Source organism: Azospirillum picis, from assembly GCF_017876115.1.
GTDB classification, from domain to species: Bacteria; Pseudomonadota; Alphaproteobacteria; order Azospirillales; family Azospirillaceae; genus Azospirillum; species Azospirillum picis.
On sequence record NZ_JAGINO010000030.1, the window covers coordinates 1 to 57,671 of the forward strand.

General features: G+C 69.9%; 46 protein-coding genes (1 of these 46 running past the window's edge). 25 read left to right on the forward strand and 21 right to left on the reverse strand.

Going from position 1 to position 57,671, the window contains the following annotated elements; all coding sequences use genetic code 11:
• Positions 1–240: 240 nt before the first annotated feature.
• The 4 genes from J2850_RS27995 to J2850_RS28010 all read right to left on the reverse strand — a co-directional run bounded on the left by J2850_RS27995 (position 241) and on the right by J2850_RS28010 (position 4,890).
• Positions 241–1,797, reverse strand: a complete 1,557-nt coding sequence (locus tag J2850_RS27995; protein WP_209989698.1) for an ABC transporter substrate-binding protein — start codon at positions 1,795–1,797, stop codon at positions 241–243.
• Between the two features lie 159 nt (positions 1,798–1,956).
• Positions 1,957–2,811, reverse strand: a complete 855-nt coding sequence (locus J2850_RS28000; protein ID WP_209989702.1) for a ParB/RepB/Spo0J family partition protein — start codon at positions 2,809–2,811, stop codon at positions 1,957–1,959.
• A complete protein-coding gene (locus J2850_RS28005) occupies positions 2,801–3,823 on the reverse strand; it encodes an AAA family ATPase (protein ID WP_209989705.1) in 1,023 nt (340 codons plus the stop codon). The genes J2850_RS28000 and J2850_RS28005 overlap by 11 nt, the downstream gene beginning before the upstream one ends.
• 119 nt (positions 3,824–3,942) lie before the next feature.
• Complete coding sequence (locus J2850_RS28010) at positions 3,943–4,890, reverse strand: replication initiator protein A (protein WP_209989707.1); 948 nt, start codon at positions 4,888–4,890, stop codon at positions 3,943–3,945.
• A 1,081-nt stretch (positions 4,891–5,971) separates the two neighbouring features.
• Between J2850_RS28010 and J2850_RS28015 the strand changes: the two genes are divergently transcribed.
• The 4 genes from J2850_RS28015 (at position 5,972) to J2850_RS28030 (ending at position 12,229) form a co-directional block, all read left to right on the forward strand.
• Complete coding sequence (locus J2850_RS28015; RefSeq protein WP_209989710.1) at positions 5,972–6,823, forward strand: helix-turn-helix domain-containing protein; 852 nt, start codon at positions 5,972–5,974, stop codon at positions 6,821–6,823.
• A 566-nt stretch (positions 6,824–7,389) separates the two neighbouring features.
• Entirely contained in the window at positions 7,390–10,038 is a 2,649-nt protein-coding gene (locus J2850_RS28020; protein WP_246513663.1) for a tetratricopeptide repeat protein, read from the forward strand.
• Positions 10,035–11,207: a glycosyltransferase family 9 protein gene (locus J2850_RS28025; RefSeq protein ID WP_209989715.1), complete on the forward strand. Its 1,173-nt coding sequence runs from the start codon at positions 10,035–10,037 to the stop codon at positions 11,205–11,207. Before J2850_RS28020 ends, J2850_RS28025 begins: the two co-directional genes overlap by 4 nt.
• Positions 11,204–12,229, forward strand: a complete 1,026-nt coding sequence (locus tag J2850_RS28030; RefSeq protein ID WP_246513665.1) for a hypothetical protein — start codon at positions 11,204–11,206, stop codon at positions 12,227–12,229. The genes J2850_RS28025 and J2850_RS28030 overlap by 4 nt, the downstream gene beginning before the upstream one ends.
• A gap of 156 nt (positions 12,230–12,385) precedes the next feature.
• On the opposite strand, the gene J2850_RS31905 is transcribed toward J2850_RS28030, so the two are convergent.
• The 3 genes from J2850_RS31905 to J2850_RS28045 form a co-directional block, all read right to left on the reverse strand.
• The gene (locus tag J2850_RS31905) at positions 12,386–13,663 is read right to left on the reverse strand and encodes a glycosyltransferase family 61 protein (protein ID WP_209989719.1); all 1,278 of its coding nucleotides are present in this window, start codon (positions 13,661–13,663) and stop codon (positions 12,386–12,388) included.
• 317 nt (positions 13,664–13,980) lie between these two features.
• Positions 13,981–18,813, reverse strand: coding sequence for an NAD-glutamate dehydrogenase (locus J2850_RS28040; RefSeq protein WP_209989721.1), 4,833 nt, complete (start codon positions 18,811–18,813; stop codon positions 13,981–13,983).
• 353 nt (positions 18,814–19,166) lie between these two features.
• Entirely contained in the window at positions 19,167–20,129 is a 963-nt protein-coding gene (locus J2850_RS28045; protein WP_246513667.1) for a LysR family transcriptional regulator, read from the reverse strand.
• 247 nt (positions 20,130–20,376) lie between these two features.
• Between J2850_RS28045 and gph the strand changes: the two genes are divergently transcribed.
• Both gph and J2850_RS28055 read left to right on the forward strand, forming a co-directional pair.
• A complete protein-coding gene (gene gph, locus J2850_RS28050; RefSeq protein ID WP_307354568.1) occupies positions 20,377–21,081 on the forward strand; it encodes a phosphoglycolate phosphatase in 705 nt (234 codons plus the stop codon).
• A complete protein-coding gene (locus J2850_RS28055) occupies positions 21,066–21,293 on the forward strand; it encodes a histidine phosphatase family protein (protein ID WP_209989723.1) in 228 nt (75 codons plus the stop codon). The genes gph and J2850_RS28055 overlap by 16 nt, the downstream gene beginning before the upstream one ends.
• A gap of 79 nt (positions 21,294–21,372) precedes the next feature.
• Here J2850_RS28055 and J2850_RS28060 read toward each other — a convergent pair whose 3' ends face one another.
• Positions 21,373–22,509 (reverse strand): mandelate racemase/muconate lactonizing enzyme family protein, encoded by a 1,137-nt coding sequence (locus J2850_RS28060; protein ID WP_209989726.1) that lies wholly within the window; start codon positions 22,507–22,509, stop codon positions 21,373–21,375.
• A complete protein-coding gene (locus J2850_RS28065) occupies positions 22,506–23,840 on the reverse strand; it encodes an MFS transporter (protein WP_209989728.1) in 1,335 nt (444 codons plus the stop codon). The genes J2850_RS28060 and J2850_RS28065 overlap by 4 nt, the downstream gene beginning before the upstream one ends.
• A 120-nt stretch (positions 23,841–23,960) precedes the next feature.
• Here J2850_RS28065 and J2850_RS28070 point away from each other — a divergent pair, with 120 nt between their 5' ends.
• A complete protein-coding gene (locus J2850_RS28070) occupies positions 23,961–24,857 on the forward strand; it encodes a LysR family transcriptional regulator (protein ID WP_209989731.1) in 897 nt (298 codons plus the stop codon).
• 116 nt (positions 24,858–24,973) lie between these two features.
• Here the strand turns inward: J2850_RS28070 and J2850_RS28075 are convergent, their stop codons facing one another.
• From J2850_RS28075 to J2850_RS28100, 6 genes are all read right to left on the reverse strand, one after another.
• Positions 24,974–25,159, reverse strand: coding sequence for a hypothetical protein (locus J2850_RS28075; RefSeq protein WP_209989734.1), 186 nt, complete (start codon positions 25,157–25,159; stop codon positions 24,974–24,976).
• Positions 25,156–26,295, reverse strand: coding sequence for a PepSY-associated TM helix domain-containing protein (locus tag J2850_RS28080; RefSeq protein ID WP_209989736.1), 1,140 nt, complete (start codon positions 26,293–26,295; stop codon positions 25,156–25,158). Before J2850_RS28080 ends, J2850_RS28075 begins: the two co-directional genes overlap by 4 nt.
• A 36-nt stretch (positions 26,296–26,331) precedes the next feature.
• The gene (locus J2850_RS28085; protein WP_211114038.1) at positions 26,332–28,812 is read right to left on the reverse strand and encodes a TonB-dependent receptor; all 2,481 of its coding nucleotides are present in this window, start codon (positions 28,810–28,812) and stop codon (positions 26,332–26,334) included.
• 169 nt (positions 28,813–28,981) lie between these two features.
• Positions 28,982–30,004, reverse strand: a complete 1,023-nt coding sequence (locus tag J2850_RS28090; protein WP_209989739.1) for a FecR family protein — start codon at positions 30,002–30,004, stop codon at positions 28,982–28,984.
• Positions 30,005–30,125: 121 nt separating this feature from the next.
• Positions 30,126–30,650 carry an RNA polymerase sigma factor gene (locus J2850_RS28095; protein WP_209989741.1) on the reverse strand — a complete coding sequence of 175 codons (525 nt, stop codon included), beginning with the start codon at positions 30,648–30,650 and terminating at the stop codon, positions 30,126–30,128.
• 310 nt (positions 30,651–30,960) lie between these two features.
• Positions 30,961–31,623: a GntR family transcriptional regulator gene (locus J2850_RS28100; protein ID WP_209989746.1), complete on the reverse strand. Its 663-nt coding sequence runs from the start codon at positions 31,621–31,623 to the stop codon at positions 30,961–30,963.
• 277 nt (positions 31,624–31,900) lie between these two features.
• Here J2850_RS28100 and J2850_RS28105 point away from each other — a divergent pair, with 277 nt between their 5' ends.
• The 6 genes from J2850_RS28105 (at position 31,901) to J2850_RS28130 (ending at position 39,614) form a co-directional block, all read left to right on the forward strand.
• Entirely contained in the window at positions 31,901–32,821 is a 921-nt protein-coding gene (locus J2850_RS28105; protein WP_209989749.1) for an alpha/beta hydrolase family protein, read from the forward strand.
• 17 nt (positions 32,822–32,838) lie between these two features.
• Entirely contained in the window at positions 32,839–34,476 is a 1,638-nt protein-coding gene (ggt, locus tag J2850_RS28110; protein ID WP_246513669.1) for a gamma-glutamyltransferase, read from the forward strand.
• Between the two features lie 70 nt (positions 34,477–34,546).
• Positions 34,547–36,097 (forward strand): ABC transporter substrate-binding protein, encoded by a 1,551-nt coding sequence (locus tag J2850_RS28115; RefSeq protein ID WP_246513670.1) that lies wholly within the window; start codon positions 34,547–34,549, stop codon positions 36,095–36,097.
• A gap of 67 nt (positions 36,098–36,164) precedes the next feature.
• The gene (locus tag J2850_RS28120; protein ID WP_209989755.1) at positions 36,165–37,109 is read left to right on the forward strand and encodes an ABC transporter permease; all 945 of its coding nucleotides are present in this window, start codon (positions 36,165–36,167) and stop codon (positions 37,107–37,109) included.
• Entirely contained in the window at positions 37,106–37,924 is an 819-nt protein-coding gene (locus J2850_RS28125) for an ABC transporter permease (protein WP_209989758.1), read from the forward strand. The genes J2850_RS28120 and J2850_RS28125 overlap by 4 nt, the downstream gene beginning before the upstream one ends.
• 1 nt (position 37,925) lies before the next feature.
• Positions 37,926–39,614, forward strand: coding sequence for an ABC transporter ATP-binding protein (locus J2850_RS28130; RefSeq protein WP_209989761.1), 1,689 nt, complete (start codon positions 37,926–37,928; stop codon positions 39,612–39,614).
• A 37-nt stretch (positions 39,615–39,651) separates the two neighbouring features.
• On the opposite strand, the gene J2850_RS28135 is transcribed toward J2850_RS28130, so the two are convergent.
• Complete coding sequence (locus J2850_RS28135; RefSeq protein WP_209989764.1) at positions 39,652–39,804, reverse strand: hypothetical protein; 153 nt, start codon at positions 39,802–39,804, stop codon at positions 39,652–39,654.
• A 301-nt stretch (positions 39,805–40,105) separates the two neighbouring features.
• Here J2850_RS28135 and J2850_RS28140 point away from each other — a divergent pair, with 301 nt between their 5' ends.
• Together J2850_RS28140 and J2850_RS28145 are read left to right on the forward strand one after the other, a co-directional pair.
• Complete coding sequence (locus tag J2850_RS28140; protein ID WP_209989768.1) at positions 40,106–40,345, forward strand: hypothetical protein; 240 nt, start codon at positions 40,106–40,108, stop codon at positions 40,343–40,345.
• A gap of 203 nt (positions 40,346–40,548) precedes the next feature.
• On the forward strand, positions 40,549–40,785 hold the full coding sequence (locus J2850_RS28145) for a hypothetical protein (protein WP_209989770.1): 237 nt from the start codon (positions 40,549–40,551) through the stop codon (positions 40,783–40,785).
• Positions 40,786–40,789: 4 nt separating this feature from the next.
• Here the strand turns inward: J2850_RS28145 and J2850_RS28150 are convergent, their stop codons facing one another.
• Both J2850_RS28150 and J2850_RS28155 read right to left on the reverse strand, forming a co-directional pair.
• Positions 40,790–41,326 carry a GNAT family N-acetyltransferase gene (locus tag J2850_RS28150; RefSeq protein WP_209989774.1) on the reverse strand — a complete coding sequence of 179 codons (537 nt, stop codon included), beginning with the start codon at positions 41,324–41,326 and terminating at the stop codon, positions 40,790–40,792.
• Between the two features lie 32 nt (positions 41,327–41,358).
• Entirely contained in the window at positions 41,359–42,606 is a 1,248-nt protein-coding gene (locus tag J2850_RS28155; RefSeq protein ID WP_209989776.1) for an MFS transporter, read from the reverse strand.
• 75 nt (positions 42,607–42,681) lie between these two features.
• Here J2850_RS28155 and J2850_RS28160 point away from each other — a divergent pair, with 75 nt between their 5' ends.
• Together J2850_RS28160 and J2850_RS28165 are read left to right on the forward strand one after the other, a co-directional pair.
• Positions 42,682–43,599 carry a LysR family transcriptional regulator gene (locus tag J2850_RS28160; RefSeq protein ID WP_209989779.1) on the forward strand — a complete coding sequence of 306 codons (918 nt, stop codon included), beginning with the start codon at positions 42,682–42,684 and terminating at the stop codon, positions 43,597–43,599.
• A 107-nt stretch (positions 43,600–43,706) separates the two neighbouring features.
• On the forward strand, positions 43,707–46,157 hold the full coding sequence (locus J2850_RS28165) for a PAS domain-containing hybrid sensor histidine kinase/response regulator (protein ID WP_209989782.1): 2,451 nt from the start codon (positions 43,707–43,709) through the stop codon (positions 46,155–46,157).
• 166 nt (positions 46,158–46,323) lie between these two features.
• On the opposite strand, the gene J2850_RS28170 is transcribed toward J2850_RS28165, so the two are convergent.
• Positions 46,324–47,016: a GntR family transcriptional regulator gene (locus tag J2850_RS28170; protein ID WP_209989786.1), complete on the reverse strand. Its 693-nt coding sequence runs from the start codon at positions 47,014–47,016 to the stop codon at positions 46,324–46,326.
• 103 nt (positions 47,017–47,119) lie between these two features.
• Between J2850_RS28170 and J2850_RS28175 the strand changes: the two genes are divergently transcribed.
• Positions 47,120–48,379, forward strand: a complete 1,260-nt coding sequence (locus tag J2850_RS28175; protein ID WP_209989789.1) for a benzoate/H(+) symporter BenE family transporter — start codon at positions 47,120–47,122, stop codon at positions 48,377–48,379.
• A gap of 4 nt (positions 48,380–48,383) precedes the next feature.
• Here J2850_RS28175 and J2850_RS28180 read toward each other — a convergent pair whose 3' ends face one another.
• Positions 48,384–48,788, reverse strand: a complete 405-nt coding sequence (locus J2850_RS28180; protein WP_209989792.1) for a 6,7-dimethyl-8-ribityllumazine synthase — start codon at positions 48,786–48,788, stop codon at positions 48,384–48,386.
• 302 nt (positions 48,789–49,090) lie between these two features.
• Between J2850_RS28180 and J2850_RS28185 the strand changes: the two genes are divergently transcribed.
• Both J2850_RS28185 and J2850_RS28190 read left to right on the forward strand, forming a co-directional pair.
• Complete coding sequence (locus J2850_RS28185; protein WP_209989795.1) at positions 49,091–50,197, forward strand: hypothetical protein; 1,107 nt, start codon at positions 49,091–49,093, stop codon at positions 50,195–50,197.
• Positions 50,198–50,279: 82 nt separating this feature from the next.
• Entirely contained in the window at positions 50,280–51,728 is a 1,449-nt protein-coding gene (locus J2850_RS28190; RefSeq protein ID WP_307354569.1) for a PepSY domain-containing protein, read from the forward strand.
• Between the two features lie 275 nt (positions 51,729–52,003).
• On the opposite strand, the gene J2850_RS28195 is transcribed toward J2850_RS28190, so the two are convergent.
• Complete coding sequence (locus J2850_RS28195) at positions 52,004–52,834, reverse strand: IclR family transcriptional regulator (protein WP_209989801.1); 831 nt, start codon at positions 52,832–52,834, stop codon at positions 52,004–52,006.
• A gap of 397 nt (positions 52,835–53,231) precedes the next feature.
• Between J2850_RS28195 and J2850_RS28200 the strand changes: the two genes are divergently transcribed.
• The 5 genes from J2850_RS28200 to fahA all read left to right on the forward strand — a co-directional run.
• Positions 53,232–54,182, forward strand: a complete 951-nt coding sequence (locus J2850_RS28200; protein WP_209989803.1) for an MBL fold metallo-hydrolase — start codon at positions 53,232–53,234, stop codon at positions 54,180–54,182.
• A gap of 79 nt (positions 54,183–54,261) precedes the next feature.
• On the forward strand, positions 54,262–55,935 hold the full coding sequence (locus J2850_RS28205) for an FAD-dependent oxidoreductase (protein WP_209989804.1): 1,674 nt from the start codon (positions 54,262–54,264) through the stop codon (positions 55,933–55,935).
• A gap of 13 nt (positions 55,936–55,948) precedes the next feature.
• Entirely contained in the window at positions 55,949–56,140 is a 192-nt protein-coding gene (locus tag J2850_RS28210; RefSeq protein WP_209989807.1) for a DUF2783 domain-containing protein, read from the forward strand.
• A 50-nt stretch (positions 56,141–56,190) separates the two neighbouring features.
• A complete protein-coding gene (gene hmgA / locus J2850_RS28215; protein ID WP_209989809.1) occupies positions 56,191–57,486 on the forward strand; it encodes a homogentisate 1,2-dioxygenase in 1,296 nt (431 codons plus the stop codon).
• A gap of 12 nt (positions 57,487–57,498) precedes the next feature.
• Positions 57,499–57,671 carry the 5' end (the start) of a fumarylacetoacetase gene (gene fahA, locus J2850_RS28220; protein WP_209989811.1) on the forward strand. Its footprint extends 1,108 nt past the window's final position, so the window shows 173 of its 1,281 coding nt (coding positions 1–173); it begins with the start codon at positions 57,499–57,501; its stop codon lies beyond the right edge, outside the window.

Consider the following 57,671-nt stretch of genomic DNA (forward strand, 5'->3'; position numbering starts at 1 on the left):
TGCCTCCGCGAAGCCAAGGCCGCAGACTGCCTCCGCGAAGCCAAGGCCGCAGACTGCCTCCGCGAAGCCAAGGCCGCAGACTGCCTCCGCGAAGCCAAGGCCGCAGACTGCCTCCGCGAAGCGCGGACCATGCGCGACGCCGGCTGACAAACAGCAGCGTCCAAGAAAAAGCCCCTGCCCGCTTCCGCGGACAGGGGCTTTTTCTTGTTGCCGAGCCGTTATCCGGTTCGCCCTTCCGCATCAGCCGAAATTCAGGCCACCGAAGGGAGTGATGAAGTTGTCGCTCAACACATTGCCGCGCAAAGCCACATAGTCCGGCACCACCAGCGGGATCACTGGCAGTTCGTTCATTACGATGCGTTCGGCATCCTTGTAGATCTCTGCACGACGGACGGGGTCCGGCATCGCCATGGCCTGCTGGATCAGGTCGTCGTAGGTGGGATTGGACCATCCCACCGGATTGAACCGGCTCCGGCTGGTGAACAGTTCATCGAGGAAATTCATCGGATCGGGATATGTCGCCGTCCAACCGAACAGGAAGGCATCGTAGTCGCGCCGCCGCGACCGGGCGATGAACTCGTCCCGTGGTGCCGTCACCAACCTAGCGGGAATCCCGGCATTGTTCCATTGCGAGACGTAATAGACGAACTCCCGGCGGTATTCTGGAAGCACGGCCACGCTGAAGGGCTCCATGCCACGGCCCTCCGGAAACCCGGCATCCTTCAGGAGCTTGCCGGCGAGCGCCGGGTCGTAGGTCAGCGGCATCAGCTTGTCGTTCGACAGCAAGGCCGGCGGAACGACGCCCTTGTGGACCGTGGCGACGCCGCGGAAGAACCGCTCCGCCATCGCTTCGCGGTCGATCAGCAGCGACATCGCCTGGCGCACGCGCAGATCGGTGAATGCCTTCACACGGCGCTGGTCGAGCGCCAAGACCCGCATCTGCATCCGCTGCACGTTGGACAGCGAGCGTTTGAACCCCGGGTCGTCGATCACGCCGCGCAAGGCATCGGTGTCGACGAAGGTGAAGTCAACTTGGCTGTCGTTGAACAGCGTGATGCCGTCATTGCCGACGCCGGTGGCGAGGAAGGAAACCTGATTGAAGGGTACGCCGCCGCCCCGCCACTGCGGATTGGCTTCAACGTCGATACGGATGCCTTCGGCCGCACGGACCAGCCGATAGGGACCGGTGCCGGCCGACATGCTGCGGAACCAGGTCGGGCCGGCCTGCTGCGCGGCATCCACATCGACGATGTTGAACCGGGCGAAGGGGAAGATGGCGCACGGCTCGTCGCAGATCACCTCAACCGTATGCTCGTCCAGCACGGAAACGCCGGCGAGCTCCTGGGTGCTGCGGGTACGCAACGCCTGGAAGCCCTTTACCTTGGACAGCGCAAGCACCGCAAAGTTGGCTCCTTCCGTCGCCAGAGCCGCCTCGAAGCTCCGCTTGACGTCACGAGCGGTGAAAGGGCGCCCGGTATGGAACACCACACCCTCGCGCAGACGAAGCCGCCAGCGGCGGGCATCCTCGGATGCGTCCCAAGCGACGGCGAGCCCGGGCAGAATGCGGCCATTGGCGTCGACCGTCGTCAAACTCTCATACATTGCACCCAGGACCTGCCGGGCCACGAGATCGCTGACTGTCAACGGATTCAGCGCGCCGGGCAGGGCCTTGACCCCGATCCGCAAGACACCGTCGGGTGCCGCCAAGCTGCTCGCCGCCCCAAGGCCCGACAGGGCTGCCGCTCCGGCAAGGCTACCGGCGAGACCGAGGAAACGTCGTCTTGGCACGGCCGGCATGATGGTTCCCGGAGCGTCGGTGTCGAATACCCGTTACCAATAGCATGGCGGCGCGTGTCCGGTCACCCGACCCGGCCGGCCTCCTTTCGCGTTCGAAAGCAACTCCTCCGCGCACAAAAATTTGCGGGCAACCCATGCGTGCTTTCGCTCTCGAAAGCCTCAGGTCCCCAGTAAACCGTCGATGCGGTCGCGCAGGGCCTGCAGCCGTTCGCGATGCTCCCGCTGCAAGGCGTGGGAGGCGCTGCCGATGGCAGCCAGATCCTTGTCCATCCGGTTGATCGCCTTGCCCAGCAGGCGGTACGGCTCCGCCGAACTCGACGCCGCCGGCCGGGCCGCACGCACGGCACCCACCGTGAGCCCTCCGGTCCGCGCCGTCTGCCACAGGCGGCGAAGCTCGGCCTCGTCCTCGACGAAGGCCAGTTCGACCAGCGCCGATCTCGACACCGCCTCGGGATTGGCCCGGTATTCGGCGAGGATGTCCTCGGGCAGGCGCAGCACCTTCAGCCGCTTCGACACCTCGGCCTCCGAACAGCCGACCGCCGCAGCGACCTCCGTCTGGGTATAACCATGGGCCTCGATCAACTGGGACAGGCCGCGGGCGAGATCGATGGCGTCCAGATCAACACGCTGGACGTTCTCGATCAGCGCGATCTCTTCAGGGCGGCCCTTGGTGATGATGGCGGCGATGGTCCCGCGGCCGAGCAGGCGGTGGGCACGCAGCCGCCGCTCGCCGGCCACCAGCCGGTAGCGCCCTTTCTCGGCACCCTCCTGGACCAGCACGGGCTGCTGCAACCCGTGGCGGGCGATGGAGTCGGCCAGCGAGCGCAGGGAGTCGTCGTCGAACACCGTGCGCGGCTGGCCGGGATTGACCTCGATGGCATCCAGGTCGGCCTCGACGATGCGGGGAAGCACTCCACTCAACCCGAACAGCCGGTCGGTCTCGGCGGCAAAGCCGGCTTCCTTGGCCTGTAGAACGGTGGCGGCGGTCTGGCGGGTCAGCTTTTTAGGCGGCATCGGCGGTCTCCTGCAGGCGGCCCATGGCGGTCAGCAAGGCGGTGGCGATGGCGGCATAGCTCTCCACGCCCGGCGCGCCGATATCCGCATCCAGGGTGATGACGTTTGCGCCTGCCGCCTGGGCGTAGATGGTGGCGCGCGGCACCGGCGGGAAAACCTTCCGGTCCTCGCCCCACAGGCGCTGAATGTCCTCCAGAGAGGAGCGGTCCTGGGTCTGGCGCGGGTTGACCATGGTCGGCAGGATCCCGAGCACCTGCAGCCGCGGGTTCAGCCGACGCTGGATCTTGGCGACGGTGTCCAGAAAGGCGCTGACGCCCAGGATGGCATGCGGCTCGGCTTGGCAGGGCACCAGGACGTAATCGGCGGCGGTCAGCGCATTGATCGTCACCGCCCCAAGGTTCGGTGCGCAGTCGATCACGATGACGTCGTAGCGCGCCCGCACCCCGTCCAGGAGTTCCGCAAGCGCGGTCTGGGCGTTGGTCAGATTGCCCGGCAGCTCGGTGTCGGCGCTTGCCAACGCGATGCTGGAAGGCACCACGTCGAGCCCCTCGACGCCGGTGGCAAGGATCACTTCGTCCAGCGCGGTCTTGCCCATCAGCGCATGGTACAGCACCCGGCCGGCCTCGGTCAGGGCGACGACGTCACCCTGGGGTACGCCGACATGGACGGTGGCATTGCCCTGGGGATCGGCGTCCACCAGCAGGACCCGGTTGCCCGCCCGAGCCAGCATGTAGGCGAGGTTGATCGACGTCGCGGTCTTGGCCGTGCCGCCCTTCTGCAATCCGACGGCGACGGTGGTACCGGGACGGGGCAGGGGGCTTTCCGGCTGCTCCAGCTCCAGCAGCAGCAGGCGGCCCAGCACGTCGCGGGGCAGGGCCTCCTTGCCGGTTTCCCACTTGCTCAGCCGCTGCTTGTCGTACTTGCGCCCGGTCAGCGTGTTGACGAGCGCCGCCATCTGCGTCTGGGTCAGGCCGCGCCGTTCCCGCAACGCCTTCAACCGATCCCCTGTCACGACCCGTCCTCCTGCCCCGGCTCCGGTTGCGGCGAACCTATCAAGTCGTCGCGACTCCGGCAACAGGTGTCTACCGAAAGGACGGGCAGAGGGATTCCGATGGGTTTCAGGCAGTCCGATCAGACGGTTTCATCATACTCGACCTTCGGCACGTCGATCCAGGAAGGCGGCTGTCCCTGGCTCTTGCGCCAGAACACCACCGGAAGGTCGGCATTCAGCACGCGGCCCAGCACCGCCCCACGCGCCTTCATCGTCTCCTTGTATTCCGCCGTCTCGACGATGCGCACGCCATAGCCCGGAATGCGGTCGGCGGCGAGCACCGGTCCCAGCGCGTTCTTGAACTTGCGCAGATCGTTGTCGGAGCCGACCCGCTTGCGCAGCGGCTCCAGCGCCATCCAGAACGCGTGGCCGCGGGCCAGATGGGCGCGGGCGATCTCGTAGAGCCGCTTTTCCACCGGCTTCAGCGCGAAATACTGATCGTCGTAGCTCAGCAGATTGTGGCCCAGCGCCGCGCGGGTGACCCAGCCCGACAGCGTCAGCTTCAGGCCGCGCACCGCCTTCTCGCCATCCTTCTTGCGCTGGTACAGCAGCTTGTAGTCGGAAATCCAGGAGAAGGCACCACTCTCGCCCTCGCCGCCGGTTTCCAGGTTGGTCTTGATCTGCGTGCCCTGCAACCGCTCCAGCGCCCCCTCGATCTTGTCGTAGGCGCTCCCGCCGGCGGTCTTGCCGACGATCCGCTGCAGGTCGCTGGTGGTGAAGTGAAGCTCTCCCAGCTTCGACGGCCCCTTGCCGTTCTCCATCTTCTCCCGCAGCAGCGAGATGGCGTAGAGCAGGACCGCCTTGTCCCAGATCGTGGCGACGCCGACGTTCTTCGGAGCCCGAACCTCGATCCGCACCTTGCCGTCATCGTAGGTCGGCAGCGCCTCCACCTTGTCCTTCGACAGGCCGAACAGGCTGTAGACCATCATGTGGCGGTCGTTCTGGACGTCGCCGGTGAGCGGGGAATCCAACCGCAGAGCCAATTGCAGCGGCCGGTCGAGCAGCTCGGCATTATCGGTCTGGGTCATTGCGTATCTCCGTGGGCCGGCCATCCGGGTCGAAAAGCCACAGGGTGTGTGACGATGGGCATGGGGTTGAGACATGGGTTCAGTTCATAATCCACAAGCCCGCCGCCCGGTTCCACAGCTCCGGCTCAAACGTCGCCGTTCTGCCGAAAGATTCCCCCGCGGGCGGCGTGACGGCCGGGAAAGTGTCGCCGTTCTGCCAGTTTTTCACCGCCCACATCGCGCCATGCGCTCGCGAACGGCCGAGGTGCGCACCGCAGGACTGGAAAGGCCGAGCGTCTCCGTTCTGCCGTGACGGCAGCGGGCCAGCCGGCAGAGCCATCCAGTAAGTCATTGAAAAACATAGACACATCAACGCCGTGCCCCTTCAGCGCGGCGCCCGCCGCCCTGCAGGCACGGCATCGACTGGCAGAACGGCGACGTTCCCCGATCCCGATTCAGCCCCGATTCCCGGCCGATTCCCGGTCATGAGGGACGGCGGCAGGGCGGGAGGTCACTGATCTTTCGGCAGAACGGCGACATTCGACCGGCATGAGTGGGCGGCGGGCTGCTGGCGAGGGCAGGAATCTTTCGGCACAACAACGACGTTTCTTCCCGAATCTCTCGGCACAACGACGACACTCGACACGCGCCCTCCATCGCTCCCTTCAAACAGCTCATTGATTCCGCAGCAAAAATCACGGTCTTCCTTCATGCCTGGCCTTATCGGCGCCGTTTTTCCAAGACCGTGGACAGCGGCATGACGGGACGTACACATTTCAAAAACGGGCGGAAACCGCCCTGACACCATCATCGTGCGCGCCTGCCGGAAGCGGCCGGCGCCACGGGTTCTCGCACCGCGAAGGAGAGCGGCATGACGTAACGGAGGGAAACCGACCTCCGCAAACACAAAAGGCCCGGATTGCTCCGGGCCCTTCGTGTCGGACGGAGGAGACCGAGGGATGCTCGGCCGCCCCACATCTGGCTGTTTGGCGACTCCATGATGTCAGGGCAGGCACGCAAAGCCAAGCGGATTCGATGCGAGTCCGTTCACGCTCCCTCTTTGTCTCCACCGCCCGCGGATCGACAGACAGACGGGTGAGTGATGAAGCCATACATCGACATGTACCGGCGCTGGATATCCGTACCCGGAATCCAGGCCGCTGACATCGCGGTGTTGTCCGCGCTCTACGCCCATGCCGACCGTGACGGTGTCTGCACCGCCACGCAGGGCGAGTTGGCGGAAGAACTCGGGCAAAGCCGCGCGTGGTTCAATGCCGTGCTGAAAGGGTTGCAGGAACCGGCGACCGCGCTGGTCTGCGCGCAGTCCCGCCGTGGCTTGCGCGGCTTCGCTTATCGGCTCTCGGACTTCGCAGCCGGCGCCGCAAGCGGCATCGGAGGCGCCGGTCCCGCCGACGCCTTCTGTCAGCCGGCTGACAGAAGCGGACCACAGGCCGGCTTCTCCTTGGAATCGGGGAATCCTGAATCCTCCTCCTTCCCTCCGCGGGGAGGGGCGGCGAGCGATCTCGGGACGAACGGGGCTGTCGGTCCGCTTCCATCGGACTGGCAGCCGGATGCTGCCGACCTCGCCTGGGCGTCCCAGCAACGTCCCGATGTCGATGCGGACCGGGTGACGCCGAAGTTCGTGGCCTGGTGCCGAAAGGCGCATCGCCGCAACGGCTACCGTCCGCCGGATCCCTCCGCCGCATGGCGTCGCTGGATCGCCCGCGAACTGGTGTCGCCGTCCCACCCCGAGCCGCCCGCCGCGTCAGCGCCTTCGGCTTCCATCCCCCCGTCCCGCCGGGAAGCACGCCATGACCTCCACCAAGACCGCCGTGCCATCCGCAGCAGCGATGCCCGCCCAGCCGGTCAGGCACGGACAGGGCAGCCCGTTGCCGCCGTCCGCAACCGCGAAACCCTTGCAGCGCTCCGCCTTCGCCTCGCTGGCCAGGCTTGATGCCGCCGATCTCCGCTTCGAGACCCAGGATCTCGAGGCGGATGAGATCGGTGTCCTCGCCGAGCGGGTCGAGCAGGCAATCGGCAGCGTCTGCGTGCCGATCGGGGTGGAGAATGTTCTGATCGGCCTCGAAAAGCTGGCGGACCGGTTCGCACTGGAGCTTCCGGACGCCGACCTGTTGGAGGCCGATGTCCGCGCCATGGCGGAGTGGCCGGCCGACCGCTGGATGGCGGCCTTCGATGCGGTGTGGGGCAGTTTCCGCAGCGGCTGGAGCCGCTTCCCCACATTGGGGGATTTCCGCGAAGCCCTGGGCGCGGTGCCGGCGCCCGCCGACGCGCGTGCGGTGGACGACCTGCGGCGGCTTGCCGCCAGGTTGCGGCAGGAGCAGCAGTTGCGGATCCGCACCGAGGAGCAGCGCCGCCGTTCCCGCGCCCGCGAGACGGACTTGGCCGAGCGGCAGCGCCGGCTGGCGGCTGGCGCGGATCCGCTCCCGGTGCCGCCGCTGTTGCAATCGGCGGCTGGCGCCCAGCATTATCCGGTTGACCACCGAAGAATGCAGGCCGCGGATGAAATCCACCCCTCGCCAGACGCCGTCCGCCGATCCGCAGGTCCTGCTGGGCCGTGCGGTCGGACTGCACCAGAACGGACAGTTGGCGGAGGCTGCGGCCCTCTACGACCAGGTGCTGCGGCGGCTGCCGAAGCAGGCGGATGCGCTGCACCTGTCGGGGCTGATCAAGGCGCAGACGGGTGCGCTGGGGGAGGGAATCGAGCGGATCCGGCTGGCGGTGAGAGCGGATGGCCGGCAACCGTTGTTCCATGCCAACCTGGGTCGCCTGCTGGAAGCGGCGGAGCGCTGGCAGGAGGCGGCGATGGCCTTCGGCAACGCCGGGAGGCTGACGCCCTTGGACCCGGCCTTGCCGCGGATGGAGGCGGCGGCCTGGATGCGGGCCGGTTGCCCGGATCCGGCAGCACGGGCGCTGCGGCGGGCGATGATGCTGGAGCCGGCGGATGCGGGAAGCGCATCCGACCTCGGCGATGCGCTGTACGATGCCGGCCGCTTCCTGCCGGCCGCCGACTGGTACGGTCGCGCCTCCACACTGGAGCCTCAACGGATCCTGGCCGCCTTCAACCACGGTGCGGCCCTGCGCGACGCAGGGTGCCTGCCGACGGCAGCGGCGGCCTTCCGGGCGACTGCGTTGCGCGCGCCGATGATGGCCGAACCCCTGGAGCAGCGGGCGGGGATCTGCCGGCGGCTCGGCGACGGCACGGCCGCAGCGGCCGCCGCAAGCCGTCTGCTCGTCCTGAACCCGGGCAGCGCGGAGGCTGTCAGGACGCTGGCCGCGCTGCAGGGCACGTCGGGGAACGGCGACTGGCTGACACGGGCGGTAGCGCTCGACCCGCTGGCGGAGGACATGGTTCTCGCCCTGGCCGCGCGCCTGTACGGGAGCGGGCGGCCGGCCGCAGCGGAACGCGGCTACCGCCGGGCATTGGAACTGGCGCCAGGCTCCGGGCTTGCCTTGTCCGGGCTCGGCCTCTCACGGGCAGCCATCGGGGCGGCCATGGGGGCGGACGGGCCGATGCCACCGGCCCTGCGGGCGGTGCGTGCCCAACCGCTGGATGCCGTTCTGGCGGCCAATGCCGGATCCGCGATCCATCTGACCGGTTCCAGGGCGCAGGCGCTGGCCTGGTACAGGCGGGCGCTGGTCCTGGAGCCGGGCAATGCGGCGGCATGGGTGAATGTCGGCAAGCTCCGGCTCGACGAAAACGCCGCGGAGGAGGCGGTCGGACCGCTCGATCGGGCGCTGCGGCTGCGCGATCCGGAGCAGGCGGCGGCGGCGAACTCCAATCATGGTGCCGCACTGATGGCGCTCGGCCTGCACCGCGAGGCGGTGGCGGCTTTCCGTGCCGCGCTGGCCGTGGCGCCGATGGATGCGGCAATCCGGTCCAACCTGCTGTTCTGCCTGTGCTTCGACGACGGCGCGGATCCGGCGGAGGTCTTCCGCGAGCACCGCATGTTCGAACGGCATCTGCCGCCGGTTCCGGCGGTGCCGCACGCAGTGGAGCGTGGCGATCAGCATCGCCGCCTGCGCATCGGCTACCTGTCGCCGGACTTCCAGCGCTATCCGGGCCCGGGCTATCACTTCCTGCTGCCGCTGGTCGAGCGGCACGACCGGACGGCGGTGGAGGTGACCTGCTACCACAACGACCGCAGTCGGGATGCGGCGACCGGGCGGTTCCAGGCTGCCGCCGACCGGTGGCGCAGCGTCGCCGCCCTCCCGGACGAGGAACTCGACCGGCAGATCCGGGCCGACCGCATCGACATCCTGGTGGATGCCGGCGGCCACATGTCGCGCAACCGCATGACCCTGCTGGCGCGCCGCCCGGCGCCGCTCCAGATGAGCCTGCCGCTCTATCCGAACACCACCGGCCTGAGCGCCGTCGACTACCAATTCGCCGATCCCCGCATCGCCCCGCCGGGAGCGGATGCGCTGCACAGCGAAGCGTTGATCCGGCTTCCGGGTTGCGTGCTCTGTTACCGGCCCGGAGAGTCGGCCGTCGCGCCGCCGGACCGGCCGCCGCTGGAGCGCAACGGGCATGTCACCTTCGGGTCCTTCAACAACGTCACCAAGGTCAATGCCGCCACCATAGCCCTATGGTCGCGGCTGCTGGCAGCGGTGCCGACGGCCCGGCTGGTGCTGAAATGGCGCGGCCTCGGAACCGGCAGCGGCCTCGACCGCCGGCTGCTGTCCGCCTTCGCCCGGCATGGCATCGGGGCGGAGCGGCTGGACCTGCGCGGTCTTACCCCCGATCCGTACCAGGGCTACACCACGATCGACGTGGCCCTGGATCCGGTCTTCGCCAATGGCGGAACCACCATCTGCGATGCGCTGTGGATGGGCGTGCCGGTGCTGAACCAGAGCGGACCGACCAAGATCGGCCGCTGGGGAGCGACCCTGCTCTCTGCCGTCGGGCTGGAGGAGTTGGTGACGGCGGACGATGAATCCTACCTTGCGCAAGGCATCCGGCTTGCGTCGGACCGCTCCTTCCTCGATGCCTGCCGCGGCGGACTGCGCAGCCGGATGGCGGGGTCGGTCCTGATGGACGAGACCGCCTATGCCAGGGCCGTGGAGTCCGGCTATCGTGAGGCTTGGCGCCGTCGCTGCCGGGACCTGCCGCCAGCCCCCTTCGACGTGGCAGTGGACAGCGCTCCATGACGGCCGCGCCTCCTCCTTGCGACCTGTCGGCCATCGGCCGGATCCTGGTGGTCAAGCTCGACGAGGTCGGGGATTTCGTCCTGGCAACGCCTTTCCTGCGCGGCTTGCGCGCCGCCGCGCCGCAGGCACGCATCCTGCTGGCGGTGCGCGAGGCGGTGGCGGATCTGGCGGCGACATGCCCGTGGGTGGACGGCGTGGTGGCTCCCCGGCCGAAGGAGGGCGGCGGCATCGACTTCCGCGGCATCACGCCCGGGGGGCTGGCGCGCTTTGCCGAATGCTACCGGGTCGGCTTCGATTTGGTGGTGGTGCCGCGCTATGATTTCGACCGGCACGGGGCGGTGACGCTTGCCGCCAACAGCCGCTCTCCGCTGGTCGTCGGGTTCTCGGAGCGGGTGACGCCCTGGAAGGCCGAAGGCAACCGCGGCTTCGACCGCGCCTTCAGCCATGTGCTGGCCCCGCCACCGGGACGGCACGAGGTCGAGCAGAACGCCGCCCTGCTGGAGTTCCTCGGCGCCCCGCCGGATCTTGGTCCGCCAGCGTTGGCGCTGACGGACGGGGATCGGGCGGAGGCGGCACGCCTGGTCGGTGGGGCAGGGGGACCGCGCGATCTGCTGGTTGTGGCCCCCGGGGCCGCCAGCCCGCGGCGGGAATATCCGGCCGATCGGCTTGCCGTCGCCGTCGCCCGTCTCGCAGCGGCGCTCGACGCCCATGTGGCGGTGCTGGGCACAGCCGCCGAGCGGAAGGCGGCGGTGCTGATCGGCGCCGCGCTGGGCGACGGGCCGGGTGGGGGGCAGGGCGGCGGCTTCACCGATCTCACCGGCGCCACCGGACTGCGTGTCGCCGCCGCAGTGCTGGAGCGGGCGTTCCTGGCGGTTGCCATGGACTCCGCGCCCGCCCATCTGGCCGCCGCGGTGGGCACGCCGGTGGCGGTCTTCTCCTGCCATCCCCTGGACGGCGACCCGACCCATGTCCACGCGCCGGACCGCTTCCGGCCCTGGACGGGCGGCGCGCAGGGCGGTCGGGTGCTCGTGCTGCGCCCGGATGCGGCGCTTGCACCTTGCGCCACCTCCTGCCTTGCGGCCGAGGCGCACTGCATCGCCACCATCGATCCGACGGCGGCGGCGGAGCGCATCGTCGCCTTCACCGAAGCCGCCCGGAAGGGGGAATGATGAGCGACCCGACCATCCACGTCTCCTTCCCGCAGCCGCCCGACGCCTTCCCGGGGAAACTGCACTGGCATGCGCAGATCAGCCGCTATGTCTACGGCGCCCTGTCCGACCGCTTCGGCGCGCGTGTCCGTTTCTCGCCCTGGTCGGCCCCGCTGGACCCGGCGGGACGGGACGTGCTGGTGTCCTTCCTGCCTCATCCGGCATTGGAACATTGGAAACGCTCCGTCCTGATCGAGAACTCGAACTTCGACGTCGACAAATGGCGCTTCGCCGCCTTTCGCCGCCATGGGCTGGAGGCGCCGGTGGACTCCGTTCGCGAGACCGGGGAGTGGCTGCGCCACCAATACGCGCTGTTGGTCCTGAGCAACGATGTCGCCATCCGCCGCGTCGCGGCCGGCGATCCCCTGGTCGCCGCCTGCCATGACCATATGGCGGGGCTTGCCCGCCATTTCTCGGTGCATCCGCACCCGATCGACAAGGTGGAATTCTCCCGGCTTGCCGGCGCTTTTCCGTTGCCGCCCAAGGTGCGCATGCTGGTCTATCACGGTGGGCCGCGCAAGAATTCGGCCGAGCTGATCGCCACGTTGCGGGATATCGGCCTGCAGGAGAACAGCGACTTCAGCGTCGCCGCCTACGTTCCCAAGGATCGCGTCGACCTGATGAGCTTCCTGCGGCAGAACTTCCTCGTGGTCGCCAACACCTCCTACTCGGAGACAGGACCAATCAACATGATCGAGTATCTGCTGTCCGGCTTTGCCATCTACGGCCATGACGACTGGTGGGACGGGGCCGGCAATCCGCGCTTCACCTGGTCCTACGACCCCGCGGCGCAGCCGGCCAACCGCGCGGGACTGTTGCATATCTTCCATGAACTCGGCCCTGCCGGCGTTGCTGCGGAGCGGGACCGCGTCCGCGCCGCCTTCCTGGACCGCACCGACAATGACTGGCCGGCCTTGCTCGGGCCGTTGTGCCGGCATGTGGAGGCTCTGCTGGAGTCCGATCATCCGGGACGGGTGGGGTAGGGGCAACAACCAGCGCTGTCGGGAGGATTTTATCGCCAAGGTTGCTTTCGAACGCGAAAGCATGTTCTCCACCGTTGACGGAGCCGGGAAGTTCCGGAGGTTGGAGGAAGAGGCTGTGCCGACGGGCGACGCCACCGCGGTGGCGTCGCGCACGGGTCAGAAGCCGCAGGTGAGAGCGGTGTGCACCAGCGCCGTCAGGCGGCGGGTGTCGCAGGTGAAGGGCACGTCTTGAGGCGCCTGTCCGGGAACGGCCGGAGAGGACGGACAGACCAGCCGGTAATAGGGTTGGCCGATGATTGCCGCCACCTTCCGGTAACAGCCGAACACGTCTTCTGCATCGCTGTTGCACACGTCGCTCATGATCTCGACGATGCGTGTGCCGGAAGGAGCGAACACGAGGTTCGCCAGTCCCGCACCATGTGCGGCAACCACGATGTCCGCCTCCTCGAACAGGCGGCGCTGCTCCGTGATCGGCAGGCCGTCGAGGACGACCGTCTCGAACCCGTGGGTGGCCAACGTGGCGGAGACAGCCTCCTGATTGGCAAGGCGGACGGCAATTTCCGGGCCTGGGCGACGGCCGACGAAAATCCGCCGATGCCCGGGCGCTGCCCGGCGGGGCAGCCCGAGGCGGCGGCGCAGGATGGTGAGGCTGAGCGGCAAGGGAAGCTTGGCCGGAAGGACCGGAGCCTCCAGGGTGGCTGAGAAGAGAGGATCGGGAACGTGCCGGTCGAGCAGGATGAACCGTGACGGGTCGATCCCGAAGCAGCGGCACAACGCGTCCTGCGCCGGTCCGAAGCGGTGCAGGACGACCGGCAGGCCGGCCAGAGCCTCGATTTGTCCGGCCATGATGATCAGCGGAAGGTGATCGACGATGAAATGGTAATGGTTGGTCTGCCCGCCGACGAACAGGCAGGGCCCCCGGACCACGGCACGCTCCCCGGGGAGCGCGAACACGCCGAAGCGGTGATGGGGATCCAGGTATGGGTTGAGCGGGCTGGGGGACAGCAAACGAAGCCACGACGAGTCCCGGACCAGCAGCCGCCCGTCCGTCGTGAAGAGATCATGCCCGTTGTCCTTGCCCCCGAACGTGACGAACCGGATGGTCAACAGAGGGGCGCGGTAGAACAGGGCGAGGTCGGCGTGGGACTTCCGTCCACTGCCGTAGGTCATCCCGTGGAAAATGTCCGGGGTCAGTCCGGGATCGCCCAACCGGTAGACATCCTGCTCCGGGAAGGCTGCATTCAACGGCGACAGTGCTGCGACCTGATGCTGCAAGCCGCCGGCCGTCAAGGTCAGGCGTTGCGCGCGGGAGGCTTCGAATGCCTGCGCATCCTCCAGGATGCGGCCGATCTCCGTCCAGCCCGCGGTGCCTCGTGTGCTCAGAATGCTGCGGAATTGGTGTGCGATCTGTGCTGGATCATACGGAATCGCCACGGTTCGATTTCCCGGCAGGCTGCCCCGGACCGGCGTCAAGGCAGGAATGGACGGCGGAGCGCCTTGCCGCGCCGATGCCGGGAGAAGACCACAAGCCCGGATGATCCTGCAATCCCGGCTTGGCTCGCGGGCCGGCCGGCCTATGGGCTGGAAAGAAAATAGGCGGATCCCGCCCGCATCCGCGGGAAGGATCCGCCCGAGGCAAGGAGACACAGCAACCATCGCCCGAACGTGCCGGAAGGGCGAGGGTGCCCCGGCCGGCCCGGTGGCGCGGGAAACGCCGCCGGACCGGCCGGGCCGAGCCGTCTCCCGTCCCGTCAGCCGGCGATCAGGCCGCGCAGTTGCCGGTTCGCCACCGCGAGCATGGCGAGGTCGATGGCCGGCTGGGCGCGCAGCTCGGCCAGGAGTTGCTCAACCCGCTCCACCACGAGATGGCGGCTGGCGATCCAGGCATCGACCGCAGCGGACTCGTCGCCTTCGCTTTCCAGCACCCGCACCGTCAGCGCGCTCTGGTGCGCGAACAGGTCGTCGACGATGGCGGCGACCGCCTGACGCTGCCAGTGGTTGTCCACCTTGGCGCCGCTGGCACGATCGCGCAGCCATTCCAGGCCGAAACGCCGTCCCAGCCCGAAATAGACCGATGCCACCCCTTCCACCGCGCGGCCGGTGCGCTCGGCGATGCGCACGAGGTCGGGGGCGGCGGCCAGCACCGGCAAGGCGGCGACCCGGCGGGCCAGATCCTCCGGCACCCCCTGGGCCATGGCGTCGGAGACCCGCACGGCCAGCCGCGCGGCTTCCTCGGCGTCGAGGAAGCGGTCCAGCCCGGCGGCCAGCGCCTCCACGCCCGGACGGAAGGCGGCGGATTCACGGCCGAGGTCGAGCGGGTGCGGGCTGTGGGCAAGGAACCAGGCGACCGCCCGCTCCATCAGGTGGACCGTCTCGAGGATCAGGCTGGTCTGCAGCGCCGCCGGCACCTTGGTGTCCAGTGCATCGACGGCGTCCCACAGCGGGCGGAGCTGGAAGACGTCGCGGGTGATCGCATAGGCGCGTGCGACATCCGCCGGGCCGAGGCCGGTCTTCTCCACCATGTCGCGGACAAAGGTCGGGCCGACGCGGTTGACCAGGCTGTTGGTCACCGCCGTCGCCACGATCTCGCGGCGCAGCCGGTGGCGGAAGATCGCCTCCTTCTGGCCGTCGCGCAGCGGCTGCGGGAAGTAGCGCAGCAGGTCCTCGACCGTCGCCGGATCGTCCGGCAGCTCAGACGCCAGCAGGTCGTCGTAGAGCGTGATCTTGGCATAGGCCAGCAGCACCGCCAGTTCCGGCCGGGTCAGTCCGCGGCGCTCGGCCATGCGCTCCGCCAGCTCCTCGTCCGTCGGCAGATACTCGATCGCCCGGTTCAGGCGGCCGGTGCGCTCCAGGTTGCGCATGAAGCGGGACTGTGCCTCCAGCAGCGCCGCCCCCTGGGCCTCGGCGATGGTCAGTGCGCTCGACTGGCGGTAGTTGTCGGCGAGCACCAGCCCCGCCACCTCGTCGGTCATCGCCGCCAGCAGGGTGTCGCGCTGCTTCAGCGTCATGTCGCCCCGCGCCATGACGTCGCCCAGCAGGACCTTGATGTTCACCTCGTGGTCGGAGGTGTCGACGCCGGCCGAATTGTCGATGGCGTCGGTGTTGAGCCGGACGCCCTTGCCGTCCCGACCCTTTTGGGCCGCCTCGATGCGGCCGCGCTGGGTGACGCCCAGGTTGGCGCCCTCGCCGACCACCTTGGCGCGGATCTGCCCGCCGTCGATGCGCAGCGCGTCGTTCGCCTTGTCGCCGGCCTCGGCGTTGGACTCCGTCGATGCCTTGACGTAGGTGCCGATGCCGCCGAACCACAGCAGGTCGACCTCGGCCGTCAGCAGCCGCCGGATCAGTTCGGCCGGCGACAGGTGGGCCTGTTCGATGCCGAAGCGCGCTCGCACCTCCGCCGTCAGCTCGACGGTCTTGGCGCTGCGCTCCACGATCATCGCGCCGGACGACAGCAGGGAGTGGTCGTAGTCGGCCCAGGACGAGCGGGGCAGGGCGAACAGGCGGTTGCGCTCCTCCCAACTGCGGGCGGCGTCGGGATCGGGGTCGAGGAAGATGTGACGGTGGTCGAAGGCGGCCAGCAGGCGGATGTGGCGGGACAGCAGCATGCCGTTGCCGAACACGTCGCCCGACATGTCGCCGACGCCGACCACCGTGAAGTCGGTGGTCTGGATGTCGGTGCCGATTTCGCGGAAGTGCCGCTTCACCGACTCCCAGGCGCCGCGGGCGGTGATGCCCATCGCCTTGTGGTCGTAGCCGGCGGAGCCGCCCGACGCGAAGGCGTCGCCCAGCCAGAAGCCGTAGTCGATCGACACGCTGTTGGCGATGTCGGAGAAGGTCGCGGTTCCCTTGTCGGCGGCGACCACAAGATAGGGGTCGTCGCCGTCATGGCGCACCACGTCCCTGGGCGGCACCACCGAGCCGTCGGCCGCCAGGTTGTCGGTGATGTCCAGCAGGCCGCGCATCAGCGTCTTGTAGCATTCGATGCCTTCGGCCAGTGCAGCCTCGCGCCCGGCGGACGGGGCAGGCGGGCGCTTGACGACGAAGCCGCCCTTGGAGCCGACCGGGACGATGACGGTGTTCTTCACCATCTGCGCCTTCATCAGGCCCAGGATCTCGGTACGGAAATCCTCGCGGCGGTCGGACCAGCGGATGCCGCCGCGGGCAACCTTGCCGCCGCGCAGGTGCACGCCCTCCATGCGCGGGCTGTAGACGAACACCTCGACCCAGGGCCGCGGCAGCGGCAGTTCCTCGACCGAGCCGCTGTCGAGCTTGACCGACAGGTGCGCCTTCGGCGCCCCGTCCGCCCCGGACTGATAGGCGTTGGTGCGCAGCGTGGCGCGGATCAGGTTGACGAAGCGGCGCAGGATGCGGTCGTCGTCCAGGTTGGTGACGGCGTCCAGCGCGTCCTCGATCTGCTCCAGGATGTGCCCCTCGTCCTCGCGCCTTGCCGGGTCGAAGCGGGCGGCGAACAGTCGGGCCAGCAGCCGCGCGGTCTGCGGGTGCGCGGCCAGCGTCGCCTCGATGGTGTCCTGGCCGTAGGTGAAACGGGCCTGCTTGAGGTATTTCGCATAGGCGCGCAGGACCGTGACCTCGCGGCCTGTCAGTCCGGCGCGCAGCACCAGCCGGTTGAAGCCGTCATCCTCCATCCGGCCGTCCCAGATGTCGGCGAACGCCTCCTGGAAGGTCTGCTTGATCTTGACGCAGTCGACCGAGGCGCCGGTCTGGCTGCGGGCGGCGAAGTCGTGGATCCACACCACCGGGGCGCCGCCGGCCGGGCGGACCTCGTAGGGCTGCTCGGTGATGACCTTCAGGTCCATGTGCTCCAGCATCGGCAGCACGTCGGACAGGGGTACCGGCCGGCCCTGGTGGTAGATCTTGACGTGCAGCTCGTCGCTCTCGGCCTCCAGCGGGTGGTACAGCACGATGCCGAGCCGCTGGTCGGCCAGGGCGCGCTCGATGCGGTCGATGTCGTGGACCGCGGTTTCCGCCGGGAAGGTCTCGCGGTAGCCGGCGGGGAAGGCGTCGGCGTAGCGGCGCAGCCGGCCCTTGCCGACCTCTTCGCCATGGGCCTCGACCAGGGCGTCGCGCAGCCGGTCGGCCCAGCTCCGCGAGATCTGCACCAGCCGGGTTTCCAGCTCGCCGACATCGACCGCGGGAACCTTCCCCGGCTCGGTCTTGACCATCAGGTGCACGCGGGCGAGGGCGCTGTCCGAGAGCTGCGTGTGGCTGGAGGCGCAGGCGCCCTGGAACGCCCCCTCCAGCACCGCCTGGATCCTCAGCCGCAGCGCCGTGTCGTACCGGTCGCGCGGCACGAAGACCAGGGCGGAGACGAAACGCTCGAAGGGATCGCGGCGGACGAACAGGGCCAGGCGTTGGCGTTCCTGCAGGTGCACGATGCCAAGAGCCGTCTCGAACAGCTCGTCGGACGGGGTCTGGAACAGCTCGTCGCGCGGATAGGTCTCCAGGATGTTCAGCAGCGCCTTGCCGTCATGGCCCTGGGGGTCGAAGCCGGCCCGCGCCATGACGCGGGCGACCTTGCGCCGCAGGAAGGGGATCTCGCGCGGGCTGCGGTTGTAGGCGACCGAGGTGAACAGGCCGACCGTCAGGGTGGCGCCTGTGACTCGGCCGGTGTCGTCGAAGCGCTTGACCAGGATGGCGTCGACGGGCACGGCGCGGTGCACGGTGGCCTGCCGGGTGCCCTTGGTGACCAGCAGCGCGCGCGGCTGGTTTAGGAAGGCGCGGATTTCGGCCGGCAGCACGGCGGCGTGGCCATGCTCGTCGAAGACGGTCACCTCCGGGTCGCGCAGGATGCCCTGTCCGCTCCCCTCGACCAGCTCCAGCCAGGGATCCCGGTGGTCGCCGCCGAAGGTGGCCGTGTATTGCCGGCACCCCAGCAGGGTCATGTTGCCGTCGTCGATCCAGGTCAGGAAGTCCGCGGCTTCCTTGGATTCCTCGGCGTCGGGCGCATGGGCGATGCCATCGCGGGCGGCGCGGACGCGCTCGCGCATCGGCTGCCAGTCCTCCACGGCGGCCCGGACATCGGCCAGGACCCGCTCGATCCCCTGCCGCAGGCGGGCCTGCGCGTCTGGGTCGGACAGCGGGTCGATCGAGCAATGCATGAACGACTCGTCGTGGGCGCCCTCCGGCCCGTCCTCGCCGGGCTCCAGCAGCTCGACGATCCTGCCGTCGGCATCACGCACGACGCGGGCCACGGGATGGATCACCAGATGGACGGCGACGCCCTGCCGGCTCAGCTCGGCAGTGACCGAATCGACTAGGAAGGGCATGTCGTCGTTGACGATCTCGACCACCGACCGTTCCGACTGCCACCCATGCTCGTCCAGCCTGGGGGCATAGACCCGCACCTTCGCAGTGCCGGGGCGGCGCTGCTGTCCCCACTGCCACATCGCGAGTGCCGCGCCGTAAAGCTGTTCCGGCGTGGCGCGCAGCAGGTCGTCCGGGGGCACGTTGGCGTAGAAGCGCTGAACGAAGCGCTCCGCCCGCGCGTTCGGAACCCGGCTGCGCACCAGTTCGGCCAGTTGCTGCCGCAAGTCGCCAGCCAGATCCTTGGTCGCCGTCCGCATGATGGTGCTCGTCTCCTCTCGGATTTCTTTGGATTGGTAGTACCACCCCCCATTCATCATTTCGACGGCAAATAAACGGCAGGATTTCTGACCAAGCGGTGAATCCTCCCTCTTTCGGATATTTTCCCAAAGATTCGCACGAGCTGGTGACATATTCGCCGAATTTATCCACGGCGTGTTCACAAGCCGCCCATCCCACATCCTGCGACATGCACGCGCAGTGCCGATTGGTCGCACCCGGGAGCCGGCCGCCCGGCCACCGGTCCGGCACCGGGGCGACTCGATTCACGGAATTGCCGCCGCCGTCGCCTGCTCACGGCGGCAGCGTCCGGCGAGGGTCAGGAAAAGGACAGCTAGGCTGACTTATCGTTTCTGGTGGAGGCCGCAGGCGCATCGGCCGAGAGGGTGTCCACGAGCCGGCGGGCATGGGCCGGCAGGTCCGTGAAACGGCGGGCGCACAGCACCAGCAGCCGGGGTGCCCAAGCGTCACGCAGCGGCACGATGCGGATCGCGGCCCCTCGGCTGGCCCGCTGGGCCGCGGTTTCCGGCACGATCCCCAGGCCGACGCCGCGCTCGACCAGCCGGCACAGCGCGTCGGCGCTGCGCACCCGAACGCGGAAGGCCAGGGTGCGGCCGGCCCGGGCGGCGTGGGCGTTCAGATAGTCCTGCAGCGCGCTGCCTGGGCTGAGCCCGACGAATGGTTCATCCAGCAGATCGGCGAAGGCGATCGCCTCGTGGCCGGCCAGCGGATGGCCGGGGGCCATGACGGCGACCAGATGGTCGGCGCGGAAGGGCCGGGTTTCCAGCCCGGCGAGATCCACCATGTCGGCGACGACGCCCAGATCGGCGAGCCCGGCCGCCACCGCCTCGACGATGGCGTGGCTTGGGCGTTCCTCCAGGTCGATGTCGATGCTGGGGTTGGCGGCGAGGAACCCGGCGAGCGCATCCGGCAGGAACTCGGTGAGCGCCGCCGTATTGGACAGCAGCCGGACATGCCCTTTCAGGCCCTTCGCGTACTCGGCCAGCTCGCCGCGCATCCGTTCGATCTGGTGCAGCACCAGCCGCGCGTGATGGACGGCGGCGCGGCCGGCCGGCGTCGGGCTGATCCCCCGCCGCCCCCGCTCCAGCAACGGCACTCCCAGCGTCTCCTCCATCCCGCGGACACGCGCGCTGGCCGACGCGAGTGCCATTGCGCTGCGGTCCGCACCGGCGGTGATGCTGCCGGTTTCGACGATGTGGAGCAGGAGTCGCAGGTCTGTGAGGTCGAAACGCATGGCGGTCTGGATGAAAGCATGGGCGGTGACGAGATCACCCATATACTGCACCTGCGGGAACCGCAAAACGGTTCGCCACCACCGAGGTCCGGCCGAGGCCGGAAGCAAGCCGGCCGGGTTGCGATGCCGCGGCCCTGCGTGCTCGCGGCCTGCTTGTGCCGATGGACACTTGGTGCAGGTGGACGCGCCGCATCGGGCAGGCGATGCTCTGCTCGACCCGGATACCCCGATCATCCAGGAGCTCGTGGCCGAAAAGGCCCGCTTCCTCAGCCGATAAGGTGCCGCCACCGTGACCGATCCCGCCGCCGACAGCTCCATCCGCCACCCCATCCGCGCCGTCGCCTTCGACCTCGACGGCACGTTGGTGGACAGTGCGGCCGACCTGATGCATGCCTCGAACGCCCTCCTCGCCGAATTGGGGCGGCCGCCGGTCGACCTGCCGGCGGTGCGTTCCTTCATCGGCGACGGGGCTCCCAAGCTGGTTGAGCGCGTGCTGGCCGCCACCGGCGGGGTCGCGGACGCCGAGGAGGGCGCGCGCTGCCTCCGGCGCTTCCTGGCGATCTACGAGGCCGACCCCAGCGCGCACAGCGCGCTCTATCCCGGTGTCGCCGAGACGCTGGAGGCATTGGCGAAAGCCGGGCTGCGGCTCGGCGTCTGCACCAACAAGCCGATGGGGGCGACGATGCGCCTGCTGGAGGATCTGGGCATCGCCGGCGTCTTCGCGGCGGTGGTCGGCGGCGACAGCTACCCGACCCGCAAGCCCTCGGCGGAACCGGTGCTCGGCCTGCTGGAACGGCTGGATGTCAGCCCCGGCGAGGCGGTCTTCGTCGGCGACAACGAGCACGACGTGGCCGCCGCCCGCGCGGCGGGTGTCGCGCGGGTATTGCTGGTGCCCTACGGCTACGCGCGGGTGCCGCTCGACGGTCTGCCGCACGACGGCATCCTCGGCGGGTTCGCCGATCTGCCGGAGCGGCTGTCGTGCCGAGCGCCGTGATCTTCTGCCGCCATGGCGAAACGGGGGGCACCCTCCGCGGCTGGCTCGCCGGGGCACGGGAGGTGCCGCCGACCGGCCGCGGGCGGGCGCAGGCGCGGAAGGCCGCGGCTTGCGGCGTGCTGCGCCGGCCGAACGAGGATGACGACGGGACGTCCATCGCCGTCCATCGCCGTCCGTCGTCCCCGGCCGGCAATGACGTCCGGTGCCGCTGATCCCGCGCCGGAAGCGGGGCCGGTGTACCGGCACCCGCCAGGCGGGCCGGGCCTTCGCAGGTGGAGCGGTCCACCAGCCTTACGGGGCCGTCACCTCCTGCCGCGCGACGACGAAGGGCGCCAGCATGTCGGCGTTCAGCTCGATGCCGAAGCCAGGGCCATCCGGCACCGTGACCATCCCGTCGTCGTTGACCATCGGCCGGCCGCACAGGTCGAGAAGGGGATTGGGTCCCGCATCGAATTCCAGGAACGGGTAACCTCCCGCACCGCTGCCGCTGCGCAGGGCCGGCAAGGTCGCGGTCAGGTGCAGGGCGGCCTGGAAGTTCACGATTCCTCCCCAGACGTGGGGAACGACCGGCCGGTCGTACAACTCCGCCAGTGCCGCGACCCGTCCCACGCCGGTCAATCCGCCGCAGACCGCGATGTCCGGTTGCAGCACGTCCATGCATCCGGCTTCCAGGAAGGGACGGAAGGCACGGGCATCGCTGTAGGTCTCTCCACCGGCCAATGCGGGCGTCATGTGGCCCGACAGCATGCGGTAGCCTTGCAGATCCCCCGGGACCGTGGGCTCCTCCACCCAGAGCAGCCCGGCCTCCTGCATTCCCGATACCGCGGCCAGGGCGGCACGCGGCGCGTAGGACTGGTTGAAGTCCAGCATCAGCGTGCCCTCCGGTCCCATCATCCGCCGGACGGTGTTGGCGATGGCCGCATCATCCGCCGGGGCGAAGCCGCTGCGCAGCTTGATCGCCTTGAATCCCGCACGGAGATAGCCCTCCACCTCGCGTTCGAAGGTCCGGTAGGGGTGGCCGCCGGGCTTGAAGAAGGGGCCGCTGGCGTAGGCCGCGACACGGTCGCGGACCGCTCCGCCCAGCAGCGTGCTGACCGGAATGCCGCGCAGGCGCGCCGCGAGGTCGTGCAGTGCCATGTCGACGGCGGCCACGGCTCCCATGGCGCCGGCGGCCGCCTCGCGCATCTCCTGCCAGAGCCGGCCGATCTGCTGGGAATCCTGCCCCAGCAGGCGCGGAACCAGGCGTGAGGCGACGATGGCGCGGTCGGCCGCCGGCGCATGCCAGGCCTCGCCCCAGCCGGACTGGCCGTCGCGGCTCACGATCTCGACGAGCAGGGTCTCGCGGCGGTCGAAGGATACCAGCGCATTGCCGATCACCTCGGGCAAGGGGGCGACCAGATGATAGAGGCGGACGGCGGCGATGCTCATGCCTTGCTTTCCTGTGCGGTGTCCCGGGCGGAACGGGAGAGGGGAGCGACGCCGCCGCGCATCAGGTCGCGCATCAGATGGCCGAGCAGCAGGATCGCGCAGGCCGTCAGCGCCATGGCGGCGGCAAGGACCAGTTGCGCCCCGCCGAAGCTGCCGGTGGCGTCGCGGACCCAGCCGATGATCGTGGGGCCGAAGAAGCCGCCCGTGCTGCCGACGGAGTTGATCAGCGCGATGCCGGCCGCGGCGGCGCTGCCGGTCAGCAGGGTCGTCGGGAAGATCCAGATGTTGGGCGACGCGCCGCCGATGCCGGCCGCCCCGATGGTCAAGCCGGCCAGCCCGACCAGCGGGTCGCTGGTCAGCGCGGCAAGGGCGAAGCCCGCCGCGCTGACCAGGAAAGGACCGGCCGCGTGCCAGACCCGCTCCCCGGTACGGTCGGCGTGGCGCCCGACCAGCACCATGGCCAGTGCCATGAAGGCCGAGGGGATGGCGGCGACGAAGCCCGTCTGGACGGTGCTGAGGCCGAACGCCTTGACGAACTGCGGCATCCAGATGGCGATGCCCGTGGTGCCCATGACGAGGCCGACGGCGATTAGGCACATCAGCAGAACACGGGGATCCCGTGCGGCGCGGCTGACGGTGAAGCGTTCCACCTTCTCCTGCGCCGCACGTTCGGCCTCCAGCCGGGTGGACAGCCAGCGGCGCTCGTCGTCGGCCAGGAAGCCGGCCTTCTCGGGCGACGACGGCAGGAAGAGGGCGACGACAATGCCCATGACGACCGCCGGCATGGCTTCCAGGATGAACATCCACTGCCAGCCGGCCATGCCGTGCCAGCCGTTCAGATGCTCGATGACGAGACCCGAGACGGGGGCGCCGATGACCGACGACAGCGGTACGGCGATGTTGAACATCCCGAACATGCGGGCGCGGTATTCCCGCGGGAACCACAGGGTCATGTAGAAGATCATGCCGGGAAAGAAGCCGGCCTCGGCGGCGCCCAGCAGGACGCGCACCACATAGAAGCTGGCGGGGTTCCAGACGAATGCCGTCGCCGCCGAAAGCAGCCCCCAGGTGATCAGGATCCGGGCGATCCAGAGCCGCGCGCCGTAGCGCACGAGCAGCAGGTTGCTCGGCACCTCGCACAGCACGTAGCCGAGGAAGAAGATGCCGGCACCGAAGCCGAAGGCGGACGCCGAGAAGCCGAGATCCTGGTTCATGGTCAAAGCGGCGAAGCCGATGTTCACCCGGTCCAGGAAGGCCGCGAAATAGCAGACCATCAAAATCGGCAGGATGCGCCATCCCACCTTGGCGATGACGTCGGATCGCTCGTTCATCTGGGTTCCCTCCGGATCGCGTGGACTCCGCCACGCTTGTCTCGATGTCCGGAAGTGTCCATTCATTGACATTGATAATCAAATAGGATGTCCTGAACATCTGATATTGGAAAATCTGATATGCGGATCACCATCGCGCAGCTCGAGGCGTTCTTCTGGACCGCGCAGCTCGGCTCCGCGCAGCGGGCGGCCGAGCACCTCAATCTGGCCCAGCCCACGCTGTCGCTGCGCCTGAAGGACCTGCGGGATGCCATGGGCGTCGACGTGCTGGAAAGGACGGGACGCGGCCTGCGGCTGACGCCCGAGGGCCGCCTGCTTCTGCCGCGGGTTTCCGCGATCATGACCGAACTGCGGGCCATCGGCGGACGGGATGAAGCCAGGACCATTGCGGGCCGTGTCCGGGTCGGCCTGGCGGAGGGCTTTGCCGTCACCTGCCTCTCGCCGCTGCTGGCCGGCCTGCTGGAGGACCATCCGGCGCTGCAGCCGGAATGGGTGGTTTCGACCAGCACCACGCTGGAGGACGCCCTTCTGCGCGACGCGTTGGACGTGGCGGTGCTGCTCAACCCCATCGGGGACGAGCAACTCCACCTCCAGCCGCTCGGTGCCCAGCCGACGAGCTGGGTCGTCCCGACATCCTGGCGGCTGGCCGCACCGCTCACCCCGCGGGATCTCTGGTCGCAGCCGATCTTCTCCAACCCTCCGCCTTCCGCCATGCACCGGCAGATCAGCGGCTGGTTCGCGACGGCGGGGCTGGTTCCCGGCCGTCTCAGCACCTGCACGAGCGTCGCGGTGATCGCGGAGCTGGTGGCCGGCGGGGTCGGCGCGGGGCTGCTCCCCATTCCCATGGCAAGGCGCTTCATTGCGCTGGGGCAGGTTCAGCTTGTGGCGTCCGATCCCCGGGTGGAGAACGGCCGGCTGTTCATCTGCTACCGGACCGGGGTCAACGATCCCAAAGTGGCGGCGGTCGCACGATCCATCGCCCAGGTGATGCGCCGCATCGACTATCTCGACAATTGACCGGCACGGTGGAGCTAGAGTCTGTCCGGTGCTTCTTGAAGCACCGGACAGACTCTAAGTTTTTGGTTTTCCGTGTGAGTCAGGTTTTAAGCGATACCGGCTGAAACGATCACACTCTAGCGCTCGCGTCTCCGCCATGACCAGACCGCGGCCAGGATCGGGACCGACAGCGCCGCCCAGGACACGGCATCCACCAGGCCGTCGTCCAGCAGCGCGACGACCAGCCCGGTTCCGGTGACGAGCGCGATTGCGGCGGGAATGGCGAAGATCGTCGAGAGGGGGAGGCGGGTGCGCGGCTTCATTCCGCCGCCTCGCCGGCGACGGCGTCCAGCCCGGCGGCCGCCGCGTGGCTTTGGCTGCGGCGGGCGACCCACAGGTAAAGGCCGCTGCCGAGGATGATGATGGTCAGCACGTCGAGCGCCGCCCACAGGATCTTCAGCGGCAGCCCGCCGTAATCGCCGAAATGCAGGGGTTGCGACAGCCGAAGGGCCAGCATGTACCAGGGCATGGACCGCATGTCGGTGAAGGCCCCGGTTTCCGCGTCGATCAGCGCCGGCGTCAGGATCTGGCGGGTGGCCGGCGTGGCGCCCTTCAGCCACACCGCGTAATGGTGGTTGCTGGAGAACCGCACGCCGGGGAAGGCGACGAACTGCGGGCGCATGCCGGGCGCCGCGTCCATCGCCAGGCGCACGGCCGCGTCGACGGAGGTGAACCGCTCCGGCACCGGCTTGCCGTCGTAGGGGGCGATCATCGCCGCCAGCTCGTTGGCGCGCCAGTAGGCGACCAGCGGCACCGACAGGGTGTTGATGACGCCGGTCAGACCGACCACCGCCACCCACATCAGCGTGACGATTCCCAGCATGTTGTGCAGATCGAGCCATTTCAGCCGTGCGCTGCGCCCAGCCCGCACCGTGCCGAAGGACAGCTTGCGCATGAAGGGGGCGTAGACCACCACGCCCGACAGCGTGGCGACGAACAGCAGGAAGCCCATGAAGCCGAGGAACAGTTCGCCGGGCAGGCCCGCGAACAGGTCGACGTGCAGGCGCAGCATCACATGCATGAAGCCGTTGTCGTCGTTCAGGTCGGCCAGGATCCGCGTGGTGCGCAGGTCGATGGCCGAGATGTGCATCCGCGACACCGGCGGGCGGGCGTCGGGGCCGGTCGTGACGTTCACCACCGGCCGGTCCTCGTCGAAGCTGAGGAACAGCGGACGCTCGCCGGGATAGGTGGCCAGCGCCGACGCCACCGCCTCGTCCAGCGTCTTCAGCGGGGTGTCGGCCGGCATGTGCGGCAGGGTGTCCTCCGCCGTCAGCGCCTCGATCTCGTCATGAAAGATCAGCGGCAGGCCGGTCAGGCACAGCAGCAGCATGAACAGCGTGCAGACCAGGCTGGTCCATTTGTGGATCAGCGCCCAGATCCGGATGGTTCGGTTGGTCATCGGGTCCTCCTCATGCCGCCGCCATGCCCTGGCCGGTCAGAAATCCACCGACACCGACAGCTTGGCCGTCAACGGGCCGCCCTGGGTCAGGTAGCCGCCGGAGGCCGAGGCCCAGTAGGCCTTGTCGGCCACGTTCTCCACCGCGGCCCGCACCGTGACCGGGCGGTTCTGGATGTCGGTGACCATGCGTGCGCCGACGTCGAAGCGGGTCCAACTCGGGATCTTCAGCGAGTTGGCGGTGTTGAGGTACTGCGCGCCGGTGTGGATCACCCGGCCGGTCAGCGTCACCGTGGGGAACGAGGCCGGAAGGAAGGGCAAATCCCATTCGACGTTGGCATTGAGCAGGCGGCGCGGCACGCCGACGGCGTCCTGGCCTTCGGTCGCGGCGCTGCCGGTGTCGGTCAGCTTCGGATCGATGAAGGTGGCGCCGCCCAGCAGGCGGAGGCCCTGCACGGGTTCGCCGTACAGCATCAGTTCGATGCCGCGGTTGCGCTGCTTGCCGGACACGCTGTAGATGCGGGTGGCGGCGTCGGTGATCCCGCTGGGCTGGGTGGTCTGGAACAGCGACAGCGAACCGCCGAAGCTGCCGAAGTCCAGCTTGCCGCCGACCTCGTACTGGACCGAGCGGTAGGGCGCGAAGATCTCGCCGGAATTGGCGGCGGTGGACGGGGCGGTCGGCCCCTGCGACAGCCCTTCGATCCGGTTGGCGTAGAGCGACAGCTCCGTGACCGGCTTCACCACCAGCCCGACCACCGGGGTCAGGGCCGACTCGTCGTAGTCGGAAGTGCGGGCGCCGTTGGCCCGGTTGTAGCCGCGGACCTGGATGTTCTGCTGCCGCAGGCCGGCGGTCACCATCACCCGGTCCTCCAGGATCGACAGCGTGTCCGACGCATAGAGGCTGCGCAGAACCGACTCGCTGACCTTCGGCAGATCGCCGACCATGCCGCTGGCCGATGTCGTCGCCGGCCGCGGAAGGCCGACCATGGTGTAGAGGTTGATGGCGGAGGTCGTGCCGAACTCGAAGCCGTTGTTGTTGGTCGTCCGCAACGCCGAGGCGCCGGCATTCAGTTGGTGCCGGACCGGGCCGGTGCGCAGGTCGGCCCGGACCCCGGCCTGGCCGGTGCTGGTGAAATCCTCGCGCGGGACGGTCAGGCGCCTGACGGTGCCGGTGCCGTCGGCCCGCGTGACGGTCGGGGAGCCATAGTCGCCGTCCTCGCGCATGCTGCGCAGGCCGAAGGCGCCATAGGCGGTCAGGGTGGGCAGGATGTCGTATTCGGCACGGATCTGGCCGAAGGTGTCGCGCATCCGCGAATAGGTCCAGGGCTGGGCGTAGTTCTGCGACGCCGACGGCACCGCCGGGACGAGGCTGCCGAAATAGACGACGGGGCGGCCCTGTTCCACCCTCTGCGTCTGGGTGCCGACGTCGAGCGTCACGCGGGCGGCCTCGCCGCGATAGTCCAGCGCCAGGGAGCCGAGCTTCAGCGTCCGCTTCTCGTCGTCGATGGCGGTGTCGCCGCCGCGGACCGCGGAGTTGACGCGGACGCCGAACTGGTTGTTCTCGCCGAACCTGCGGCCGACGTCGGCGGACAGGCCGAGCCGGCTGTCCATGGCATAGCCGGCGGTCAGGCGGGTCAGCGGCTCGTCCTCCGCCCGCTTGGGCACGAGGTTCACGCCGCCGCCGATGCCGGACCCGCTGGGGGCCGCTCCGTTCAGGAAGGCGTTGGCGCCTTTCAGCACCTCCACCCGTTCGAACATGTCGGTGGCGACGATCTGGCGCGGGGCGGTGCCGTACAGGCCGTCCACCGACAGATCCTCGCCGGCCAGTTGGAAGCCGCGGATCACGAAGCTCTCCGCGAAATTGCCGTAGCCGAGGCCGCTGCGCACGGCCGGATCGTTGGCCAGCACGTCGGCGATCGTCTCCGCCTGCTGGTTGCGGATGGTCTCGGCGGTGTAGCCGGTGACGGAGAAGGGCACGTCCATGGCGTCCTGGTTGCCGAGCGCGCCGATCCGTCCCCCGCGCGCCACTTGGCCGCCGGCATAGGCCGGGGGAAGGGCACCCGGGCCGCCGGTGGTCCGGTCGCCTTCGATCTGCACCGGGTCGAGCTGCACGGCGCCGCCGGCCGCCACGCGCTCGACCGTCACGGTCTCGGTGTTGAGGAACCGGGCCGCCAGCCCGGTGCCGGACAGCAGGCGGTTCAGCCCTTCGCGCGCGCTCATCGATCCGCTGACGCCGGGGGAGTTGACGCCCTGGGTCACCGCACCGGGCGTCAGCACCTGGATGCGCGTGGCGGCGGAGAAGGCGGCGAGCGCCCCGTCCACCGACTGCGGCATGATGGCGAAGGACACCGCGCCCGCCGGTGCCGCCTGCGCCACTGCCTGCGCCAGTGCCGCCGGACCATGGAACAGGAGAAGCGCCGGTGCGATCAGCACCGTCGTCGCCAGCAGCCGTCCAGAGAAGACGCGGCCAACCAGCCCGCCATGGACGCTGCCCCGGCGTCCGTCGATCACACCCGTCATTGCAAACTTCGCCGATGCCATCGCTTGCCCCAGTCATCCGGTGAGAGACCAAACCGCCGTCTGCGATTGCGTCTCATTCGCCTCTTTTCTGGACATGACGACGGGCGGCCGGAGATCCCTGGGAAGTTTTTTCAGGAGCCGGTCATTTTTTCCAGGGGCCGGCAATTTTTCAGCGGAGCAAGGTCAGGTACGGCGTGATGCGGGTGGCGTGTACTCCCAGCCCACGCTCCAGCGCATCGAACACGGCATCCGGCCGGTCGAGCGCGAAGACGCCGGAGACGACCCGCTCCGCCGCGTCGTCGTTCAGCAGGACCACGCGGCCGGGCCATTGCCGGTTCAGGGCGGTGATGACCGAGGCAAGCGACTGCTGGCGGAAGACGATCTGGCCATGACGCCATGCGAAGGCGATGGCAGGGTCGGCGGCCCGTGGGCCGGTCAGGCCGCCAGGGCCCGCCTCCGCACTCTCGCCGGGATGCAGGCGGACGCTGCCGGGCCAGGGCGCCTTGCCATCGACGGCCGCCGGGGTGACGGTGCGTGCGGTGACCTCCACCAGCCCCTCGCCGACGGTGACCGTCATGCGGTCGTCCTCGCGCCGGACGCTGAACTGCGTGCCCAGGACGCGGGCCGCTCCCGCCCCGCCGTCGACGACGAAGGGATGGTCGGGATCGCGGGTGACCTGGAACCACACTTCCCCGCGCAGAAGCCGGACACGCCGGGCACCGTCGTGAAAGTCGAACGCCAGAGCGGTATCGCCGTTCATCTCGGCCGTCGAGCCATCCGGCAGGGTCAGCGTCCGGCGCTGCCCGGTCGGGGTCACCTGGTCCGCAACGGCATTCTGGTACAGCGCCGGTCCGCGCCAGGCGCCGATCCCGCCGACAACCAGCAGGACCGCCAATGCGGCGGCGAGCCGCCGCAAGCCGGTGGCCGCGGGGCGCGGGGATGTCGCGATGCCGGTCTCGGCATGGGCGGCGCGGGCGGGTCCCTTCAGGTCGTGCAGAAGGGCCTGCAGATCGCTCCAGGCGCGGGAATGGGCGGGGCTGCGGTCCAGCCACTCCGCGAAGGCGGTGCGCTCCGCCGGGCCGAGGTCGTCGGACTGCAGGCGGAAGAACCACGCATTGGCTTCCGAGAACAGCCGGTCTTCATCCGGTCCGCCGTGTGCCGGCGCGCTGCGCTGTCCATCCCGATGATCCATCGCGTCTTGCTGCAGGCTCCTGTTGTCTCGTGTTTGGCCTGTTGTCTCGTATATGGAATGACGGCCGTCGGAGGCCGATCCCTCAAAGAAAAATGCCCGGGGGGCGAGCGGAACCGGCGGCCTATCGTGGCGGACGCCGCATCATGTGGGCGCGGCACTGCTCCAGCGCCGTGCGAAGATGGTATTCGACGGTGCGCGGCGAGATGCCCAGCCGCTCGCCGATGGCACGGTACCGCAGCCCCTCGACATGGTAGAGCAGGAAGACGTCCCGCGTTTTGGGTGGCAGGGCGTCAATGGCGCCGCGCAGGCGGGCGAACGTCTGGCTCCGCTCGATCACCGCGTCGGCGCCGGGACCGGCGGCCGGCAGGGTCTCGTCCGGAGGCCCGGCCTCGCGCAGGCGCTGGCGCGTTGCGGCCCGGCAATGGTCCAGCGCGATGCGGTCGGCCACCACGAACAGCAGTCCGGCCGGGTTCTGCACGGCCTCGCCGTCGGGCAGGCGGGCGAGCCGCAGGAAGGCGTCCTGCGCCAGATCGCCCGCCGTCTGCGGATCGCCGGTGCGGCGGGCAATGGCGCGCTCGACCCGCAGCCGATGGGTGTCGAACAGTTCCGCGATCTTGCGCGCCCAGGTGCCGACCGGTCCGGTCATCGCCTGGGCCGGGAGCGGGGGGTGTCGGTCGGGGCAGGGCGGGCGGTATCGGTCACGGATGCGCGGAAGGTCGGAGAAGGGGGCGCAACCCTCGGGAGGGTCGTCGGCTTGCGGCGCGCTCAGATATAGCCGCACGGGCGTTGGAATGCGAACGCTTCTTAAAAGCACCCATAAAAGGTCGCCCTGCGGCGTCGGAACCTCTGGTCCGGATGGGCCGGGGGTCGGCCCCTGGCTGCCGGTTTCGCTGACCAGGTTTCTCCGGATCGGGGCACGGTCCCGCCCATCCGTGGGCGGAGTTCGGAAAACCTGCTCAGGCGCCGTCCCCCTGTGCCGGCGGACGCTCTTCCGTCTGCAGGGCCGTCTGCAGGATGTGGTCGGCCGTCAGCAGGCGCAGCCCGGCGGCATCGCCGGCCGCGATGGCCTCTACCATGCGGAAATGTTCGCGGCTCGACTGCTCGATGCGGGCGCGGGTCTTCCATTGCGTGACCGGCGCCGACGGGCCGCGCCCCCGCAATTCCCAGAGGATGTTGATCAGCTCGCGGTTCGACCCCAGCGCCAGGAGCTTGGCGTGGAAGGCGATGTTGGCCTCGTAGAGGTCGAGCAGCGTCCCCTCCAGGATGAGGTCGGCGAAGCGCTGTGCGAGCACGCGAAGCGCCGCGATGTCGGCGGCGGTCGCGTTGGCGACGATGCTGCCTGCCGCCGCCGTCTCCAGGATCAGCCGGACCTCGCGCACCTCCTCGGCCTGCCGGTCGTCCGGGACGTGAACGTGATAGCCCCGGTTCGGGACATGCCGCACCAGCCGCTTGAGCGCGAGCTGGTCGAGCGCGCGGCGCACCTCCATCCGTTTGGCCTCGTAGCGGGTCTCCAGGTCGATCTGCTTCAGCCACATGCCCGGCGCGAAGACGCCGGCCTGGATGTCGCGCGCCATGCGGTCGGCGAGGTTGCCGGTGGCGGAATCCGCTTTGACGCTCATGGGACGCAGGTGACCTCGCATTCTGTCTGAACCCTCGTTCCGCCAACGCCGGTAGAGGTGCCGTATCGTAAGGCTGCCCTGCGCACGCGGCAACGGATGTGACGACGGGCGTCCGGAGGATTTCGTCTCCGCCGAAGTGCATCCGCCACTCTCCTCCATCCGGGCCGGCGGAACGCTGTGTCCGCCGATCATCGGAAAAACGGATTTGCCCCCTTGCCAAGGGGCCGGCAATGTGTAACCAATTTTGGCGCCAATTTCTATACCAATTGGAACCGCGATGACTCTCCTCGACGCGCCTCCGGGCGGCCCTACCGGTGCCCAAGGCGGTGCCCAAGGCGGTGCCCAGACCGGCGCCAATGCCGGTACCCCGCAGGACCGCGGCCGGCAAATCTACGACCTCGGCCACACCACGGTGTTCGCCAGCCGGCATGATCCGCGCTTTTCCTACTGTCTCTATGTTCCGCCGCCGGTCGAGGGTGCCGCTCCGGATCTGGCGGTGGTGGTGCACGGGACGGGCCGCGCCTTCATGGCCTACCGCGACGCCTTCGCCGAGTTCGGCCGCTGGAACAACTGCGCCATCCTCTGCCCGCTGTTCCCGGCGGGGGTGCGCGGCGACGGCAACCGTGACGGCTTCAAGTACATGCAGGAAGCCGACATCCGGTACGACGAGGTGCTGCTGTCGATCGTCGACGAGGTCGGGGAGCGCTACGGCTTCGACGTCTCCCGCTTCGCCCTGTTCGGCTATTCCGGCGGCGGGCATTTCGCCAACCGCTTCTTCCTGCTGCGGCCGCAGCGGCTGTGGGCCGTTTCCATCGGCGCACCCGGCTCTGTGACGCTGCTCGACCCGACGCAGGACTGGTGGGTCGGCGTGCGCGACATGAAGGCGCGCTTCGGCATCGAGGCCGATCCGGCCGCCATGGCGTCGGTGCCGGTCCAGATGGTGGTCGGCGCCGCCGACCTGGAGACCTGGGAGATCACCCACCGCGAGGGCGGCCGCCACTGGATGCCCGGCGCCAACGACGCCGGCCGCACCCGCCCGGAACGGCTCGACAGCCTGCGCCGCTCCTTCGAGGCCGCCGGCATGCAGGTCCGCTTCGATCTGGTGCCCAACGTCCCGCATGACGGCAACAAGGTGGTCGGCCATGTCCAGGACTTCTTCGCCGACATGCTGAAACGCCGCCGCGCGGCCAGGGGCTGAGACAGGGGGAACGGACCATGGCGGCAGAGCGGATCGGGGACGCGATGATCGTCGCCCCGCAGCCCGAGGCGGCGGAGGCCGGGGCGGAGGTGCTGGAGCGCGGCGGCAATGCCGTCGATGCGGCCATCGCCTGCGCCTTCGTCCAGGGGGTCGTTGATCCCCAGATGTCGGGCATCGGCGGCTTCGGCTCGATGCAGGTCTACATGCCGGGACGCAGCGTCCATGACATCCTGGAGTTCTACGCCCGCGCCCCGCTCGCCGCCCGGCCCGACATGTGGACCGACCTACTGCTCGGCCAGACGCGCGACGGCTTCGGCTTCCTGCTCCAGGGCGGCATCAGCGAGATCGGCCATCTCGCCGTCTGCACGCCGGGCAGCCTGAAGGGCTATGCCGAGGCGCTCGGCCGCTACGGGACCTTCGACTGGGCCGACGTGATGGCCCCGGCGATCGCCCAGGCCAGGCGCGGCTTCATGGTCCGCCCCCATGTCCACTGGTACTGGTCGCTCGACCAGAGCGGCAGCGGCGAGGTCGACACCATCGACAAGCTGCGCCACAGCCGCACCGGCCGGGACATCTATTTCCGGCCCGACGGGACGGTGAAGCGCCTGGGCGACCTCGTCCTCAACCCCGACCTGACGCGGACGCTGGAACGCATCGCAGCGGGCGGACCCGACCTGTTCTATCGCGGCGAGATCGCGCAGGAGATCGCCGCCGACATGGCGGCGCATGGCGGGCTGATCGGCCTCGACGATCTCGCCGCCTACGAGGTCTCGACCGCGGCGCCGGTCTGGGGCGAGTATCGCGGGCACCGCATCTCGACCAGCCCGCCGCCGGCCAGCGGCTTCCCGATGCTCCAGCTTCTCCACATCCTGGAGAATTTCGACATCGGTGCGCTGGAGCATGGCTCGGCCGAGCATGTCCGCCTGCTCGCCGAGGCGATGAAGCGGATGACGGTGGACAAGGACAGGCACATGGGCGACCCGGCCTATGTCGAGGTCCCGGTGGACCGGCTGATCGCCAAGGATTATTGCCGGGAACTGGCCGAGGACATCCGCGCCGGCAACCGGGCCGAGGTGTCGCGCCTCGACAAATCCAGCCGCGATACCACCCACATCTCGGTGGTGGACGCCCAGGGCAACGCGGTCGCCCTGACCCATACGCTGGGCAGCCCGTCGGGCGCCATCACCGACGGTCTCGGCTTCATGTACAACGGCACCATGGCCCGGTTCGACCCGCGGCCGGGCCGTGCCGGCTCCATCGCGCCGGGCAAGCGGCGCGCCAGCTCCGCGGCGCCGACCATCGTCTTCAAGGACGACCGGCCCTTCGTGGTGATGGGGGCGCCGGGCGGCAGCTACATCGCCCCGGCGATGGCGCAGGGGATCATGAACGTGATCGACTTCGGCATGCCGATGCTTGAGGCGGTCAGTGCCCCGCGGGTCATGGCGGTCTCCAACACCATCGACGTGTCGAACCGCATCCGCCGCTCGGTCACCGACGCGCTGGCGGAGCAGGGCTACGCGGTGAAGCGGTCGTGGCAGAGCTACGCCTTCGCCGCCCTGCACGGCATCCGCATCGACGGTGGAGTCTGCAGCGGCGGCGCCGACCCGCAGCGGGACGGCATGGCGATCCGCGTGCGGCCGTCCGCCGCAATTTAATCTTTTCGGCGCCGGCCGGCAAAAAGGCCGGCGTTCAACGACAATGACGCATGAACAGAGGGGTAGGTCGATGACGAGGTTCCTGGCAGCCCTGGTGGGCACGGCGCTGGCGGCTGGAGCGGCGACCGCCTCCGCCCAGAGCATCACCGTCGCGCTGAACGCCGACATCCGCAGCACCAATCCGGGCGTGAACCGGGACGACAACACCGATTCCGTCGTCCTGCACATGGTCGAGGGGCTGGTGGGCTATCGGGCGAACGGCTCGGTGGCGCCACTGCTCGCAGAGTCGGTCGAGCGGTCGGACGACGGCAAGACCTACAGCTTCCGCCTGCGCCAGGGCGTGACCTTCCACAACGGCGCTCCGCTGACCTCGGCGGACGTGCTGTGGAGCTGGAACCGCTACATGGATCCGAAGACGGACTGGCGCTGCCGCTCCGACTTCGACGGGCGCAACGGCCTGAAGGTGGAGAAGGTCGAGGCGCCGGACGACCGCACCTTTACCATGACTCTGGACCACGCCAGCGCGCTGTTCCTCGACGCCCTGGCCCGGACCGACTGCGGCGGCACCGCCATCCTCCACAAGGACTCGCTCAAGCCCGACGGCAGTTGGGACAAGCCGGTCGGCACCGGCCCCTTCCGGTTCGGCGAGTGGCGCCGCGGCGAGTATGTGACGGTCGCCCGCTTCGACGGCTACCAGTCGCCGCCGGGCGACAAGCCCGACGGCATGGTCGGCGCCAAGCGCACGGCGCTCGCCTCGGTGAAGTTCCTGGTCGTCCCCGATGCCTCCACGGCCAAGGCGGCGCTGGCCTCCGGCGCGGTGGACGTGGCCCAGGTGCTGGAAACCGACGTGCCGGAGCTGAACAAGACCAAGACGGTCGAGGCCGGCTTCTTCCCGTCCACCACCAAGCACACCTTCCTGTTCCAGACGCGCGACCCGCTGCTCGGCAACGTCAAGATGCGTCAGGCGATCGCTGCCTCGCTCGACATCCCGCAGCTCGTGGCCGCCGTGTCGAACGGCGAAGGCAAGCCGAACAATTCCGGCGTTCCCATCACCTCCGGCTATTACGGCGCCGTCCAGGCCAAGGGCTATTCCTACGACCCGGCCAGGGCGCAGGCGCTGCTGAAGGAGGCCGGCTACAAGGGCGAGCCGATCAGGATCATCGCCAACAAGCGCGTCCACGTCCCCAGCTTCAACGCCGCGGTGATCGCCCAGGCGATGATGCAGGCGGTCGGCATCAACGCCCAGATCGAAGTGCTGGAGTGGGTGACGCAGCTCGACCGCTACAACACCGGCAACTACCAGATGATGTCCTTCTCCTATTCCGGGCGCCTCGACCCGGCGTTGAGCTACGAGCAGTTCTCCGGCCCGAAGGACAGCCAGCCGCGCAAGGTCTGGGACGATCCCGCCGCCCAGGAGCTGATCGAGAAGGCGTCCACCATCTCCGACGAGGCGCAGCGGCAAGCTGCCTTCGACGAGCTGCACAAGCGCCAGATGGAGGCGACCCCGCTGATCATCTTCTCCAACGGCCAGGATGCCTGGGCCCACACCAAGCGCGTTCAGGGCGCCGACCCGTGGGAAGGCAAGGCGCGCGTCTGGGGCGCCAGGGTCGTCGGAAACTGACCGTCAGCGTGTAGGCGAGGTCGCGGGGTCCCCGGTGAGGGGGGCCGGCCGCGGAGAGGAGACGGGCGTGCTGCATTTCGTGTTCAAACGGATCCTCATGGCGGTGCCGACGCTGCTGATCATGGCGGTGACGGTCTTCGTGCTGATCCGCCTCATACCGGGCGATCCCGCAGCGCTCATGCTCGGCGATCTGGCAACCCCGGCCAGCCTCGCCGACCTGCGCGAGCGGCTCGGCCTCGACCAGAGCCTGCCGGTCCAGTTCGGCATCTGGTTCGGCAACGTGCTGCGCGGCGACTTCGGCATCTCCATCACCTCCTCCCAGCCGGTCCTGCCGCTGGTGCTCGACCGCTTCTGGATCAGCGCGCGCGTCGTCCTCATCGCCGTGCTGCTGGCCAGCCTGTTCGCGGTCCCGGCCGGCATGATCGCCGCGTGGCGCCAGAACAGCGGTACCGACCTGTTCCTGGTCGGGCTGGCGACGCTGCTCTACTCGATCCCGACCTTCTGGCTGGGCCTGCTGCTGCTCCTGTTCCTCGGCCTGCAGCTCAACTGGCTTCCCGTCGTCGGCTACGTGTCCTTCTCCGAGGACCCGTGGGCGGCGCTGCTCTACATCGTCATGCCGGTCATGACCCTGTTCCTGCACGAGATGGGGGTGCTGATCCGCATGTCCCGCGCCAGCACGCTGGAGGTGCTGCGCCTCGATTACATCACCCACGCCCGCGCCAAGGGGTTGTCCGAATCCGCCGTGCTGTGGCGGCATGCCTTCAAGAACGCCTTCGGGCCGACCTGGACGCTGATCGGGCTGGTGCTCGGCAACCTGCTGGGCGGCATTGCGGTGGTCGAGACGGTCTTCACCATTCCCGGGCTCGGCCGCCTGCTCGTCGACGCGATCTTCGCGCGCGACTATCCGGTCATCCAGGGCTGCCTGCTGTTCGTCGCCTTCGTCTACGTGGCCGTGAACCTCGTGGTCGATCTGCTCTATCCGGTCTTCGATCCCAGGGTGACCGCGGAATGAAACGGCTTTCCCTCAACGTCGTCATCGGCGGCGCGATCATCGGCATCGTCGTCGCCGGGGCGCTGCTGGGCGCGGTCTGGACCCCCTACGACCCGCTGAAGATCAACTTCGTCGGCCGGCTGGCGCCGCCGGGCGCCGCTCACTGGCTCGGCACCGACGAGTTCGGCCGCGACGTGCTGAGCCGCCTGATGGCGGCGGCGGCGACCAGCATGCTGATCAGCCTGTCCACGGTCGCCGCCGCCGGCCTGCTCGGCACTTCGGTCGGCCTTGTCTCCGGCTATGCGCGCGGCTGGACCGACCGCATCCTGATGGCCTTCAACGATGCCCTCCTTGCCTTTCCGGCGATCCTGCTGGCGCTCGGCCTGCTGACGGTGGCCGGGGCCAACAGCACCGGGATCATCGTCGCCCTCGGCCTCGCCTACACGCCCTCGGTCGCCCGCATCGTGCGCGGCACGGTGCTGTCGCTGCGCGAGCGGGAGTTCGTCGAGGCGTCGCGCGTGATGGGCAACTCGGAGCTCTACACCGTCCTGCGCCACATCCTGCCGAACTGCGTCGGGCCGATGACCGTGCTGGCCACCTCGATGTTCGGCTGGGTGCTGCTGGCGGAGAGCGCGCTCAGCTTCCTCGGGCTGGGGGTGCCGCCACCGGCACCGACCTGGGGCAACATGCTGGCGGGAAGCCGGCCCTTCATCGCCCAGGCGGTCTGGCTCGGCATCTTCCCCGGCCTCTGCATCTCCCTGACCCTGCTCGGCATCAACCTGCTGGGCGACGCCTTGCGCGACAGGCTCGACCCGCGCATGAGAGGGGCCTCCTGACATGACCGGCACCATTCCTCCCGCCGCCGCACTCGACGCCCTGCTCGACGTGGAAAATCTGAGCCTCTGCGTCTCGGCCACCGGCACGGAGGTCGTCCGCGGCGTCGGCTTCACGGTGGCGCCGGGCGAGATCGTCGGCATCGTCGGCGAATCCGGCAGCGGCAAGACGCTGGCCGCGCGGTCCATCATGGCGCTCCAGCCCCCGGCGATCCGCCGCACCGCCGGCACCATCCGCTTCGAGGGCCGCGACCTCGCCGGCCTGTCGCCGAAGGAGCTGCGGGAGCTGCGCGGCGGCCGCATCGGCATGGTCTTCCAGGAACCGATGACCTCCCTCAACCCGTCGATGACCATCGGCCGGCAGTTGGAGGAGGGGCTGGCGGTGCACCAGCGCGCGCTGTCCGCCGACGGGCGGCGCGACCGGGTGCTCGACATGCTGCGGCGGGTCGGCATCGCGGATCCCGACGGGGCGCTCGCCGCCTATCCGCATCAGTTCTCGGGCGGCATGCGCCAGCGGATCATGCTGGCCTCGGTCATGCTGCTCCAGCCGGCACTGCTGATCGCCGACGAGCCCACGACGGCGCTCGACGCCGTGGTCCAGCGCGACGTCCTCGAACTGATGGTCGGGCTGACGCGCGCACACGGCACCGCGGTGCTGATGATCAGCCACGACCTGTCGATGGTCGCGCGCTACACCGACCGCATCATCGTCATGCGCAAGGGCGAGATCGTCGAGCAGGGGCGCACCGACGGGCTGCTGCGCGCGCCGCGGCACCCCTACACGCGGGCGCTGCTGTCGGCGATGCCGCGCCGCCAGCCGGCGCGTCCCCTCCCGCCGGCGGCGGCGCCGATCATCGAGGTGCGCGACCTCGTCGTCGAGTATGGCGGCCGCCGTGGGCTGTTCCGCCGGGAGGCGGGCAAGCGCGCCCTCCACGGCCTGTCCCTGTCGGTCATGCCGCAGGAGGTGGTGGCGCTGGTCGGCGGCTCGGGCTCCGGCAAGACGACGCTGGGCCGTGCCATCGCCGGTCTGCTGGCCCCCAGCGGCGGCACCATCCGTTATGCCGGCCGGCCGGTCGAGGCGGGCGGGGAGGGGTGGGCCGACTATCGCCGCAACTGCCAGATGGTCTTCCAGGACCCCTATTCCTCACTCGACCCGCGGATGACCATCGGCGCGCTGGTCGGCGAGGCCCTGCGCGGCGTGCCGGGCATGGGACGGCGCAAGAAGGCCGAACGGGTGGTCGAGGTGCTGTCGGAGGTCGGGCTCGGAAGGCCCTATGCCGACCGCTACCCGCATGAGCTGTCCGGCGGCCAGCGCCAGCGCGTGGCCATCGCCCGCGCGGTGGTCCGCCGCCCGGCCTTCGTCATCGCCGACGAGCCGGTCTCCGCCCTCGACGTGACGGTGCGCGCCCAGGTGCTGGAACTGTTCGCCGACCTCCAGGCGCGGCACGGCTTCTCCTGCCTGTTCATCAGCCACGACCTCGGCGTCGTGGAGCAGATCGCCGACCGGGTGGTCGTCATGCAGGACGGCCGCATCGTCGAACAAGGGGACCGCGACACCGTCTTCGACCGTCCGGCCCATCCCTACACGCGGCGGCTGCTCTCCGCCATCCCGGCGCTGGAGCCGGCCGGGGAGGGCGGCGTGCGGCTCAAGTGGCGGTTCGACGAGGCGGCGCCCGAGGCCGTGCCGTCCTGAGGGTGGCGCCGGTGCGCCTCTCCCGTCCTGCCCGTCGTCAGCCCATGATGTCCTCGCTTGCGGCGAGTTTCCGGAGAAGCATGTCCGGGGATTTTCCCAGCCGGGGAGACGGGGTGAGGCAGAGGCTGGCGGCGGCCAGTGCGGCGAGGCTGCACAGCGCGACGATGATGGTGAGGCAAAGAGGGGTCATGGCGGTTCTCCGTGGATCGGATGCGCATCGCGCATGGCGGGCAGCCTGCCGCGGCCTGCTTCCGGGACGGCCTTGGAGCGCGCTGCGGTGACGGGCCGAACCTACCCGCCCGCCAGCGGCCGGGATGTGCGCCGGTCCACAGGGCGGCGATGAAAACCACCGGCGCCGTTGGCCGATGCGGTGGCCGATGCGGTGGGCGATGCGGCGGCGGGCGCCGCCGTGTTGCGCATCGCCGCGCCGTCCCGGCATAATGGTTTGGTCGTGCCGTCCGAACCCTTCCGCAGCGGAGCACCCGACCATCATGGCTGCCGATCCGCCAAACCCTGCGCAGGGCCAGCAGGAGGCCTTGCGCCTCATCATCCGCGAGGCGCTGGCCGCCCGCTCGGCGCTTTGCGAGCATGAACTGGTCATCCGGCTGGATGCCATCCTCGCGCTTGCCCGGGATGCGCTTGCGCAAGCCTCTCCCACACAAGGGCATGTCGGCAAAAGCGGCGATGGCGGCGGCGGGGTTACCGGCAGTCGGCTCGACGCTGACGGCTAGCATGTGATCGGTTCGGGCGGCGACGCCGACGTGACCGAGAAGGCCATGGAAGGGCTGTGCGCCATTCTTCCCTCCTGGCCGACCTGCCTTCGTCCCATCCGAAGGCAGGCTGCGGCAAAACCACATTGTGGCGATCGGCCGCAGAGCCCAAGTTTCTCCCGAGGAAGGCCGGATGCGGCCGAACCAATGGGGGATCGCCAGCCATGGACGGGTGTCGGGAGCACAGGGAAGCGATTGCCGGCGTCGACCGCCGGCTTCTGGTGGTGGCGCTGGCCTTGGCCATGCTGACGCTGCTGGCGGTGCTGGACCGCTTCCGTCCGGTGCCGGGGGCGGCACCGCCGGTGGAATGGACGCTGCCGACCGTGGAACTGCCGGGGACGCTGCCGATGGCCAGGGCTCCCGGACCGCGCCGTGACGACGAGTTGCTGGGGGCGGACTGAGCCGTCACCGCCGCTCCACCGGCGCCTCGTCGCTTCCCGGGCCGAGCGGACGCTCCATCAGCACGCTGTCGAGCCAGCGGCCGAACTTGAACCCGACCGCCGGAAGCACGCCGACAGGGCGGAAGCCGCAGGCAGCATGCAAGGCGATGGAGCCCTGGTTGGCGCTGTCGCCGATCGCGGCGATCATCCGGCGGTGGCCGGACCCCTCGCACGCTTCGATCAGCGGATCCATCAGCGCGCGGCCGATGCCGCGCCGGTGCAGGCCCGCGGCGACATAGACGGAATTCTCGAGCGTGAAGCGGTAGGCGCTTCGGGTGCGGTAAAGCCCGGCATAGGCATAGCCGCCCAGCCGGCCCTCGCACTCCGCCACCAGGTAGGGGAGTCCGCGGGCCAGGATCTCGCCGCGCCGCCGGGCCATCTCGGCCTCGTCCGGGGGCACCTCCTCGAAGGAGGCGGTGCCGGTCAGCACATGGTGGGCATAGAGCGTGGTGATGGCGGGGATGTCTGCATCGGCGGAGGGGCGGATGGTGATGGCGCTCATGGCGGTGCGGCTCTTCAAGGTCGGTTTGGAGGTCAGTTGCGGACGGGACGGTCGGCAGGCAGCAGCAGGGCGCAGGCCGTGGCCAGGGCGCCGCCGATGCCGAGAAGCGAGAAACCCCAGCCCCAGGCGGAACCGGCGGCGCCGGCACGGTCGAGCATCAGCCCGACCGCCAGCGGCGCGGCGCCACCGGCCCCGAAGCCCAGGATGGAGCGCACGGCGAGTGCGGCGCCCAGGCTGCCCGGCTCCACCGATTCGGTCATCGCGGTGGACAGGACTGGGGAATCGCCCAGCGCGGCGAAGCCGTAGAGGGCAGCGAGCGCCAGGACCAGCGCCAGGGGCGCGCCGTCCATCCAGCCGATGCCGAAGGAGCAGGCCGCGCCCAGCACGCCCATCGCCACCAGCACCGTCCGCCGGCCCAGCCGGTCCGACGCCCTGCCCATCATCAGCGACGACAGGAAGCCCGAGAGATGGATGGCGGCGGCGATCCACAGGCCGCGCATCCCGGCGCCTCCGCCCCCTGCGCCTGCGGTCGCGAAGCTGGTGGTCAGGAAGGCCGGCAGCCAAGCCCACATGCCGAGCAGCTCCCAGCAATGGGTGGTGTAGCCGGCGGTCAGCAGGATGGAGCGGCGGTCGGCCAGGAAGCGGAAGGCACCGCGCAGCCGGCGCGCCGGCCCGGCAGCGACGATGTTCGGCCGTCCGCGTAGGCCGGGGGTGGCGAGCAGCGTCGCCAGCAGCGGTCCCAGCCCGCAGGCGATGAAGGCGGCCTGGTAGCCGAAATGCTCCGCCAGACCGGCGGCCAGCGCGATGGAGGCGAAATAGCCGAGCGAGCCGGCGCCCAGCAGCCAGCCGACCGCCGCCCCGCGTCGCCCCGCCGGCACCCCCTGGGCCACCAGCATGATGGACGGGGCATAGGTGCCGCCCTGCGTCAGCCCCAGCAGGGCGAACAGCACGAGGCCGGTTTCCGCGGAACGCGCCAGGAAGGCGAAGGCGATGCCGGTCAGCGCCGTCGCCCAGCTTGCCCACAGGAAAACGCGCTTGGCGCCCAGGCTGTCGGCGAACCAGGACGAGCCCACCAGCGACAGGGCGTAGCCGACGTTGAAGGCGGTCTGGATCGATCCGGCCTGGCCCGCCGTCATGCCCCAGGCCTGCATGGCGGGCACGAGCGCGCCGGCATAGGCCATGAAGGCCAGCGACGTGGAAAAGCGGCTCGCGCACAGCAGCGCCAGCCAGGTGGACCCGGAACGGGCATGGTCGTCGGCGAGGGGGCTTGCGGTCGTCATGCGCCAACCGTCGCGGAGCCGCAGGCAAAAGGCAAATTTATTGATTTGATCGGAACCATAAGGAATTCTATGGGTATGCGCGGCCTCAACATCGACCAGCTCGTCACCTTCGCCACCGTCGTGGAGCATGGCGGCTTCACCGAGGCCGCGGGCCGCCTCGGCCTGACCCAGCCGGCGGTCAGCATGCAGATCCGCAACCTTGAGGACCGGCTCGGCCTCCGCCTCATCGAGCGTGTGGGAAAGCGGGCCTTGCCCACCGCGGCGGGCCGCGACCTGCTGCCCCATATCCGGCGCGTGCGGGACGAGTTGGAGGCGGCGGTCGCCAGCATGGGGCGCCACCGCGCCGGCAAGATCGGGCGGGTACGCATCGGCACCGGCGCCACCGCCTGCATCTACCGCCTGCCGCCGGTCATCAGCGCCTTGCGGGCCGCCCATCCCGGGCTGGAGATCATCGTGGTCACCGGCAACACGCCGGACATCATGGACGCCGTGGAGGCGGGGTCGCTCGACCTCGCGCTGGTCACCCTTCCCGCCGGGCGGGCGGGATTGTCGGTGGAGCCGGTCTGCAACGAGGAGCTGGTCCGTGTTGCCGCGGCGGCCGGCAGTCCGCCGCCTGCGGCAGACGCCGGAAATGGGGCCGGGGTAGACCCGGCAGCCCTGGCGGACACGGCGCTCATCCTTTACGAACGCGGCGGCACCATGCGCGCGGTGATCGATGCCTGGTTCATGGCCGGCGGCGTCCAGCCGCGTCCCGCCATGGAGCTTGGCAATGTGGAGGCGATTAAGAACCTCGTCGCCGCAGGCCTCGGCTGCTCCATCCTGCCCGCGGTGACCGTCCAGGGACCCGCCGACCGCGACCGCTTCACCGTTCAGCCCCTGACCCCTCCGCTGTTCCGCACCCTGGGGTTGGTGATCCGTCGCGACAAAGTGCCGGATCCAGGTGTGCGCGCGATGGCGAGGGCTCTTGCCGATATACGGTACCCACAAGAATAAAATCATTTATTCTCTGAACGTCCGGAATATTTCCTTCGTCTGATTTACATCGGCTTTCGCTATTGCGCACTCTCACGAAATGAAGGCTTCGTTTTTCTTGGACGCTTATGACCGATCCGCAGCTCGTCCAAACCGGACCTGCCGAAAGCAGTAAAAGGGGGGAGCCGGCACGGGGCGGGGGAGACCTGCGCACCCGGCTTGAGGCCCTGGAGCTGGAGAATGCCCGGCTGCGGACCGCGCTCTCCGACGCCTGCCCCGGCCATGACGACCTGCTGACGGTCACCGCGCTGAACGAGGATCTCCGTGCGGCCTGCGAGGCGTTGGAACGCAGCCGCGCCGCCCATGCCGACAGCGAGCGGCGGCTGCGCGCCATCCTGGACAGCGCCGTCGGCCATGCCATCGTGACGCTCGATTCCGACGGCCGGGTGACGAGTTGGAACCCCGGCGCCACCCGCCTCCTGGGCTGGACGGAGGAGGAGGCCCGCGGCCGCGGGGTGGCTTTCCTGTTCCCGTCCGAGGATGCCGCCGCCGGGGCTTCCGACGCGCTCCGGGCTCTGGCGCTGGAGGACGGGCAGATCGACGGCGAGCGCGCGTTCCGCCGGCGCGACGGCCGCGACATGTGGGGTGCCTTCACCATCCTGCCGCTCCAGGGCGGCGACGGCGGCTTCCTGTGGATCCTGCACGACCGCTCCGACGAGCGGCGGGTGGAGGACGCGATCGCCGATGCCCGCCGGCGCGCCAGCGACATCCTGAACAGCATCGACGAGGCGATGGTCGCGCTCGACCGCGATTACCGGGTGATCTGCCAGAACCGCCGCGCCGAGGAACTGGTCCGCCGCCCGCTGTCCGAGCTGCGCGGCCGCCAGCTTTGGGAGGTGTGGCCGCAGCTCGTCGGGTCGGATGTGGAGGCGGCCTGCCGCGGGACGATGGCCGACCGGGTCCCGGCCTGCATGGAAAAGCGGTTCGACGGCGAGAACTCCACCTTGTGGCTGGAGATCCGCTTCCTGCCGACCCCCGAGGGCGTCGGATGCTTCTTCCGCGACATCACCACCCGCAAGCGCGCGGAGGAGGAGGCGCGCGCCTCCCACGAGCGGACGGTGACGATCCTGGAGAGCATCAGCGACGCCTTCTACGCCGTCGACCATGACTGGCGATTCACCTACATCAACCGCAAGGCCGAGCAGGTCTGGAAGCGGTCGCGCGACACCCTGCTGGGGCGGCGGATCTGGGAGGCCTTCCCGGAGGTGGTCGGCAGCGAAGCCTTCGAGGCGCAGAAGCAGGCGCTGCGCGAAGGCCGCGAGATGACGGTGGAGGTGCTGTCGCCGATCCTGGGCGACTGGGTGGAGATCAGCATCTACCCCAGCACCGACGGGCTGTCGGTCTATTTCCGCGACATCACCGCGCGGCGGCAGGCCCAGCAGGCGCTGATGCAGGCCAAGGAGGCGGCGGAGGCCGCCGATCTCGCCAAGGGCAAGTTCCTGGCCGCGGCCAGCCACGACCTGCGCCAGCCGCTGCAGGCGCTCCTGTTCTTCGTCGACGTGCTGAAGCCGCATGTGCAGGGCAGCCAGGGTGCCAATGCGCTGATGCATCTGGGGCGCGGGCTCGATGCGCTGAAGGAGCTGCTGGACAGCCTGCTCGACATGTCCAGGCTCGACGCCGGGGTGGTGCAGCCGAACATCGAGACAGTGCCGATCGGGCCGCTGTTCGAGCATATCGGTGCGTCGTACCGTCCGGTGGCGGCGGCGAAGGGGCTGGAGTTCCGGGTGATGCCCTGCGACGCCGCCGCGCTCAGCGACCGCACCCTGGTGACGCGCATGGTACGCAACTTGGTCGAGAACGCGTTGCGCTACACCGAAACCGGGCGGATCGACCTGGAATGCCGGCAGGCCGGCGGCGGCCTTCTGATCGAGGTGCGCGACACCGGCATCGGCATCCCGCCCGACCATCTGGAACGGATCTGGGAGGAGTTCCACCAGGTCGGCAATCCCGAGCGCGACCGCAACCGCGGCCTCGGGCTGGGGCTGGCGATCGTGCGGCGGCTGTCGCAGTTGCTCGACCACCCGGTGCAGGTCCGCTCGACCCCTGGGGTGGGGACCAGCTTCGTCATCGCCCTGCCGCTCGGCCGGGGCGTCGAGCGCCCGTCGGGTCCGGCAGAGCAGGCGACCGCCGGCCGTGGCCGCTTCGCCGTGGTGGTCGACGACGACGCCATCGTGCTTCTGGGGCTGGAGACGATCTTCCGCGACTGGGGCTACGAGGTGCTGGTGGCCGGGAGCGCCGACAAGGCGGTGGAGGCGCTGCGCCGGTCCGGCCGCCGCCCCGACCTGGTCGTCGCCGACTACCGGCTGCGCGAGGGCCGCATCGGGACCGAGGCGGTCGCCCGCATCCGCGAGCTGTTCGACGCTCCCGGCCAGCCGCCCGTGCCCGGCCTGATCCTGACCGGCGAAACCGGCCCCGAGTGTGAGCGCGATGCCGCCGCCCACGGCCTGGGCATCATCCACAAGCCGGTCACCCCGCGCCAGCTCGGCCATGCGCTGGGCGACCTGCTGGGAGTGGCCTAGAGTGTGATTCACGCTTCAAGCGGAATCGCTCGAAGCGTGAATCACACGGAAAACCAAAAGTTTAGAGTCTGTCTGGTGCTTCAATAAACAACAGACAGACTTTAGCCGGCAGCTTCGCGTTTCCAGCCGCTCGCTCTTCGCGCCGCCCGCTCTTCCCGTCCATCGCTCAGGCCCGGTCCCGCAGGAAGGCCGCCAGCAGGTCGCCCGCCTGCAGGACGTGGCGCGTCACCGCCTCGCACGCCGCGTCCGCGTCGCCGGCGCGGCAGGCGGCCAGCAGGGCGTGGTGCTCGTCCTGCGAGCGCGGATGGTAGCCGAGTGCCGCGAACTGGAAGCGCAGGTAGCGGTCGGCCGCCGCGAGATGCTGCTCCACCAGCGCCAGCAGGCGCGGGCGGCCGGCACGGGCGTAGAGGGTCATATGGAAGCGGCGGTTCAGCTCCCCCATGCGGCCCGGATCGCTCTCCGCATCCATTTCCGCGATCAGCTCGGCGGCTAGCGCGAAATCCTCCGGCGTCAGGCGGGGCAGGGACAGGCGCAGCGCCGCCGGTTCCAGCGCCGCCCGGATGGCGCCGATGTCGGCCGAATCCTCCGCGGAGATTTCCGCCACCACCGCGCCGCGGTGGGGATGGAACTCCACCAGCGCCCGCGCCTCCAACTGGCGCAGCGCCTCGCGCACCGGCATCCGGCTGACGCCGAAGGCGGCGGCCAGCTCCTCCTGGCGCAGCGGGGAGCCGGCCGGCAGCGTGCCGGCCAGGATCGCCTCGCGCATCGCCGCCTCGACGAATTCCGTGGCGGTCCGGTAGTGCGGCCGGCTGCGGGCGATCAGGGCCGTCAGGCCGGGGAGGTCGAGGGAATCGGGCATGGGAGGGAACCGAAGCGGGGCGGCACGAAAACCGCTTGCGTGGATATTGGATCCAATCTAACGATCTTCCCCTGTCCTGTCCATGGATGAGAAAGGAGCGGGCATGCCCGGCTCGTCCCCCCTCGACCGCCAACACCCCGCCGTTCCCTCGCCTGCGGCCACCGGCACGGCCACCGGTACGGCCTCTGCCGCCACTGCTTCCGGCCTGTCGCCGTCGGCGCTCGCCACCGGGCTGCTGGTTGCGCTGGTCGGCTATGCCAGCTCCGTCGCGGTGGTGATCCAGGGGCTGGCCGCGGTGGGGGCGACCACCGCGGAGATCACCTCCGGCCTCGTCGCGGTCGGCTTTTCCATGGGGCTGTCGGCGATCTGGCTTGCCTGGCGGCAACGCCAGCCGATCAGCGTCGCCTGGACCACGCCCGGCATGGCGCTGCTGGCGGCGACCGGCCCGGTGGCCGGCGGCTTTCCGGCGGCGGTCGGCGCCTTCCTGACGGTGGCCGGGCTGATCATGGTGGCGGGGCTGTGGAAGCCGCTCGGCCGCTGGATCGCGGCGATCCCCAAGCCGCTGGCCAGCGGCATGCTGGCCGGGCTGCTGCTGAAGCTGTGCCTGGCGCCCTTCGTGGCGATGGGGCAGGCGCCGGGGCTGGCCCTGCTGGTGCTGGCGACCTGGGCGGTGGTCGGGCGCTTCGCCAGGCTCTATGCGGTGCCGGCGGCGGTCGCCGTGGCACTGGTGGCGATGGCGCTGAACCCGCCGGTGTCCGGCGCCCTGCCGGCCGATCCCTGGCCGGCGCTGGCGGTGGTGGCGCCGGTCTTCACCTGGGAGGCGCTGGTCGGTCTCGCCCTGCCGCTGTTCGTCGTCACCATGGCTTCGCAGAACATTCCGGGCCTGGCGGTGCTGGCGACCTTCGGCTACACCCCGCGGGTGCCGCCGGCCTTCCTGGCGACCGGCCTGGCCTCGGCGCTGACGGCGCCCTTCGGCGCGCCGACCGTCAACCTGGCGGCGATCACCGCGGCGATGTGCGCCGGCCCGGACGCCGACCCGCGGCCGGAGCGGCGCTGGCAGGCGGCGGTCACCGGCGGCGTCGGCTATATCGTGCTGGCGGCCCTGGCGGCGGTCACCGCCACCCTGGTCACCCGCTCGCCGCCCATCCTGATCGAGGCGGTGGCCGGGCTGGCGCTGATCGGCGCCTTCGGCGGCTCGCTTCTCGCCGCCGTCCAGGCCGAGGAGGAGCGGATCCCCGCCCTGGTCACCCTGCTGGTCACCGCGTCGGGCCTGTCCTTCTTCGGGGTCGGCTCGGCCTTCTGGGGCCTGCTGTTCGGCGGGGCGATGCATCTGCTGCACCGCCGGCGCCGGACGGCGGCCTGAGCGGTCAGGCCTGCTCCAGGAGGTCGGCGCAGGCGTTCACCGCGGCGGCGGCGTAGGGACGGATGCGCGGCGGGATCTGCGACGGGTTGATGCCCGGCCCGAGGATCCCGACGCCGACCGGCTTCATGAACTGAAGCTGCAGGTCGATCAGGCTCTTGATCACCGCATGGCCCATGACGGTGCCGTGCTCGGTCTCGCCCCGCTCGATGATGCCGAGCGCGACCGCGCCGGCGACGTCGTCGCGCATCAGCAGGCGCTTGATCGCCAGCGGCTTCTCCATCGACCCCGGAACCCACACCTCGGCCACGATGCCGAGCCCGCGGCTGGCGGCGACGGTGCGCGCCTCCTCCAGCATCTCCCCCACTTCCCGGCGGTGGAACCGTCCGAGCACGATGCCGATGTTGCTCACCCTCTGTCACTCCCATTCCGTCGAGGTCCGAATCCCGCCCAAACTGTCGCGTCGCCGGGCAAAGCGCAAGGGCCGTGGCGGCCCCGCGCCGTGCCGCGGCGGCGGCGGCCTGGAGTGAAACGCCGCCGATGTGGTGTCGAGGATTGAGACAGGCCGTCGCACCACGCGACAATTCACAACAACTTTGCCCCGAAGCCCCGGCGGAGGACGATGTAAGAATCGCCCTTCGGCAGCGGCGTTCCCGGCTCGGTCCCGAGCGGGCGCGCCGCAGGCGGCGGACAGGCAGATCCGGAACGGGCATCATGGTGAGGGGTGCGGTCGAATACGCGCCGTCGACCTTCGAGGAGCGGGGCGCCGCGGTGGCCTTCACCACGCCGCTCCTGTCGCAGACGCGGGTGAGGCGCGGCGACCGGTCGAAGCTGGAGGTGCTGATCCCCAGCCTGTCCCAGGGCATGGGCATCTATGTCGTCCCCTGGAAGGCGGTGCCGGAGATGGTGTCGATGACCATGCACGACCGCTACCTCCACGACCTGATCGTCAAGGAGGAGGCATGCTCCCCCAACGAGATCCGCCGGGCGACGCTGCGCGCCGCGCGCCGCGGCCTGGCCGGCCCCAAGGCGGCCCAGGCCGCCCGGCGCGCCCTGGACGAGGACGAGGAGCAGGGCACGCTGACCCACTACCTCCTGATCCTGGCGATCCTGAAGGCGGTCGGCCTGGAATCGCCGGAGATGCTGAAGGCCGGCATCGACACCGACGAGGGGCAGCGCCTGACCCGCCAGTTGATGACGCGGGCGGCGGAAAGCCTGCGGCTGGACGCGACCCTGCTCTATGCCCGGCTGGCCGAGGTCGCCGCCGTGGCCGCGCCGGTCGGTCTGGCGCGGTCGCCGCGGCCGGGGCGGCTGGTGCGCTGCCTGGTCGACCTGACGGCGTTCCGCGACGCCATGGCCGACTGGGCGCGCACGGTGCCGAGCGATGCCGCGCCGGTCGCCGGCTTCTGTGCCGAGGTCGCCCAGCACACCATCGGCATCGGCGAGCGGGTGCTGGCCGACTTCCACCGCCGGCTGGAGGCGATCGGCCCGCTGATGCGCGACTGGGACGGCGAGATCGTCCGCGTGCGCGGGCAATCCGCCCGGATGGCCTGGCTGCTCGACGGCTGGAGCCACATCACCGCTGCCTGGGACGTCATGCAGGCGGAGGACCAGCGCCAGCAGGCCGCGACCATCAACGAGCTGTTCCGCATCCTGCCGCTGCTGCCGACGCAGGAGAGCAGCCGCGACCTGATGGAGGAATCCCGGCACGTCAAGCCGGCGCACCGCCGCTCCGTCCGGATGCTGGAGGACTGGCGCACCGGCCAGTTCGACATCGACGCCATCCGCCGGATCGAGGCGGTCAAGGCCCGTGCCCCATGAGGTCCCCGCGATGACCGCCCCATCCTCCGGTGGCTCCGCGGGCGGCAGCCCCGAGAAAGACGGCTTCGAGAAAGACGGCCCCGTGAATGACGGAAGCCGTTCGGCGGCCGACCGCCTGCCGGGCCTGGAGAACCGGCTGTTCGACATCCCCGAGGACAAGTTCGTCGAGGTGGTCCGCCTGCTGGAGCGGGTGCGCGACCACCCCGACGTGCGCGAGACCTTCGCCGCGATCCGTCCGCGGCTGGTCCAGGTGCGTCCCCAGCGCCGCCCAACCCTGAAGCGCATCCTCTGCCTGCCCTTCGAGGACGTGCTGGAGGGCTTCGGCAGTGCCGAGATCCCGCCCGGCCGCATCGAACGGCGGGTGATCGAGCCGCTGTGGCGCCTGGTGGCGGAGTGCGGCGACCGCCACCAACTCGACCAGCTCGACCGGCAGGTGCAGGAGACGGCGCCCGGCAACCGCAACGCCCTGCGCAACATCGGCCTGCGGCTGTGGCCGATGGCCGCGCAGGCGATCCGCGTCGCGGTCGGGCAGACGGCAGCAGGGGCAACGGCGGCGGGGCAGGCGGCAGTGGGGCAGGGCGGCTCCGGCCAAGCCGTCCGGCTGCTGCACGGCGACGAGGATCTGCGGCGGCAGGTGCTGGAGGTGGTGTCCTTCCTGGAGATCGGCCCGATCATCGAGGCCTTGAAGGACGCGCTGTCGCCCAAGCCGTTGCCCGCGCTGGAACCGGCGGACATCGCCGCCATCGAGCAGGCGGCCCAGGCGGCCGCGTGCCAGTCGCCGGCATCGGTCTTCCCCCTGCTGCTGGTCGCCGCCTCCCGCCTTGCCCGGCCGGCCGACCTGCTGGCGGTGATGCCCGGCCTCGACCTGGGCAAGGCGCGCCGCGAGCAGCCGGCGATCTTCGCCCGGCTCGGCGGCCTGGTGGTCGCCAACCTGGAGGAGCGCGGCGCCCGGCTCGCCTCCCGTCCGGATTCCGGGTCCGGCGCCGCCAACGCAACCGCCTCGCCGGAAGAGGCGGTCGCCATTGCCGAGCGGCTGGTCGCCGGGGTCCTCACCACCTCCGCCCTGATAGACGCGCTGGCCGAGCCGGCCTACCGCGAGCGCCTGGGGTCGGTGAAGGCGGCGGTGCGCAGCATGGTCACCGGCACCGTGCTCGACACCGCGCCGCACGGCATCCTGTCCGCCGTTCCCGTCCCGTCGGCCGGGCGGCCCCTTCCGGTCGACGAGGACGCCCAGGCCGCCGCCGAGGACCACGCCCGCGCCCTGCGCCGCTGCGAGGGATTGGCCGACGCCCTTGGCCTGCGCCAGCCGCTGAAGGACACGCTGGCCTCGATGGAGCGTGGGCTGCTGGACCGCGCCCATGCCCTTCTGGCGCAGTATCCCGCCGCGGCGGCCGAGCCGGACGGCGCGGAGACGGCGGAGATGGCCCTCTTCTACGCCCTGCGCCTGCTGGAGATGGTCGCCGGCCCGGCCAAGGCCGACCGCCTGCGCGAGGCGATCATGGCGGCGACCGGCGAGTTCGCGGAGGGGTAGGGTCGTCAATTGGCAAGCTGAAGCAGCGGGGCGCTCCGGGACCCTCTCTGCTTCGCGAGACCATTGCTGTTAAGCGACGATCCGATGCCGGATCGGCTGTCTGGTCGTCCTGCCGCGGCGGGTCGAGGAGCAAGCAATTCCGTTCCGTGAAAAGGTGGTGACGGGTGCTTTCCCCGAACAGGGCGAAAGCAAGCTGGCCGAGGCGACGAGGTTAACGGCTCCGTCGTCCGCCCGTTTCGCTTCGCGTGGCTTCTGGTCGAACTCCGCACTGGACATCACCCGGCCAACGCCGGCGTCGCCGCCGGCAGGTAGCCCAGCCGGCGGGAGACGGCTTCGGCGCTGGCCGCCACCGCCGCGGCGAGCGGGCTGTCCCAATCGACGTCGAAGGTGCCCGACGGGCCGATGGCGGTGATGACCAGGGCGATGTTGCGGCTGTGGTCGAACACCGGTGCGCTGAAGGCATTGATGCCGGGGATCGGCAGCCCGACCGCGCGGGCGAGGCCGCGGCGGCGCACCTCGGCCAGCGTCGCCTCGACCGCCGGCCAGTCCACCGCCGGCCAGTCCGGCCGCGGGCCGCCGGCATTGCCGACCGACCGGCCGCTTTCGTCGGCGATGCAGGCTTCGACCAGCTTCGCCGGCATGAAGGCGGCGAAGACCAGGCCGGTGGCGGTGTTCAGCAGCGACATGACGCTGCCGGTGCGCAGGTTGACGTGCAGGGGATAGCTCGATTCCTCGACCCGGACGATGGTCGGGCCGTGGCTGCCCCAGACCGCGATCGCCACCGAATGGCCGATGCGGGCCGACAGTTCACCCACCGCCTTGGTGGCGATGCGCAGCGGGTCGAGCCGCTGCAGCCCGACCAGCCCGAGTTGCAGCGCCTGCGGCCCCAGGTCGTATCGGCCGGTCACCGGGTCCTGCTCCACCAGGCCGAGCTTGCCGAAACTGACCAGATAGGGGTGGGCCTTGGCGGCGGTCATCCCGGCTTCGCGCGCGAGGTCGCGCAGCACCATCGCGGCCCCGCTGCGCGCGAGCGCCAGCAGGAGCTGGCCGCCCACCTCGATGGACTGGATGCCGCGCCGGTCCCTTGGGCTCTCCTCCGTCTCCATCCGTCCCTCCGTCCGCGGCCGGCCGCCATGGCGCGGTACCGATACCACCAATGAGATTATGGGATCAGCCTCCCGTTCGTCATTAACAAATGCGTTGAACGGTTTCATCCGCAACGATATCATTGGCCAACAATGGCGGGAAGAACCGCCGGGCCATGGATTTGCCGCCGACGCCGCACCGTGCGGCGAACACAGTCCACCGGGGAGGTGCCGGCATGGGAAGGGAGGATCGGGACGATGGGCATCGTGGACCGCCGCCGCATCCGCATGGGACCGGCGCAGCCCGGGCCGCCGGCCGCGCCCGACGATCGCCTTCATCCTTGATCCGGAACCCGGTCCCCGCTGCCGCCGATCCCCGCCCCGACCTGAGGCGCGGCCCCTTTCCAGGAGCATCACCATGTCCAAGAAGTTCGCCTCCCACGCCGACCTGGAGGAAAAGAAGGTCAGCTTCGACAAGCTGTCCGACAACGCCTACGCCTACACGGCGGAGGGCGATCCCAACTCCGGCATCGTCATCGGCGACGACGCGGTGATGGTGATCGACACCCAGGCAACACCGGTGATGGCCCAGGACGTCATCCGCCGCATCCGCGAGGTCACCGACAAGCCGATCCGCCACGTCGTGCTGTCGCACTACCACGCCGTGCGGGTGCTGGGCGCGTCGGGCTATGCGCCGGAGCAGATCATCGCCAGCGAGGACACCCGCGACCTGATCGTCGAGCGCGGCGAGGCCGACATGGCCAGCGAGATCGGCCGTTTCCCGCGCCTGTTCCGCGCCGTCGAATCCGTCCCCGGCCTGACCTGGCCGACCATCACCTTCCGGGGCCGGATGACGATGTGGCTGGGCAGCCTGGAGGTCCAGCTCATCCAGCTCGGCCGCGGCCACAGCAAGGGCGATACCGTGGTCTGGCTGCCGCAGCAGAAGATCCTGTTCTCCGGCGACCTCGTCGAATACGGCGCCACCCCCTATTGCGGCGACGCCTACTTCACCGACTGGCCGGCCACCCTCGACGCCCTCGCGGCCTTGCGGCCGGAAAAGCTGGTCCCCGGCCGCGGCGCGTCGCTGACCACGGCGGAGCAGGTGCAGGAGGGGCTGCGCGGCACCCGTGCCTTCACCAGCGAGCTGTTCGACCTGGTCAAGCAGGGCGTCGCCGCCGGCAAGGACCTGCGCGCCGTCTACAAGGACACCTATGCCGTCCTCAAGCCCAAGTTCGGCCATTGGGTGATCTTCGACCACTGCATGCCGTTCAACGTCACCCGCGCCTATGACGAGGCCACCGGCCACGTCGACCCGCGCATCTGGACCGCCGAGCGCGACATGGAGATGTGGCGGCAGCTTGAGGGCTGAGCCGGAGCGGGGCCGAGCCGAGACGGAGGTCAGGGCGCGGACCGGGGCGGGGGCCGAGACGGTGGGGAGGAACGCGACAATGGACAGGGATTACCAGACGCTGGTCCTCGACTACCGGCGCTGCGACGACCAGGCCGCGGCCGTTCCGGCCCGGCATCCCGTGGTGGTGGTCGGCGCCGGGCCGGTCGGGCTCGCCACCGCCATCGACTTGGCGCAGCGCGGCCTCCGCGTGCTGCTGCTGGACGACGACGACAGGCTGTCCGTCGGATCGCGTGGGCTGTGCTACTCCAAGCGCACGCTGGAGATCTTCGACCGGCTGGGCTGCGGCCAGCGGATCGTCGACAAGGGCATCTCCTGGAACGTCGGCAAGGTCTTCTTCCAGGACGCGCTGGCCTACCGCTTCGACCTGCTGCCGGAAGCCGGGCACCGCCGGCCGGCCTTCATCAACCTCCAGCAATATTACCTGGAGGGCTATCTCCACGACCACGCCGCCGCGCTGGAGACGCTGGACATCCGCTGGCGCAACCGGCTGGTCGGGCTGGAGCGGCTGGAGGACGGCGTCGAGCTGACCGTCGACACGCCGGACGGCGCCTACCGCCTGCGCTGCGACTGGCTGATCGCCTGCGACGGCGCCCGCAGCCCGACCCGCGCCCTGATGGGGCTGGAGAGCAAGGGCCGCGTGTTCCGAGACCGTTTCCTGATCGCCGACGTCAGGATGACGGCCGATTTCCCGACCGAACGCTGGTTCTGGTTCGACCCGCCCTTCCACCGCAACCAGTCGGTCCTGCTGCACCGCCAGGCCGACGACGTCTGGCGCATCGACTTCCAGCTCGGCTGGGACGCCGACCCGGAGGAGGAGAAGAAGCCGGAGAAGGTCATCCCCCGCATCCGGGCGCTGCTGGGCGAGGAGCGGGAGTTCACGCTGGACTGGGTGTCGGTCTACACCTTCGCCTGCCGGCGCATGGAGCGCTTCCGCCATGGCCGCGTGATCTTCGCCGGCGACTCCGCCCACGGCGTGTCGCCCTTCGGTGCCCGTGGCGCCAATTCCGGGATCCAGGATGCCGACAACCTCGCCTGGAAGCTGGCGCTGGTGCTGGAGGGCAAGGCACCGGACCGCCTGCTCGACAGCTACGCCAGCGAGCGCGAATTCGCCGCCGACGAGAACATCCTGAACTCCACCCGCTCCACCGACTTCATCACGCCGAAGAGCCCGGTCAGCCGGACCTTCCGCGACGCGGTGCTCTCGCTGGCCGGGGACTGCGCCTTCGCCCGCCGCCTGGTGAACAGCGGCCGGCTGTCGGTCCCTTCGGTGCTGGCGGACTCGCCGCTCAACACCCCCGACGGCGATGCCTTCGCCGGCCCGATGGTCCCCGGCGCGCCGGCGGCCGACGCGCCGGTGCGCAGGGGTGGGGCGGCGGACTGGTTCCTCGCCCATGTCGGCCAGCAGTTCACCGCGGTCTTTTTCACCGGCGGCGAGCCGCTGGCGGCGGAGACGGCATCGGCGCTGGCCGGGCTGGCCGCCGGCCCGATCCCGGTGAGGGCGGTGCTGGTCGTGCCGGCGGGGGCGACGGCAGCCGCGGCGCCGGGCCTGACCGTGCTGGAGGACGCCGAGGGGCTGCTGGCCCTGCGCTACGACGCCCGGCCGGGCACGGTCCATCTGCTGCGCCCCGACCAGCATGTCTGCGCCCGCTGGCGCAGCTTCGACGCCGGACGCCTGCGCGCCGCCGTCGCCACCGCCACCTGCACCGCCTGACCGGGAGGGGACCATGCCGCTCAACACCGAACCGGCCATCGCCCGGCCCGACGATTTCTACGAAGCGCTCATCGACGCCCACCGCGACCTGACCGCGGAGCAGAGCGCGATGGTCAACGCCAGGCTGATCCTGCTGCTCGCCAACCACGTCGGCGACATGGAGGTGCTGCGCGAGGCGCTCGCCAGGGCCCGCGCCGGCGTGTGACCGCAGGAGCCGCCCCGGAGCCGGGGCGGCGCAAGAAGGGAGAGGCAGACATGGACTTCGCCTACCAGTCGGGATTCGGCAACGAATTCGCGACCGAAGCGCTGCCCGGCGCGCTGCCGGCCGGACGCAACTCGCCGCAGCGCGCACCCTACGGCCTGTATGCCGAGCAGTTGTCCGGCACCGCCTTCACGGCACCGCGTGCGCACAACCGCCGCTCCTGGCTCTACCGCATCCGGCCGGCGGCGATGCACCGGCCCTTCGAGCGCATCGAGCACGACCGGCTGCTGAGCCGGTTCGACGAGGTGCCGACGCCCCCCAACCAACTCCGCTGGGACCCGCTGCCACTGCCCGACCGGCCGACCGACTTCGTCGAGGGGCTGGTGACGATGGCCGGCAACGGCTCCCCGGCGGCGCAGGCCGGCTGCGGCATCCACCTCTATGCCGCCAACCGGTCGATGGAAGGCCGCTTCTTCTACAACGCTGACGGCGAGATGCTGGTGGTGCCGCAGCAGGGACGGCTGCGCTTCGCCACCGAACTGGGCATGCTGGAGGTCGAGCCGCAGGAGATCGCCGTCATCCCGCGCGGCGTGCGCTTCCGCGTCGAGCTGCTGGACGACGCGGCGCGCGGCTATGTCTGCGAGAATTACGGCGCGCTGTTCCGCCTGCCCGACCTGGGGCCGATCGGCTCCAACGGCCTCGCCAACCCGCGCGACTTCCTGACCCCGACCGCCCGGTACGAGGACAGCGAGGGCGACTTCACCCTGCTCGCCAAGTTCAACGGCCACCTGTGGGCGGCGCCGATCGACCATTCGCCGCTGGACGTCGTCGCCTGGCACGGCAACTACGCGCCCTGCAAGTACGACCTGCGCCGTTTCAACACCATCGGCTCGATCAGCTTCGACCACCCCGACCCGTCGATCTTCCTGGTGCTGCATTCGGTCAGCGACACGCCGGGCGTCGACAACATCGACTTCGTCATCTTCCCGCCGCGCGTGCTGGCGATGCAGGACACCTTCCGCCCGCCCTGGTTCCACCGCAACTATGCCAGCGAGTTCATGGGCCTGATCCACGGCGTCTACGACGCCAAGGAGGAGGGCTTCATGCCCGGCGGCGCGTCCTTGCACAACTGCATGAGCGGCCACGGCCCCGATGCCGAGACCTTCGAGAAGGCGTCGGCCGCCGACACCAGCAAGCCGCACTATATCCGCGACACCATGGCCTTCATGTTCGAGACGCGGAGCCTGATCCAGCCGACCCGCTTCGCCCTGGAGACGGCGCAGCTCCAGCACGAGTATTACCGCTGCTGGCAGGGGCTGAAGAAGCATTTCAATCCCGAGAAGCCCTGAGGACCGACCTCCATGACCGCCAATGACCCCGCCCTGCGCTCCTTCGTCGAGGTTGCGCCGGACAGCCACTTCCCGATCCAGAACCTGCCCTTCGGCGTCTTCTCCACCGCCGCCGACCCGGCGCGCCGGGTGGGGGTGGCGATCGGCGACCTCGTCCTTGACCTCGCCGTGCTGGAGAGGGCCGG

Coding starts and splice junctions, on each gene's coding strand:
- J2850_RS28070 (WP_209989731.1), top strand. CDS start 23,961: ATGCGGATCACCATCGCGCAGCTCGAGGCGTTCTTCTGGACCGCGCAG.
- J2850_RS28160 (WP_209989779.1), top strand. CDS start 42,682: ATGCGCGGCCTCAACATCGACCAGCTCGTCACCTTCGCCACCGTCGTG.
- J2850_RS28100 (WP_209989746.1), bottom strand. CDS start 31,623: ATGAGCGTCAAAGCGGATTCCGCCACCGGCAACCTCGCCGACCGCATG.
- J2850_RS28040 (WP_209989721.1), bottom strand. CDS start 18,813: ATGCGGACGGCGACCAAGGATCTGGCTGGCGACTTGCGGCAGCAACTG.
- J2850_RS28170 (WP_209989786.1), bottom strand. CDS start 47,016: ATGCCCGATTCCCTCGACCTCCCCGGCCTGACGGCCCTGATCGCCCGC.
- J2850_RS28135 (WP_209989764.1), bottom strand. CDS start 39,804: ATGACCCCTCTTTGCCTCACCATCATCGTCGCGCTGTGCAGCCTCGCC.
- J2850_RS28125 (WP_209989758.1), top strand. CDS start 37,106: ATGAAACGGCTTTCCCTCAACGTCGTCATCGGCGGCGCGATCATCGGC.
- J2850_RS28030 (WP_246513665.1), top strand. CDS start 11,204: ATGATGAGCGACCCGACCATCCACGTCTCCTTCCCGCAGCCGCCCGAC.
- J2850_RS28045 (WP_246513667.1), bottom strand. CDS start 20,129: ATGGGTGATCTCGTCACCGCCCATGCTTTCATCCAGACCGCCATGCGT.
- J2850_RS28145 (WP_209989770.1), top strand. CDS start 40,549: ATGGACGGGTGTCGGGAGCACAGGGAAGCGATTGCCGGCGTCGACCGC.
- J2850_RS28155 (WP_209989776.1), bottom strand. CDS start 42,606: ATGACGACCGCAAGCCCCCTCGCCGACGACCATGCCCGTTCCGGGTCC.
- J2850_RS28090 (WP_209989739.1), bottom strand. CDS start 30,004: ATGGATCATCGGGATGGACAGCGCAGCGCGCCGGCACACGGCGGACCG.
- ggt (WP_246513669.1), top strand. CDS start 32,839: ATGGCGGCAGAGCGGATCGGGGACGCGATGATCGTCGCCCCGCAGCCC.
- J2850_RS28095 (WP_209989741.1), bottom strand. CDS start 30,650: ATGACCGGACCGGTCGGCACCTGGGCGCGCAAGATCGCGGAACTGTTC.
- J2850_RS28075 (WP_209989734.1), bottom strand. CDS start 25,159: ATGAAGCCGCGCACCCGCCTCCCCCTCTCGACGATCTTCGCCATTCCC.
- J2850_RS28115 (WP_246513670.1), top strand. CDS start 34,547: ATGACGAGGTTCCTGGCAGCCCTGGTGGGCACGGCGCTGGCGGCTGGA.
- J2850_RS28130 (WP_209989761.1), top strand. CDS start 37,926: ATGACCGGCACCATTCCTCCCGCCGCCGCACTCGACGCCCTGCTCGAC.
- J2850_RS28010 (WP_209989707.1), bottom strand. CDS start 4,890: ATGACCCAGACCGATAATGCCGAGCTGCTCGACCGGCCGCTGCAATTG.
- J2850_RS28140 (WP_209989768.1), top strand. CDS start 40,106: ATGGCTGCCGATCCGCCAAACCCTGCGCAGGGCCAGCAGGAGGCCTTG.
- J2850_RS28025 (WP_209989715.1), top strand. CDS start 10,035: ATGACGGCCGCGCCTCCTCCTTGCGACCTGTCGGCCATCGGCCGGATC.
- J2850_RS28150 (WP_209989774.1), bottom strand. CDS start 41,326: ATGAGCGCCATCACCATCCGCCCCTCCGCCGATGCAGACATCCCCGCC.
- J2850_RS28085 (WP_211114038.1), bottom strand. CDS start 28,812: ATGACGGGTGTGATCGACGGACGCCGGGGCAGCGTCCATGGCGGGCTG.
- J2850_RS28000 (WP_209989702.1), bottom strand. CDS start 2,811: ATGCCGCCTAAAAAGCTGACCCGCCAGACCGCCGCCACCGTTCTACAG.
- J2850_RS28065 (WP_209989728.1), bottom strand. CDS start 23,840: ATGAACGAGCGATCCGACGTCATCGCCAAGGTGGGATGGCGCATCCTG.
- J2850_RS28020 (WP_246513663.1), top strand. CDS start 7,390: ATGAAATCCACCCCTCGCCAGACGCCGTCCGCCGATCCGCAGGTCCTG.
- J2850_RS28205 (WP_209989804.1), top strand. CDS start 54,262: ATGGACAGGGATTACCAGACGCTGGTCCTCGACTACCGGCGCTGCGAC.
- J2850_RS28105 (WP_209989749.1), top strand. CDS start 31,901: ATGACTCTCCTCGACGCGCCTCCGGGCGGCCCTACCGGTGCCCAAGGC.
- J2850_RS28060 (WP_209989726.1), bottom strand. CDS start 22,509: ATGAGCATCGCCGCCGTCCGCCTCTATCATCTGGTCGCCCCCTTGCCC.
- J2850_RS28015 (WP_209989710.1), top strand. CDS start 5,972: ATGAAGCCATACATCGACATGTACCGGCGCTGGATATCCGTACCCGGA.
- J2850_RS28195 (WP_209989801.1), bottom strand. CDS start 52,834: ATGGAGACGGAGGAGAGCCCAAGGGACCGGCGCGGCATCCAGTCCATC.
- J2850_RS27995 (WP_209989698.1), bottom strand. CDS start 1,797: ATGCCGGCCGTGCCAAGACGACGTTTCCTCGGTCTCGCCGGTAGCCTT.
- hmgA (WP_209989809.1), top strand. CDS start 56,191: ATGGACTTCGCCTACCAGTCGGGATTCGGCAACGAATTCGCGACCGAA.
- J2850_RS28200 (WP_209989803.1), top strand. CDS start 53,232: ATGTCCAAGAAGTTCGCCTCCCACGCCGACCTGGAGGAAAAGAAGGTC.
- J2850_RS28080 (WP_209989736.1), bottom strand. CDS start 26,295: ATGACCAACCGAACCATCCGGATCTGGGCGCTGATCCACAAATGGACC.
- J2850_RS28185 (WP_209989795.1), top strand. CDS start 49,091: ATGGTGAGGGGTGCGGTCGAATACGCGCCGTCGACCTTCGAGGAGCGG.
- J2850_RS28210 (WP_209989807.1), top strand. CDS start 55,949: ATGCCGCTCAACACCGAACCGGCCATCGCCCGGCCCGACGATTTCTAC.
- J2850_RS28175 (WP_209989789.1), top strand. CDS start 47,120: ATGCCCGGCTCGTCCCCCCTCGACCGCCAACACCCCGCCGTTCCCTCG.
- J2850_RS28165 (WP_209989782.1), top strand. CDS start 43,707: ATGACCGATCCGCAGCTCGTCCAAACCGGACCTGCCGAAAGCAGTAAA.